This is a genomic window from Flavobacterium tegetincola DSM 22377 (assembly GCF_000425485.1).
Classification (GTDB): domain Bacteria; phylum Bacteroidota; class Bacteroidia; order Flavobacteriales; family Flavobacteriaceae; genus Flavobacterium; species Flavobacterium tegetincola.
The window spans coordinates 1-57,671 of sequence record NZ_AUDN01000022.1 but is presented as its reverse complement, the minus strand read 5'-3'; the positions used below and the strand labels follow the sequence as shown (position 1 = coordinate 57,671).

Below are 57,671 nucleotides of genomic sequence, written 5' to 3'. Positions count from 1 at the left end.
ATCGACAAAGGCGTTATTTTGCGTCCCGTTGGAAATATTGTCTACATTTTACCGCCGTACATCATCACCGATGAACAATTGCTAAAAGTGTATGCCACCATTGAAGAAGCCATCGAAATAGTTTAATTTTGGAGCTTGATCCAGCTATCCGCTACATCTTTTCCCCGCTAAAGAAGCGGGAAAAAGGATACCACTGCTATCTGGGCTAGGAATTCCATTTTACCACATCCTTTTATTTTGCAAGAATCCATTGCCATCACTGCACTTTCATCGCTTTCTCCCTTAGGAAATAACTCCAAAGAAGTTTGGGATAATTACCTGCAACCGCATCATTTTATCCAATCAAAATCTTTTGGAACTGCCTCTGAATTTGCAGCCACCTTATCAATAGAAAACAAACACTTAATTGAACAATTGCGCAAAAGCGATTCTAAATACAAGTCGCTTGACGATACTGTTCTCATGGCAATTTGGACTTCGCGACAAGCGGTTCTGCAAGCCAATTGGAAAGATAAAGCTGATTTCGGAATCAACATGGGTTCTTCCCGTGGTGCGACCACTTTATTTGAAAATCACTTTCAAGAATTTTTAGAAACTGGAAAAGCACAAACACTAGCTTCACCAACTACAACTTTGGGAAATATATCTTCTTGGGTTGCGCATGATTTGCAATCTGAAGGACCAGAATTATCGCATTCCATCACGTGTTCCACCGGTTTACATGCGGTTTTAAATGGTGTCGCGTGGTTGAGAGCTGGAATGGCAGACGCGTTTTTAGTCGGCGGAAGTGAAGCACCTTTAACGCCGTTTACCATTGCACAAATGAAAGCCATGAAAATTTACGCGTTCCATACACCTTCGGATTTTCCTTGTCGTGCCTTGGATTTTACTAAAACTAGAAATTCCATGGTTCTTGGTGAAGGAGCAGCATCGGTAGGATTAGAATTGGGAAAACGAAGCAATGCATTAGCCTACATTACGGGAATTGGATATGCAACCGAGGTTTTGCAACACGGCGTTTCTGTTTCCACTGAAGCTGAATGTTTTAAAAAATCCATGAAAATGGCGCTTAAAAATAGTTCGGTACAAAGCGTGGATGCAATCGTGATGCATGCTCCGGGAACCATGAAAGGCGATTCCTCTGAATATAAAGCCATCCAGCATGTCTTTGGCGAAAGCCTTCCACTTTTAACCACAAATAAATGGAAAACAGGGCATACCTTTGCCACTTCGGGACTTTTGAGCATGGAATTAGGCTTGTTAATGATGCAACACAATCAGTTTATTCCCGTTCCTTTTGGCGAAAAGCAACATCAAAAAAAGGATATTAAAACGGTTTTAATCAATTCTGTAGGTTTTGGTGGTAATGCAGTGAGTATTTTGATGGAGTTAGACATTTAGTTTTTAAAAGGACAATTTCTATTACCAAACTGAAAATTTTTTCAAGCGATTGATATCAGAATCCCACAACCACATTGGGAAAGTTGCACTATTTCATTTCACTCTTTTACAATTTTTGATGCCGTTCCAATCACTATTTTCTTGCTTCAATGTAGTATTTACTGCCTGTTTTTTTCAGTAAAATGTCTTTAACGACAAAAATTAAATTTAACCTTACTGGACAAAATGAAATAAATTATCTTTACAATGCTGTTGGCGTCAAGTTGGTTAAAAAGGTAACCACAACAAATGCTATGCAAAGTACAGTGCTTACTTCTGTTGATTATGTAGGTGGTTTTCAATATCAGAATAATGAATTGCAGTTTTTCCCAACAGCAGAAGGATATGTGAGCGTAACGAACGGAGATAAATTTAATTATGTTTATAATTACACTGATCATTTAGGCAACTTAAGATTAAGTTATACCGAAGAAAATAATGAACTCAAAATTTTAGAACAAAACCACTATTATCCATTTGGATTGAAACACAGTTATAATCTTGACACAAGAGCTTATGACACTAGAAAAGATGTTTCAGCAGATCCTATATTAATTGCTGTGGATAGAAGTAATTATCAGTATAAATACAACGGCAAGGAGTATCAGGATGAACTTGGTTTGAATACTTATGCTTATGGTTGGAGAGAATACGACCCAGCAATTGGCAGGTTTAATCGAATAGATAGGTTTAGTGAAAAGTACCTTGACACTTCACCATATCATTATACAAAAAATAATCCAGTCTTCTATGTTGATGTTAAAGGAGATTCTCTAGCTGTTTTTAGACCGAACGGTTCCTTTTGGAAAGTTGAAGACGATGGTAAAGAAACGTGGAGTGGAAGATATTACCAAGATAGCAAAGTTAAAAGCAAAAAGGGAAAAACAACAGTTTACGAGTATTCAAATGCCATAAATTTTGATTTTGCCGACCCTGAATCAGATTCGAAGGCAATTAAAGATGGAGCAATTACTCATCTTATTATTGTAACCGATAAAAAGATAGGAGATATATTGGGTGAAGCAGGTGCTTTAGATTCAAAAAACAAGGATAGTTGGAATTACCTGAAAAAAGAAGGTATAGGTGGAGGAAAACTCGATTTTTCAGTTGGTGCGATACCCAATAATTTTGGTGGAGCATCAGCAAGTCAATTTGGTAAATATACCCCGTATCTTTTCTTGCCTTATGGAAGTAACACTGCTCACAATCACTTTAATTTTGGTAATTTTCTATTTGGAGCGTCAGGGTCTGCTATGGGATTTAGTGCCGGAACACTTATGGCTGGAGCTCATTACAATAGTTTAAAGAATTCGGACAGCAACGGATATTCACCGCAACTTGACAGTGCCGATGACCAGCGTTCAATTAAAGCAGGAGTGGAATATTCAACCCAACATCAATTTGGTAATAGAACATGGGATACTAAAAGTGGAGTATCCTCAATGCCTAAATAAAATTTTAAATGAAACTTAAACTTTATATTATATTATCATTAGTATTAGGAATTGTATCCTGTAAGAGTAATAAAGAAGATATGAATAATGTCATTGCAATATATAATGATGAAGATTTTTCATGTTTAAAAAATACTTTTATTAGTATTAGAGGTGGTGTAAATAATGACACTATAATATTACTTATTAGTAAAAGTGATAATGGATGCTCGCCTTACATCGTTACTGTGAATAATCAAACAAAAGAAATTGCAATTATTGACGGAAATTTACCGAAACGCGATTGTAATGGATACTTTACCGACGAGGAAATTGGAAACTATGTTAAGTGTTTTTTTAAATACAATTTTCAAGTTTTATCTGTAGATTTAGAAGGTAATGTTTTCATAAATCCGAATCAAGAGAATCCTCCTTCTTTATTGAGAGTGGAAAAGGATAAAGAGCCAAAAGACATTAAGTACTTTAAATTATACAAGGACAATTGGTATGTAAGAAAGTAAGGGAGTTTCGTATGCCTAAATGTATATAACATGTCAACCCCGATAGCTCGAATTTTCAATCCAAATATAAAAGTAAGTAAAACCAAAAAACCACCCCCACTGGTGCTCGTTTGTTCATTTCTCTGGTGCTCGTTTGCAACGAGTACCTACTTATCAATCAAAAAACAAATAGTAGCGTTTGCAACGCGGACTTATGCTATAAAATTCTTAAAATCCGAACCATTTACTTATCCAACTAATTAAGAGATTCAATATCTTTAAACATAAAAGATGTCCGAGAAATACAAAGTGATTGACAGCACAGTGCCAACCTTCATCACAATAACAATTGCGGACTGGGTAGATTTATTGACACGTCCTATTTATTGCAACATCATTGACGAATCTTTGAATTATTGCATTGAAAAAAAGGGATTAAGTGTACATCCTTACGTGTATATGACCAGTCATATCCATTTAATAGTAACTGCGTTCGAGGGTGCATTACAAAATGTCATTCGTGATTTTAAAAAATTTACCTCTAAAAAATTAATAGAAGCCATCCCTGAAAATCCAGAAAGTCGAAGAGAATGGCTTTTGAAGAAATTTAGTTATGAAGCCAAAAAAATCAGGAAGAGCTAAAAATTATAAAGTATGGAAAGACGGTTTTCATCCTGTTTTATTAGATACTTTAGAAAAAATCGAACAACGTGTAAATTACATCCATTATAATCCTGTTGAAGCTGAAATTGTATTTCATCAAAGGAATTACGTCAATAGCAGTTATAGAAACTATGAAAAAGATAACAATTTATTTTGCAACATGAAAGTTGAGCCGTTGTGGTAAATTTAGTTAATAAATCGTCTTGCAAATCCATGGTATTATTTAGAAATGATAAAGAATACGAGATGCAATTGACCATAAAAGCAATACTAAAAAATTAAAACCAACTCGTAATTTCGGCAAATTTTCGGCAAAATAAAATAAAAAAACTCCTAACTTGCTATAATATAGCTTATTAGGAGTTTTTATGGTACCCGGTGCCGGAATCGAACCGGCACATCAAAGATACTAGAGTTTGAGTCTAGCGCGTCTACCAATTCCGCCAACCGGGCTTAGCTTTGATGAAGTAATTCTTCATCCTGATAAAACAAATATCACTATCTGTTCCTTTAAGACGGTGCAAATGTAAAAAATAATTTTACATATTATCAAAAAAATAGTAGAAATTTTCGACGGCAAGTTCATTTTTATTCCTAAATTTGCACCTCGTTAAAACGACACAACACTAACTAACTACATTCGAGGCATTTATTGGCGTTTTGCACAATCCAAGCGATTACTGCGAAATCAAAAAAATACCAAAGAATAAAAACCTAAATTTAAAATGCTGTACCAAGAACCAGACGCAAAGATATTTGCTTGTTCAGAAAGCGTACATTTAGCGGAGCAAATTGCCGAGAAATACGGTGTACCGCTAGGTAAAGTTACCATCTCAAAATACAGTGATGGTGAATTCCAGCCGTCTTTTGAAGAGTCCATTCGTGGATTAAGAGTATTCCTAGTATGTTCTACATTTCCAAGTAGCGACAACTTGATGGAACTTTTATTGATGATTGATGCAGCCAAAAGAGCTTCGGCACGACACATTACTGCTGTAATTCCTTATTTTGGATGGGCACGTCAAGATCGTAAAGACAAACCAAGAGTTCCAATTGGAGCTAAATTAGTAGCCAAATTACTGGAAACAGCTGGTGCTACCCGAATCATGACCATGGATTTACATGCAGATCAGATTCAAGGATTTTTTGAAAAACCGGTAGATCATTTATTTGCTTCTACTATATTCTTGCCTTATTTAAAAGGTTTAGGATTGGATAATTTGACCATTGCTTCTCCTGATATGGGAGGTTCAAAAAGAGCCTATGCGTATTCTAAGTTTTTAGAGTCCGATGTTGTCATCTGTTATAAACAACGAAAAGCGGCAAATGTAATTGGAACCATGGAATTGATTGGTGAAGTAAAAGGCAGACACGTAGTCTTGGTGGACGACATGATTGACACCGGAGGCACTTTGGCGAAAGCCGCAGATTTAATGATGGAAAAAGGAGCTTTGAGCGTTCGCGCCATTTGTACCCACGCCATTTTATCTGGTGATGCCTACGAAAAGATTGAAAACTCACAATTAAAAGAGTTAATCGTTACCGATTCTATTCCATTAAAGAAAGCATCGAACAAAATTAGAGTCGTAAGTTGTGCTCCTTTATTTGCAGAAGTAATGCTTATGGTTCAACACAACAACTCCATTAGCGGGAAGTTTTTGATGTAGTTTGGACTTGAAAGATGGAAGTCGGAAGTTATAGGTTTGAAATTTGACATTACAGTTGCGTTTTGACATTGAATAAGAATTTTTTATTAATTATATATATTTACAATGAAGTCGATTACAATTAGCGGATCAGAAAGAGAAAGCGTGGGCAAAGTTTCAACTAAAGCCTTACGTAATGCTGGATTGGTTCCTTGCGTTTTATACGGAGGAAGTCAGCCAGTGCATTTTTCAGCAGAAGAAAAAGCATTTAAAACTTTGGTTTACACTCCAAACGCACACACTGTTGTGATTGAATTGGGAACTAAGAAATTCAATGCAATTATGCAAGATATCCAGGTTCACCCGGTATCTGACAAAATCCTTCACTTGGATTTTTATGAATTGCATGATGACAAAGAAGTTACTATTGAAGTTCCTGTAAAAGTTACAGGTGTTTCTCCAGGGGTACTTTTAGGTGGAGTTTTACGTTTGAACCAACGTCGTTTAAAAGTAAAAGCATTGCCAAAAAACCTTCCTGATTTTATCGAAGCTAGTATTTCTGGAATGGAAATGGGTAACAAATTATACGTTACTAAATTAGCGTCTGATGATTACAAACTTTTACACCCAGACAACACGGTTGTTGCTCAAGTAAGAATCTCTCGTGCAGCTATGAAAGCAGCTCAAGAAGCAGCAAAAGCAGCAAAAGGAGCTCCAGCAAAAGGAAAGAAAAAATAATAAAAACCTTTTTATTATTCAAAAGCACCAGTTTTACCGCTGGTGCTTTTTTTGTGCTGCATTTTTATTGTTGACAGGATAGAAAATAGAATATAGAGTAAAGAAAATAGAGTAAAGAGCAAAGAGTAAAGAGGATAGAGGATAGAAAATAGAATATAGAAAGCAACGCTTACGAAACGGATTATTAAGAGTTCTCTAATTTCTTAAATCGGTGTTGCAAGGAAAATAGCAACGGCCGTTTACCTTTAAATGTATCTTATTAGCAAACCTATTTGGGTTCTCCAAGCTCCCCTCCTTTGGAGGGGTTGAGGGAGGATTTCTACAAAACCTTTTCCGTTACTACGCCTCCATTTACCAAAGTCACTTTTACGATTAACGTTTGCTGATTGGCGCTGATATTATTGGTTTCAAAGCGATTGGTGTTGCAGTCCTTGCGTTCAAAAAGCAAGCGACCCATAAGATCATACACCGAAACTGTGGCAATAGTTTCATATGGCGAATGCACAAATAAGTTGGCGTTGTTTTTATAAATCCGTACCGCTTTTACTTGCTGGTCAAAACTTGGATTGCTCAGGTTTTCTTGCGGAACATAACGCAATACAAAACGAGTATTAAACGTTCCCGCAACCGTTGCAAACGTATAATTAGTGGCCTTTAAATCATGTACCACATTTAAAACAGTGTCTTCTAAGTAGATGTCCTGATTTTCCATCAGTCCGTCTACGTGGTCAATACTGATGGTTAGGTTTCCGGTTTGCGTACTCCTATATCCTAACGGAACAGTGTCTTGATTGCTAAACGGCAATGCACGTCCTTGGATTGTTAAGTTTTTGGCTTCTAAAATAGAGTAGAACGTAACTTTATTTCCACCAAAACTATCGCCGTCAAAACGATTATCGTAAGCATTGGTCGCGTTGGTCACATAACCCACTAACAGTTGATTGAACCCTTGCGTTTGTCCTTTTAAGTTCAACCAAACACGGTGTTTCTGATTCGTGATGGTGTTTTCTTCCTCAGCCACTGGCGACCTGAAAAATTGCGAATTGCTAAAGCTATTTCCACTTCCATCGAGACGCATGCTGTTATTAAAAATAGCGGTACTATTAGCGGCACCCTTAACAAAAAATCCTTGACCTGCGGCAATATAACCCAATGGTGCTGTATTACTAACACCAGAATTTGATGCTGCTGTATTTGTACTTCCCGTGTCGTTATAAACAGCGTAATCATTTGGAGTAAATTCTAGAGTTGGTCCACCAGCTGGAGTATTGTGCGTCCAAAAATACAGCGTCCCTCCTATTACATTATTCCCTGAAGCAGCACCGCTATTTGCATCTAAAAACTTATCTGCACTAATTGCTGACGGATAGGGATTTCCGAGTAGGTTCCATAAATTTGTACCCGAAGAGGCTCCTGCCACAGGAACGCTTATCATTCCATTATTGGGTTTACCTATAAAATTTGCTGTAAATGATTGCCCAACAGTTGTAAATGCTGTAGGTGCTTGAACAGTATATCCTCTACCGCCTTGCATTGCTAAAGTTGTACTTAATACCCAATTCTGAACAGCTTCGTCCCAACGATAGAAACGATTGGGATTGGTTCCCGTTGAAACATTGCCTAATGTAAAGCCTTGCACCGGCGAACTCCAATACGTATAGTCAAATTTGACCATAGGTTTTGTAATGCGCTCCATTTTAATAGTTCCTGAATTGAGGGCAATATCTTCATGCTGAACAAGACTTCCACCATTTAAAATAGTAACTTCTCCAGCATTTAGTAAAGCACCCTTGATATTTAAAGTAGCATCCGCATCCATGTGTACAACTCCTGTAGATGTAACTTCACAAGTACAAGCTTTTATATCACCGCCATTTGAAGTAGAATTGTATGTACCTGCAATCACAACTCTTTCTTCAAAAGTGGGAGCTACACCATTTCCAGACCATGCAGTCCCATTCCATGTTTTTTTAGCGATGCGCAGAAGTGAAGCCGTGGTAGCTGCATAACAATTGATACCACTCTCTCTAATTTGACAATAATACTGGTAATCATCAAGTCCTGAGATATCAGAAATAGTCAGAGTTGCACTTGCAGCTCCTGAATATAATGAACCATTGCTAATTTCGCTCCAGGTTCCTGAAGTTCCCAGAACATACCATTGGTAAGCCAAAGGCATACCACCAGCAAACCCTTCTACTCCTGCCACAGTCAATGAAGTGTATTTAATAGCACAGTCAATTACATATTGACCATTGTTCGTAATCGTAGGTGGCAATTTTAAAATAGGTTGTGATCCCACTCCAGTTAAACACTCGCCACTGCCCACACTTTGAGTTGTCCATTCTAAATCGTCAAACAGACTATTGGGATTCAAATACGTGTTTTTCCTTTTTAAATAATATCCTTTAAAATTAGGAGCCCTTACGTCATCAATAAGTACAGCGCCATTCATTAATTGAAAGCCATCATTCTCATTAAATCCAGAACTACCAAAACTCCCGTTACCCGTTGCAGGATAGATACAAAAAGAGGAAGAACTTACCCCTATAACCGCCACTTCACCTGCCGCTATCGTGCCACTCAAGTTTGCATATGTAATATACGTTCCTCCGTATGTTGGTGCTCTTTTTATAGAATATCCATCCAAATTCACAGCAACTCCTGTCCTGTTGTAAAGTGTAACTACGCCACCAGCACCACCATTTTCATCATATACTTCAAAAATAATTAAACCCGAAGCATTCCCTACGCTTGAAGCGCTGGCGTCGCAAGACGCAAGTTGCGTATCAATTACGTCAAATGCTTGCGTTTTAGCACAGCCTGTTGCTAACTGGACTGTAAAGCTACCGTCATTGGCATTTGCAGGAATAACCACTTCAACCTTATTAGATGTAACGGATACTATTGGAAGAGCTATATTATTATAACTAACACTTGCCCCAAGTAAATTAGATGTTGACGATGTAAACGAAACTAAAGTATTGACCGGTCCAGAAGTGGGAAACATTGTAACTGATGGAATAACAGTACACGTTCCTGTACCTTCAATAGCAAACAAATACGGATTTTCATCAGCATCATTATTATCAATACGCACAGTCGCAGTTCTTGTTCCGGCAACAGATGGATTAAACTTGATTTTAAAAGTTGTGGGCATTCCATTAATTACTGGAGTTGTTGCTTGCTGGGTTACTATAAAATCTGTAGGATTTAAACCTTCCATTTTAATTAGAGGCACGCCTGATAAAGATAGCGGAGCGATTCCAAGATTTTCAATAGTATACGTCTTTTCAACTGAATCCGTATTTAATGGTGTAGCTGCAAACAACGTATTATTCAAACCATACGGAGCATCAAATCCATTTGCAATCGAAATGGCACCTCCTTTTACATTCATTTCTGCATTTAATGGTTGAATGACGTTAATTGTATAATCTTCAACTTCGCCGTATTCGAATGAACCACAAGCCGATGGATTTGAATCTTGCTTGGAAATTATACGCATTCTAATATTGCCTGAAGCAGCATTAGTTGGAACATTAATATTCAATGGCGAATTTGAACTAAAACCATCTGTTAAATTTACAGCAGTTCCTAAATCATACTCTTCACCTGATTCAAAAGAACCACTTCTATTCCAATCCATCCAAGCTTTAATATAACTTGTGGTAGCATTATATGTTTTCACTCGTACTGATAAATTATAACTTGCTCCTTTATTTAAAGTAGTTGCTACTGTAGTAAAATCTGAGTATGAAGGAGTTGCTATCGATGAATTATCAATAGTATTGAATGAAACATTTGTAATACCATTTTCCCCTGTATTATTACTTGTAGCACCACAATAACTAATTCCTGCAGTAACACACATTCCTATACCTGCACTCCACTGTGTAGCGCTATTTAATTCGCGGACAAATACTTTATAACAGTAGTTAGTACCTTCCGTCAATCCCGTTACGATTACACTGTTTCCTGTTCCTTTATAAACCACTTTATTTGCTACAGAATACATTGGATTTGCAGTATACGATGATCCATCCCCGGTTGGCGTTAATGTAACTGCACCGACATTAGCCACTACCATATACTCATAACAATCTGCCGAAGCTGGAACCACATTCCACGATACGGTTGATGAAGTAGGAAGTACAGTAGCTGCTACATTTGAAACTTCGGGTATTTTAATACTATAGGACTGATTATAAGAACCAGAACTATTAATACCATTAGCCCATCCTGTGCCTGTTTCTGATGCATATGCAACTACTTTAAAAGTGTACTGTGCACTATTGGTCAATCCTGTTACAGTTACACTTGTTCCACTTCCTTTATACACTGCTCTACCCAACGTGCCATAGGTTGCTGCTAAAGTATAATTGCTATTTGCAGTAAAGTTCGAAGCATTTCCTGCGGTACCTGCAGCCATTTGTGGAACAGTAGCGTTCGTCTGTGCAAAAACAATATATCCTGTCGGTAAAGTACCTGAGGAAGCTTGCCATTTTATGGTCAACTGATTATTTGCAATACACGCTTTTAATTCTAAAGCATTATTAGGCGGACTTGAAAAAATTACACTACCATTTAAATTAACAGTTTTATTAGCTGCCGAAGTGCTTGTTGCTGTTACAACTTCATTGTACGTTCCTGAAGCTAAGCCTACCTTTAATCTAACGTAAATTGTAGTAGAAGCTAAGACTCTAGAAGTTGGAGTTAACGTTATTGCATTTCCAAAACCACTCCCTGAAGTTGTAGAAACTTCATAATTTGCAGGAGCAGAAAGTAAAACATCAGCCGTTAAATCTGTTCCCGAAGCAGTGAACGTTTGCTGCGTTGAAGGACCAGCTGCACCCGTATAATTGAATCCAGATAAAGATGTAGGTGTTAGAACAATAGTAGGTTTAGTAATAGTCAATACGCCACTATTAGCTCCTGTTGTCCAAAAATTATTATTTCTTCCACCATATCTAAACTCGGTACTTCCCGTTACCTTGTAGCGTGAAACATAATAATAAATTCCTGCCGGACGTGTTGCTCCTGCAATGTTTGCTACATACACATCATCGTTAGCCACTTGTTCAAAATGATTTGCGGGAATCCATGTCCAACCCGAGTTGAAAGACGCTGGTGTAGTGGCGTTTGTAGTGGAAATCCCAATCCATGCCGTAATTGCAGCATTTGGACCAGGAGTCTCAGTAAATCCACTTTTAAATACCTTGCTGTATACAATAAAATCAGCCCCCTCAGTAATAGTACCATTAGATGGAAATTGAATGTTTGCAAAATCAACTACATTTGAACTAATATTTAATTGACCACTTAAGTTGGTACTGCCGTTCCAGATTCCACCTGCAGTAGGTAGATTCGAATTATATCCCCCGTAAATCCAAGGCTCAGTTCCATACCTGAAACGAATAGCATAATAATGAGTTCCAAGTGCCAAACCTGAAAAGGTAGATTTATATTCATCATTATTTCCCTTTTGAGCATTAAAAGTGGCAGCTTGCCAATTGGTCCAAGTACTGGGATCATCGTTTACTAAATTATAACCTATCTCTGCCGTAATCCCACTTCCTGCCCCTGCCGCTTCTGTTAAACCCAATGCATATACTTCTCCATAAACATCAAAAGAAGTTCCTTCGAGAATATTTCCTGTTGGCGGAAATTGCAAATTAGCAAATGTGATAGTATGATTAGGCGTCCATTGGGCATATAAAATAACACTCGTGGCAAAGGGATAACTAGCACCATTCGCATAAGAAGTTCCGCCTCCACTTGCAACTGTATTCCATCCAGCGAAGGAATATCCTGTTCTAGTGAAAGTATTCGCTGTAAGGTTAGTTGTAGTATTCGCTGTTTGGTTTGCCATTGTCCCCGTTCCTCCATTTGCGTTGAAGGCTACAGCGTTACCTGCTGTTTCATAAGTAATTGTATAACTTTGAATATATAAACTGTTATCAGTAGCCGCTATGGTTATAACAACATTTTGACCTGATGTAATAGCATAAGCAGTTGGAGTTTTAGTTATATTTGTATAGTTCGCAGTATAAGAGCCATTCCAAGCTGCAGTGCTAAAAGTACTGTTAGGAATTGAAAATATTGAGGTAAGTCCTGCAACTACGTCAAGTGTTCCTTTGCCAGAATTACTATTAGATTTCATCTCTAATACTATACTTGTTATTTTATATCCCGCATAACCACTTAAGGTTAAAATAGCATTTTTTCCACTAGTTATTTGTTTTTCAGTAGTATAAGTCTGTGAATAAGTATGACTTGACCCAACTGGTTTTGTACCACCTTGTGTTGCTGCACTTGTAGAGGTAATAGTATAAGTAGCTGTCTGCCCAAAACTAAACACCGAAACCAAAAGCGTTATTAAAAGTAAAAATTTTTTCATATCAATTTGTTTTATTTACTCTATCATTGGTTTTTTGAACCACCAATCAAGGGAGCATTATTCTATCTGTATCTAATTTTTAGTGCAAAAGCGGTTTTTCTAGCAGCATTGTTTTTCCATAGAAAAATCAAGAGCGCTGGATTTTCAGTGGTAAGCAGTAAACGACTTCCGTTTCTGCGGCAAGGAATAAAAAGCAATACGGCTGCATTCCCTAAACTTCCATCAACGTGCTGACTTCCAAAGTTTGCGAACAACAAAAATAGAAGAATTTTAGATATTTTTAACAAAGTAGTGTAGTATTTATGTTAAATAATTGTACCGTCGTGGCACATGGCAATTTCCGTGGCGCTGCTAGACCTTTAGACTGCTTCGCTTCTGACCTGCTGGACACCGACGCACAGCCGTACCCGAATTGGTTTCGCACAGACGACCTTCTCCTATTCAAAGTACACTAGCGCAAACATTGCTTTGGAAGAAATAAAGATGATTATGCCAAAATTATAGTGGTAGACGTGACAATAATAGATGAATGTGCCATAATTATAGTTATTCATGCCACAAACAACTATAATTGTCACACAATTATAGTTGCCGATGCCATAATCATGTATGTATTTGCCAAAATTATGTATGATTTCGCAAAAAACAATTGAATGTAGAGAAGTCCTCCCAAGAACACCTCATTTTCCAAATACAAACAAAGCAACAGGCCAGCAAACAGCAGGTAGCTTTAAATAACAATGCACATCTCTAGCATTGCAAAAGTAAAAGCAACACTTTCAAATACTAGAGTTAAAATGTTAATTTTGTAATAGTACGCTATATAAGCAAAGAACCGAACTGTAGCTAACTATTTAAATAAAAAACAGATAACAAATTTAAATTCAATTTACATAAATATAACACGATGCACTTTTAGATATAATTACGTGTTTTAACATTTATACAAAAAATTATATAATTAGAATATCGTTATTAACAAATTTACAAATAATGATGTAAAATGGAGTAAAAAAATTAACATTAGCAATAATTAACATTTGCCAATTTAAACATAAATAATAATTTATTCTTATCATTAGAGCGGAAAAAATACCATAACTTTGTGTTTAAGTCGAATTAACTAACAATTACACACTATGAAAAAATATTTTACTTTAGCATGTGTACTTTGCTTTTTTGCAGTTAATGCACAAAATGTAGGAATTAATACTACGAGTCCATCGGCTACATTGGACGTTGATGGAAATGTCAAAATTAGAACGGTTGATGCTGCTGCTGTTGCAACCACGTATGATTACTTAGTTGTTGATCCGACCTCGAAAGAGGTTCAAAAGGTGAATGGGAATTTCGCATCTGCAACAAATACGACGATTGCGAAAGCAAAATTAAATGATGGCTTAAGTTTGCTCAATATCAATATTCTTGGTAGCGATTTTAAAAAAATTGATTTTAACTCTAGCACGGAAAGTATAAACCTTACTACTAATTTTGATCTTGCCACGGGGCAATATACCGTTCCATCCACGGGGATTTATGAGATTTACTTTTATTTTAGATTTGGCACAGGAGTTCAAGCAAATCTACTATCAAATCTGCCAAGTATAGGAATACTTAGGACAGTTGCTGGCAATACCAGTACATTAGATGAAAAGCCATTTTCAGGTGTAAATTTATTAGTTGCAAATGTTACTATTAGCGCCTCCGAGATTAACTCTATATATGAACTTAACCAAGGAGATAAAATTTCTTTCGGATTCGATAAAGGAGGACTTTTATCATTAAGTCTTTTAGGAAGCAGTAGAACTGAATTTGTAATAAAAAAGATTTCAAATTAAAAAAAAATCTTTTACAGTAAAAACATCCTGAGCACGTCTCGGGATTTTTTTTGGAATGTTGGGAGAGGGATGTTGGAAGGCGGAGGATGATATTGCCATTGAAATTTGTATTTTTACACCATGAACTGGTTTACACAATTATTTACAACACAAAAAACAATACCTACAGATTCAATGAAGAAATTTTTAATTGTTGGTTTGGGCAACATTGGTGCTGAATATGTCAATACGCGACACAATATTGGATTCAAGATTTTAGATCACTTGGCACGCAAAGAAGGACTTGATTTTCAGACCGTAAAATTAGGTGCGCTTGCCGAATACAAGTTCAAAGGCAGAACAATGCTGCTGTTAAAACCCAATACCTACATGAATCTTTCGGGGAAAGCCATCAAATACTGGATGGACAAAGAAAACATTCCCGTGGAAAATATCTTAGTCATTACAGACGACTTGAATTTGCCTTTTGGCACGATTCGCATTCGCACCAAAGGTAGCGACGGCGGACACAACGGACTTAAAAACACGCAATTGATGCTCAATACTACGGCGTATCCGCGGTTTCGTTTTGGCATCAGCGACGAATTTAAAAAAGGACAACAAGTGGATTACGTCCTAGGCAATTGGGACGAAACCGAAAAAGCCAACCTACCCGAACGCTTAGATCTTGCCACCGAAATCATCCGATCCTTCGGAACCGCTGGTTTGGAACATACCATGACGGGGTTTAATGGGAAGTGATTTTTGGGTTGTAAGTTGTGGGTTGTAGGTTGTAGGTTGTAGGTTGTAGGTTGGTTGGAAGTTTGTGGTTGGGAGATGGAAGTTGGGATTTGGCAGTTGAGAGATGGAAGTACCATTTTGAATTATAACAAACGCACTATTAAAAATATATAGTATGAAAAAAATATTCTTTTTACTTGTTACCGTTGCTGTTGCAATGGGTTGTAAATGCAAAAAAACGACTGTCGAGCTTGCAGAAAAAAATACTGAAACTACTATGAATAATTGTCCAGCTGATGCTACATGTACTTCTGAGGTTCTTGAAAACAAGATGCTTTCCATTGTAATGGACATTCCTACTTCTAAACCGTACTACAACATCGAATCCAATGAAGGAACAACGGTGTACCGCTTTAAAATGTCCGAAAACGTAGACCAGCAATATGTTGACGGCGGTTACCATGAGGAAATAGTATTCGAACTTCCTTCCGATTTTAAAACAGGCGTGCTCACAGGCAAAGAACTAGAAAACACAAAAGCCTTATTTGGTGTCTTTTGCTACTGCAAAGGAAAAGCAGGATATTACAGCATTACCAAAGGCACGATCACCAAAACCAACGAATCGATTACAATTGAAATTCCTGAAATTGTCGAAGGACAAAAGGTTTTTAAATGGATATTTTAGTGCATCGCAGTTTATAATTGCACAACTTTAATCCTTAAACTAAAACCAGCAACACAATCGACACTAGCGCTAGAAGCAATCCCGCATAGTTCAGTTTAGTAAGCGATTCTTTAAATGCCAGGACGCCAACCAAACTCCCTAAAATAATAACACCCATATTCATTCCCGCGAAGACAGTGGAAGGCGTCGCTGCAAAAGCCTTGTGCGCTTTGAGGTAAAACAAAATATTACCAAAGTTGAACAACCCGACTAGAAAGCCGAACAATACGTTTCTTGGGTGATAGGTTTGCATTTTTTTACTCTTTCCATAAAAAACCGCTATTGTTGTTACTAAAAAAGCAATTGCAAACACAAAGAATAATGAAGTTGTATACGGTACTGCGGTGTAAACGGCTATTTTTTTGAACAAAATATCTATAATTCCAAAACCAATAAAAACCAAAAAAGGATACTTTAAATTGGAACTCTTGGAAGCACTCGGCTTTATCAATATAAAGAACAAAGCAGCGAATCCTACTACCAATGCTACTATTTTTTGCGTACTAAAGGTTTCATTAAACAGCATCCATGCTGCTAGAATAGGAATAAAAAGCGACAACCGTTGGGCCGCATCTGTTTTTACAATTCCGATATTTGCAATAGAAGAAATCAGAAATAGAAAGACTACGGGAAGTAAAACACCCAAAGCAGCATACACTAAAAATGGAGCAGAGGTGTCCATGGCAGTCAGATTTGGTTTAAATGCAACCGCAGAAAAGACCAATGCAAACAAATAATTGAACCACACAATTTGCACATTATTAGTATCGTACCGGCGACTGATTTTAAAAATAACACCCACCGAAACGCTGCAAATGATTCCTAGTAATAAATACAACATCGTTTTATAATTTGGGGCAAAAATAGGGATTTAGGTTTTGGAAAAGCGCGTCTCTACTTTAAAATTCAAAACACAATTCCCACTGAAAAAAGCCCTTTTAATTAGAGCAAACGCAATGCTTGTTCATCCTAAAAACTACCCTAAAGTTGAAGTTCTCATTGACGATTCCTATTTCACAGCGCCAAAGTTACAATTGCAATGCACAATGTCAAAAGTTATTTGCAAAACTATTTACTGAACAGACACCCTACTTAAATGCACTACCAATTTTCTCACTCCCTAGCATCCACATTCGTACCTTTCAACTGTAAACCGACCATAAACAACCGCAACCTACTTCCTCTTCCCTTCAAAAAACCGTTGCATCAATTCCTTTGAATCTTCTGCTAAAACGCCAGAAACCACAACCGTCTTGGGATGCAATTGCGTTCCCATCGCTCGATACCCGCGCTTTTCATCGGAAGCACCAAAAACAATTTTAGTAATTTGACTCCAATATAAAGCTCCAGCACACATTTGACACGGTTCCAATGTAACGTACAAGGTGCAATTTTTAAGATACTTTCCACCCAAAGCGTTGGCTGCAGAAGTTATGGCCTGCATTTCGGCATGAGCGGTAACGTCGTTCAGTAATTCCGTTAAATTATGGGTTCGGGCAATGATCGTATCGTTGATTACAATTAAAGCACCGACGGGAATTTCACCACGTTCAAAAGCCATTTCAGCTTCTTGCAAAGCGCGTTTCATAAAGTAAGCGTCGTCGAAGATGTTTTCCATAACGGCAAAAATAGAAAACAATATTGTAAATTTGACTTTTATTCCAACTATGAAACCTACGCTACTTTCCAACATTGATTCTCCTGCTGATTTACGCCAACTTTCTGAAACAGCATTACCGCAACTTGCCCAAGAATTGCGAGACTTTATTATTGATATTGTTTCGGTAAAGGAAGGACATTTGGGTGCCAGTTTGGGTGTGGTGGAATTGACCATCGCCTTGCATTATGTATTCAATACACCCGAAGATGTACTGGTTTGGGATGTAGGTCATCAAGCGTATGGCCATAAAATTCTGACCGGAAGGAAAAATCAGTTTGACACCAACAGGCAACTGGGTGGGATTTCGGGTTTTCCAAAAAGAAGTGAAAGTCCGTTTGATACTTTTGGCGTAGGCCACTCCTCCACGTCCATTTCGGCGGCTTTGGGAATGGCATTGGCTTCGCAATTGAACGGCGATTTAAATAGAAACCACATTGCAGTAATTGGTGACGCTTCCATTGCTTCCGGAATGGCATTTGAAGGATTGAACCACGCCGGAACTACCGATGCTAATTTATTGGTCATATTAAACGACAACGCTATTGGTATTGATCCAAGTGTTGGTGCTTTGAAGAGTTACCTGACTGCAGTCAAATCCGGAAAAAACCCAAAGCAAAACAACATGATGAAGTCGCTTAATTTTGACTATTCAGGTCCTACTGACGGACACGATGTTTTTGCGATAATCAAAGAATTAAAACGTTTAAAACGCAAATCGGGTCCTAAGTTCCTGCACCTTATTACCACAAAAGGAAAAGGACTCAGTCAAGCAGAAGCCGATCAAGTAAAATACCACGCTCCAGGCAAATTTGACAAACATACTGGCGAAGTCCTTCCTAAATTAGAAACGCATCTGCCTCCAAAATTTCAGGATGTATTTGGGTTGACCCTTTTGGATTTGGCTCGCAAAAACGATAAAATTATTGGAATTACGCCTGCAATGCCTTCAGGAAGTTCCTTGAAGTTCATGATGGACGAATTTCCAAAAAGGGCTTTTGACGTTGGAATTGCCGAACAACATGCGGTCACACTTTCGGCAGGAATGGCCACGCAAGGAATGATCGTGTATTGTAACATCTATTCGTCGTTTATGCAACGCGCTTACGACCAAATTATTCACGATGTGGCGCTGCAAAACTTACCCGTAATTTTCTGTTTGGACCGTGCCGGTTTAGTGGGAGAAGATGGGGCAACCCACCACGGAGTATTTGATTTGGCTTATTTGAGGTGCATTCCAAACATCCTGATTTATGCACCGAGAACCGAAGTGGAGTTGCAAAACATACTTTACACCGCTCAATTGAACTTGTCGCAACCCATTGCCATTCGGTATCCAAGAGGTCGAGGCATTACGGTAGATTGGCAAAAAAAGCATTTAGGAACTTATGAAAAAATAAATATTGGAATTGGAATTCAATTAAAAAAAGGAACTTCCTTTGCTATAATTTCTACGGGAACTATAGGGAATAATGTGACCACTGCATTAGAAACAACTTTAAACGCAGCGTCATTTTCGCATTATCATTTTCCTTGGGTTAAGCCGATGGATGAAAATTTGCTTCACAACATTTTCAAACAATATTCCACAATTATTACCGTTGAAGAAGGTACCGTAAAAGGAGGTTTTGGTGGAGGAATTGCAGAATTTGCAGCAGACAACCAGTACAGTAACCCGCTTCATATTTTAGGTGTTCCCGACTTTTTTATAGAACATGGAACAGTAGATGAGTTGCAACGCATTTGTAAAATAGATGCGAATAGTTTGCAAATAATTTTTGAAAGCCTTTAAAATTACCGACTTTTGCACCTTATTTTTCTGACCTAAATTTAGTACTATGCGATTTTTACCAGTAGCCTTCGGGTTATTTTTCTTATTTTCTTTGAACAGTTTTGCACAAACGGGCGATACGATCACCACAAAACGAGTGGAGACAGTCAAAAAATTAGACTCGGTAAAAGTAGTCCCCTCTCCTTGGAAAAAGGAAAATATTGTGGGTTTTGATCTGAGCGAAATTGCCTTTGTCAACTGGAATGCGGGAGGAAACAGCTCCATTTCTGGATTGTTAAAAGGAACATTTACCAGAAATTATGAAGTAAAAAATCAAAAGTGGTTGAATGAATTGGTCGTGCGCTACGGAATCAGCAAACAAGACGGCGTGGAATTGCGTAAAACGGACGATGCACTTCAATTTAACTCTACCTTTGGCTACCGAAAAGACACCACTTCCAACTGGTACCACAGTGCTAAATTTAATTTCCGTACGCAACTTACAGACGGTTATTCCTATCCAAATACAGAAATTTCAATCTCGGAAATGTTTGCACCTGCTTATACTTTTCTAGGAGCTGGAGCTGAATACAATGATAAGCAAAAGACGATGCAATTGTATTTTTCACCCGTTACAATGAAAAATACTTTGGTTTTAAACCAGCGTTTGGCCAATCAAGGTGCTTTTGGAGTAACCAAAGCCATTTATGATCCAATAACTGAAGAATTGATTCGAGAAGGAAAAAAGTCCCGTACTGAACTGGGTATTTTAGTCATGACCGGTTATAAAAAGGAAATTTTTACGAATATAAAGTTGGACAACCGTCTGAGTTTATACAGCGATTACATCAATAACTTCGGAAATGTAGACGTGGACTGGCAGATGCAATGGGAATTTATTGTCAATAAGCACGTTCGAGCCACTATAAACACACACCTTATCTACGATGACGACATTAAGGCAAAAGAAGAAATTGATGGCGAACAAGTAACTGTTGGCCCAAAAATTCAGCTCAAACAAATGTTAGGCGTTGGACTGACGTATAGGTTCTAAGTGTAAAAAAATCATTTGGGCGTGCCCCCAACCCGAGAAATTTCGGGTTGGCGTCAGGCTGTTCGTTCCCGCTTTTATTGCTTTCTACAAAGCAATAAAGAGCTCCTCTTCCATCCTTCACGCGAAAAATTTAGGTAAAAGACCGCTCTAATTTTCAGCAGTCCTCTAAATCCTTATACTTTCTTCCGACCGTTTATCATTTCAAATAATTCCAAAGCGTTTCCATCCGTCAAGAGCGATACGTAATGACAAATGTGCAATAACCTGCCATATAAAGTTTCCTTTTCGACTTGGAATTTCTCGGGTAACATTTTTAAGATAAGTTGGTCGTAATTGGATAAATTACCCTCATATTGATTGTTCACAGCTGTGATGAATTTATCCAACAAAGTTTGTAGTATTTCATAACCCACAATTTCTTTCTCAATCACTTCCCGACTTTGGTAAATTTTTTCCACGCTCAAATTAATGATGTCCTTCATTTGAGCTTTGTATTTACTTTTATCAGTCAATGCAAAATGGAATTCTCCTTTTAAAATAGCTTCTTCATTTTCAATAAATAAAGCTACGGCATCGTCAATCAATGTACCAATAGCAACGGCACGGAGGTAACTAATGCGGTCTTCCTTTGATTTGAGTTGGTTGAATTTTGGGGTGTCAATACGGTCTTTAACCAGGTTTATTAAATACTCCAACGCATAATCTTCAGAAACCAAACCCAGGTTAATTCCATCTTCAAAATCAATGATTGTGTAGCAAATATCATCTGCCGCTTCCACTAAATACGCTAATGGATGGCGCTGGTAGTGAATTTCGCCATTGCCTGATTTTTTGATAAGACCCAAATCGGTAGCCACTTCTTGGAAAAACAACTTGTCTTGCTGGAAAAAACCGTACTTTTTATCGGCAATTTCTTTGGTTGGTTTCTTAGGTAAGGATTCTTTTGGGTATTTCATGTATGCTCCTAAAGTTGCATACGCCAACCGAATTCCACCCTCAATTCCTTCTCGGCTGCTGCTTAAGACGGAAAAACCATTTGCATTTCCCTCAAAATCGACCAAGTCCTGCCACTCTTTTGCCGAAAGGCGGTTTTGGAAACCTTTCCCCTTTCCTATTTTAAAATATTCACCGATTGCTTTCTCACCGGAATGACCAAAGGGAGGATTTCCAATGTCGTGTGCCAATGAAGCTGCAGCTACGATTGCTCCAAAATCATTTGCTTGATAGCCGTGGATTTCCTGCAAATACGGATATTTTTCAATTATTTTCTTTCCTACCAACCGTCCAATCGAACGTCCAACAACGGAAACTTCCAGACTGTGCGTCAACCGTGTGTGTACAAAATCGGTTTTTGAAAGTGGAATAACTTGTGTTTTATCCTGCAAACTTCGGAAAGCTGCCGAGAATATAATACGGTCGTAATCAACTTCAAATACCAATCGGGTTTCGTCTTGTTCTTTGCGCAAACGCTTGTTTCTGTCGCCTTGCCGTTTTAAAGACAAAAGTTGTTCCCAGTGCATCATTTTTTATAGGTTGTGGTTTGTGGATCTTAGAACTTAAATTTATTGCATTCCTAATTACTCCTTCTCGTTTGCCAAGAAAAAGACTCTTGACTTCTGGTTGTATTTATTATAACTTCGATCGCTTGGATTGGTAATAACGGTTTTGATGTTCACTTCATCTCCAAGTTTAAAATTACTTTCGGTGTATTGGTAATCCAATAAATAGGGACCACAAAAATAATTTCCGTCCGCATCTTTCTCAATAATTCCTGTGTAAACTCCTTTTTCTTTGCTCATTTTATTATTTTTTTCAAATGTAAGAAGATTTGCTTTGGCAAGTAAAACTTTTTCCAAAAAGTGATCTTAAAATTTAAAAAAAAGCAAGTCTCTGGTATTATTTTTCCAAGCCTTCGAGTTCTTTAACTTTTTCATATACCATGGCACTTTCAAAACCTTTTCTAAGCATGAAATCGCAAAACTTTTTTCGCTTTGTTAATCGTACGCGTTCCGTCATGTGTTCCCAATGTCTTTCGGCAAGTGCGTCAAAATTGGTGTAATACATTTCGTCTGTAATTTCCTTCAATCCTTGCTTGATATTGTATTCAGATATACCACGCATTTTAAGTTCGCGGACAATTCTGATTTTTCCCCAAAATTTTATGCGGTGTTTTCCTCTGGCAAAACTACATGCAAAACGCGTTTCATTTAAAAAATCATGCTCAATCAGATGCACAATAATTAAATCAATGGCTTCAGGAATCATTCGTAACGAGTGTAATTTGGCAATTACTTCCTGATGGCAGCGGTCTTGATAGACACAATAATGCTCAGCCTTTCGAGTCGCTTCAACTAACGTATGGGAAGTGGTACCGTGCATGGAATTGTGCTGTTTTGATTTGCATTACAAAATAAAGGAAATTAAATTGAAAAGCACTTGTGAAAGTAGACTTTTGAATCAAGCATCTTCCGATAAGAAACATTTCCGCATCTGTCATTCATTTCAACTATAACGCAACTGTCACACAACAAACCAAATAAAGAAAGGCACCTTAAATAGTTCTATTTAGGATGCCTAACTTTAGTAAATGGCATTAAAGAATCGTTAGTTCATAATGTTCAATAAGCCAATTTGATCATCGGCATTTAAAAGAATTTCGTGGTCGCTGATTACGGTACTTGCCTTGATTCTTGGACGAATTTTGCTTTCCTTGTATGAATAAATCACGTGCTTTTTCATTTCACCATTGGCCTCAACAGACATTAAAAACAAGGCGTTTTTAGAGCTGGACGAAAGCCATGATTTGGTGCTTCGCTTGGTATCTTTATCATCTTCAGCATCACTGTTTTTTTCTAAATCTTCATAAATAATGTAGGTTTTACCTTTGCTATAGGTGGCTAATATCGAAGGATTTCCAGCATTCATCTGATATTTCGGCATCTTAGAAACGGATTCTACAACTGATGTATTACTGATATTTATTACCGCAATATCGCAGTAGTAATAGTAATATGATGTTCTACCGCCCATACCATTTGTACCAGAAGAAGTAACCACCACCAACTTGTATTGTTCGGCCACAACCACAGCTCCACCGTCTTCTCTAAAGAATATATCCTTTACTTTATACGGCACGTAATCTGCTGTCTTTTTAGGTTTCTCGGGATAAAGACCTTCTAATTCGTATTTATTTGCCGTTTTTAATGTTACCGTTTTACTGTCAATTATAGAAGAAAACAATTCATCCGAAATAAGTGTTTTTTTCCCTTTACCAAAAAAACCTTTGTTCAAGATTTTTAAAAAACCCGTGCAAATAATGGTATTGTTTTTACCAGGAAGTACGTCAATGGATTCGATGTCTCTATCAGGATAGTCAAAGTCAAATTCAGTTGCTTTTTCATTTTTATTAAACACCATCAGTTTATAATAATACGCACTTTGGTCTTTCCCTCTCTCGTCTTTTTCCTTATAAATTCGAGCTAGAACAAAAACGTTTCCTAAATTATCAACTCCAACTTGTTCTTTAGAAAAGTTTCTTGCTTTAATAGGCAATACTACAGATTTATCTAGCATTACGTTCTTTAGGCCGGTATCAAATACTTTGAAATTTAAAACACTTGGATCCTTTTTTCTACCTTTAAGTTCATTGTAAACCACAATCTTAGTTGAATCTGGCGAAATACCTCTTGAGCCAAATTCCGTAACGCGTTCTTCAGCCTCATCAATAACAGAAGTCTGCTTACTTGTATTCAAATCCAAATCAGTTACCGCAGCCAAGAGCAGGTTTTTTTCTGTCTTGCGGTTATAATCTTTAATGAAGTGTATAATTTTATCGTTCACAAAATAAGCGCCCGAATACTCATACTTTTTACTATCTATATTAAAATTGACTACTTTTTCGTTCTTCAACTCCATCTTATGGTTATACGATCTGCAAACGAGCTGTTTATCATCGTCTTTGTGCATTGTAAAGTACATTCCGTCTTTCCCTCCTAAGATGGAAACGGTTTCTTTTGTCTTAATTCTTTCAGCCCATCGCAACTCAACCTCTTGAGCATTAGCGCAAATAGTTAACAGGAATAATACTATTTTAAAATTCTTCATAAATTGTTAATTTTTTGTAAAAATAGATTATTTTCGCAATTAATCAATTAAAAATCAAAATAGTGAAAAACATTTTTACCCTTTTATTGGCATGTTCGTTATCTAGTGTGGGTTTTGCACAAGAAACTAAGAAAGACACTGTAAAATCCACAGTTATCAAGGTGTATACGCCACAAGGCCAAGCTAAGAATTCTGCATCAAGCTCTAGCTCGTATTCCTGGGTTGTTAAAACCGACTTATTAAAATTTGCAACGGGAGAAATTCCACTTATATACGAGCGAAAAATCAGCAATAAATTCAGCGTTGAAGGTGCAGCAGGAGTTACATATTCTTTTTTTGAGAATGATTACACGTCACTAATTGATGACGAAAGTGATCGTTTTGACTCCAAAGCAGCTATTGGAAGTGTATTTAGAGGAACGTTAAAATATTATCCTTCATCTGATTATGATGCAATCGAAGGATGGTCTTTTGGTTTACAATTCTTTCACAAAACCAATAATAGAACCTACGATGAAGCGGAAAATGGAAGTTATTCTGCTTTTTTAAATGGCAAAAAGGACAGCAAAATAAGGACTGGTATTGCTTTAATTATCAGTCAGCAATTGTTTCAGGATTCAAACATCTGTTTTGAGTCGTTTATAGGAATTGGCTATGCCAACGTAAAATCAGATTATTACACCAATGGATATAATGAAGCCATTAGTGAATATGAAGTTTCACAAGTAAAAACGGATGAAGGAAATTTAAATGTGCAGTTTGGCTTTCGAATTGGTTTTGGAAATTAACATCCTTCCGAATCACTATTGAAAACGAGTACCTGAGCAAACTTCGCTTTGGTATTCGTTTTATAAATGTGATATTTTGGTATCGACTTGTAATTTCATTAATTGAAAAATTCTCAGAGCACTTTATTGAATTTTTATTATTGAATGCAACTTTACAACAACGAAAAAACCCCAATCTTATTCAGATTGGGGTTTTATTATGATATGAAATCAACGATTATGCTTCGAATGGAAGGATAGAAACGTAAGATTTGTTATCTCTTTTCTTTTGGAACTTCACTAATCCATCTACTCTTGCGTGTAGGGTGTGATCTTTACTGATGTAAACGTTTTCACCTGGATTATGTTTTGAACCTCTTTGTCTTACAATGATATTTCCAGCAATTGCAGCTTGACCACCATAAATCTTAACACCTAGACGTTTTGATTCTGATTCTCTACCATTCTTCGAACTACCGACACCTTTTTTGTGAGCCATGACGTATTAGTTTTTAAGGTTATTATTCTTGAGTTTCTTCTTTTTTAGCTTTAGCTGCCTTTTTCTTTGGCGCTTCAACTTCTTCTTCAGTTACTGGAGTAGCTTCTTTTTTAGGAGCCGCTTTCTCTTTTTTACCACCTGGGATTGTAATACCAGAAATTTGGATTTGAGTCAAATATTGACGGTGTCCATTTCTCTTTTTGTACCCTTTTCTTCGTTTCTTTTTGAAAACGATTACTTTATCTCCTTTTAAGTGTTGTAACACTGTAGCTTCAACAGAAGCTCCTTCTACAGCCGGGGCGCCTAAAGTGATTGTGCCAGCGTTGTCTAACAAAAGAACTTTTGCAAATGAAATTGCATCTCCTTCTTTGTCAGTCAAACGGTTCACATAAACCTTTAAGTCTTTGCTTACTTTAAATTGTTGCCCTGCTATCTCTACGATTGCGTACATAACAATGATGTTTAGTTAATTTTTAAGGTTGCAAATATACAACTTATTATTATAATAGCAATTACATTGAAAAAATAATTAAATTAAAATTGGTAACACCTGAAATTGCGGTGTGTTACTTGTCCATTTCTGCTTAAATTATTCATTTAATAATTGTTAAAGATGTTAAATATATAAAAAAAGGTACATTTGCTGTAACAAACCAACACTTATGTATACTTATACATAAATCAATAACAAATTATTAATCGTTATGAAAAAATCATTAATGGCTTTGAGTACAGTTCTCATGCTTGGAAGTGTGGCTTCAGCTCAAAAAGTAAATTTTGAGGAGTACACTTTACAAAACGGTCTGCATGTTATTTTGCATCAAGACAAATCGGCTCCAGTTGTAATCACTTCGGTGATGTATCACGTAGGTGCTAAAGACGAAAATCCAGAGCGTACTGGATTTGCTCACTTTTTTGAACACCTTTTATTTGAAGGTACCGAAAATATCAAACGTGGCGAGTGGTTCAAAATTGTTTCAGGAAATGGTGGTACTAATAATGCCAACACCTCTGATGATAGGACCTATTACTACGAAGTATTCCCTTCTAACAGTTTAGAGTTGGGATTATGGATGGAATCTGAACGACTTCTTCACCCAGTAATTAACCAAATTGGTGTGGATACTCAAAATGAAGTAGTAAAAGAAGAAAAAAGACTTCGTGTAGACAATTCTCCTTATGGAAACTTATTTACATCAGTTAAAGAAAGTTTATTTACGAAGCACCCGTACCGTTGGGCTCCAATTGGATCAATGGAACATCTAGATGCTGCAACTTTAGAAGAGTTTCAAGCATTTAACAAAAAATTCTATGTGCCTAACAACGCCGTTTTAATTGTTGCTGGAGATATTGATTCTGCACAAACATTAAAATGGGTAGAGCAATATTTTGGATCTATTCCAAGAGGTGCTGAAGTTAAAAAACAAAGTTTTGTTGAAGAGCCTATCACAAAGCAAATCAATGCTACTTACGAAGACCCAAACATTCAATTGCCAATGGTAATTCAAGCGTACCGTACTCCTTCTATGAAGACGAGAGATGCTAAAGTATTGGATATGATTTCTTCTATCTTAAGCGATGGAAAAAGTTCTCGTTTGTACAAGAAATTGGTAGATGAGAAAAAAATGGCTTTACAAGTAGGTGCGTTTAACAACAGTCAAGAAGACTACGGAATGTATTTGATTTACGGAATTCCTATGAGTCCTAACACATCAGAAACACTGACTTCAAACATTGACGAGGAGATTAAAAAAATTCAAACGGAATTAATTTCAGAAAGAGATTATCAGAAATTACAAAACAAGTTTGAAAATCAATACGTAAACAGCAATACAAGCATTGAAGGAATCGCTGAAAATTTAGCAAGTTACTACCTATTATATGGTGATGTAAATTTAATTAATTCAGAGATTGAAATTTACCGTTCCATCACTCGTGAAGAAATCAAAGCAGCAGCTAACAAGTATTTAAATCCAAACCAACGTTTGCTTTTAGATTACGTTCCTGCTAAAGATAAAGCGACAAACTAAGACCTATATCATGAAAAAAACCCTATTTATAGTAAGCTTGTTTTTAACAACTATTATGCAAGCACAAGACAGACCACAACCTAAACCAGGACCAGCTCCAGTAATTAATATTGGAAAGCCACAAACTTTTGAACTTAAAAATGGTTTAAAAGTAATGGTAGTTGAGAACAACAAATTGCCTCGAGTATCTTTTAACTTATCTATTGACAATGCTCCTTACGCTGAAGGTGCTAAAAAAGGTGTAGCAGATTTAACAAGCAGCATTCTTGGAAATGGCACAGCTACAATGTCTAAAGACAAGTTTAACGAAGAAATTGACTTTCTAGGTGCAAACATCGGATTCAGTTTAGGTGGCGCTTATGGAAGCGGATTGTCTAAATATTCGGATAAAATTCTTTCTTTAATGGTGGACGGAGCGTTAAACTCTATCTTCACACAAGAAGAATTGGACACAGAAAGAGCAAAACTTTTAGAAGGCTTGAAAAGCAATGAAAAAAGTGTAGAAGCAGTTGCAGGACGCGTTGAAGATGTTTTGTTTTACGGAAAAACACACCCTAGTGGAGAGTATTTGACGGAGGAAACCATCAAAAATGTATCATTAGCAGACGTTAAAAGTGAGTACAATGCATACTTTGCTCCAGCAAATGCGTATTTAGTAATTATTGGAGATGTTAAATATAAAGACATCAAAAAAGCAGTTACTAAAGCATTTAAAGAATGGAATAAAGCTGCTGCACCATCAGTAACTTATACTGATCCTGTAAATGTGCAGTACACACAAATCAATTTTGTGGACATGCCTAATGCAGTACAATCAGAAATTTCTTTGGTGAATGTAGCTGATTTAAAAATGACAGATCCTGATTACTTTGCTGTTCTTTTAGCAAACCAAGTTTTAGGTGGTGATTTTAACAGTTACCTGAACATGAATTTAAGAGAAGCACATGGATGGACTTACGGAGCGCGTTCAAGCATTCGTGGAAACAAATATGTGGGTAAATTTAAAGCAAACACACAAGTAAGAAATTCGGTAACGGACAGTGCTGTTGTTGAATTTTTCAAAGAAATCAAAAAAATTAGAACTGATAAAGTAGAAGCAGACATGTTGAAAAACGTGAAAGCAGGTTACGTAGGTAACTTTGTAATGGCAATGGAAAAACCAGGCACAATTGCTCGTTACGCACTTTTGACTCAAACACAATCTTTACCAGCAGACTACTTTGAAAACTACGTAAAAAATATCAATGCAGTAACTGCAGACGATATCTTAAGAGTTTCTAAAAAATATTTCTTAGAAGATAACATTCGTGTTTTAGTTACAGGAAAAGCATCTGAGGTTTTGGCAGGATTAGAGGCGTTAAAAATGCCAATCTTCTTCTTTGATAAATTTGGTAATCCAGTAGAAAGACCTACAACTTCAAAAGAAGTTCCAGCTGGTGTGACTATTAAAACAGTTTACGACAATTACATCAAAGCTCTTGGTGGAGAAAAAGCGGTTAAAGCGGTAAAAACAGTTATGATGACTGGTTCTACTTCAATTCCACAAGCGCCACAACCACTTACTTATGTTTCAAAAAGCGACAACAAAGACCGTTTAATGGTTGAAGTTTCCATGGGTGAAATGAGCATGATGAAACAAGTTATTGGTGATAAAACAGGTTATGCTGCACAACAAGGTCAGAAAATGGACGTTCCAGCAGAAGAATTTGCTGCAATGAAAGCAGACGCTAAATTGTTTCCAGAATTAATGACTGCAACTGGAAAATTGACTTCTATTGAGTCTATTGAAGGTTCAGAAGCTTATGTTATTGAAAACGGTAAAACAACTTCTTACTACGATGTAAAATCAGGTTTAAAAGTTGCTGATGCTAAAACGAGCGAGCAAGGTGGTCAAAAATCTGTTGCTACAACGTATTATAAAGATTACAAAGCAGTTAAAGGTGTTATGTTTCCTTTCAACATCTTGATGAATGTTGGTGTAGAATTAGACATCAAATTGTCTGAAGTAAAAGTAAACGAAGGTGTTACTGATGCTGATTTCAAATAATCACTTCTTTTTATAATTAATGAAAGACCGTCAGTAATGACGGTCTTTTTTGTGTTTATAAATTAAATCATTCTCTAACTTAAAAACTAAACTAAAACAGGCTGTTCGACTTGGAGTTGCATATGTAAGTCAATGCATAAATCCAGTTACCGTGGCGACCAATTTCTTATTTTACCCAAATCCAACCAGTGGAATGATCACTGTCAATTCTTACGTTTATAAAGAAGGTAAATAGAATTGTACGATATGAATGGAAGAATTCTATTTACCAAAACAAGTACTTTTCTAAAAAAACAAATTGACCTAAAGAATTTACCACAAGGAACTTATGTTTTAGTAGTTCAAAAAAATGAAAAAAGCGAACGTAGAATTGTGCTTAAAAACTAAAAAAAATTACTTCTTCGCGGATAAATAAATACCAAAAAATATAATTACAGCTCCCACATATTGTATCGGAGTAAATAATTCTTGATCCAAGATTCCCCAGAAAAAGGCCACAACAGGAATCATGTACGTCACAGACGAAGCAAAAACGGGAGACGACATATGAATCAACCGAAAGAAAATAATATTAGCAATACCTGTTCCCACAATTCCTAAAATAGCAATGTAAATCATCGCGTGCTGCACATCACTTTCGCCTACGACTGCAATAAAATCCGTAGACAACAATACCGCAAGTGCCGGAATTACCAACACAATAAAGCTTCCGGTTGTGATTGCTAATGGTTTTACATCAGACAAGTACTTCTTTATCAAATTAATATTAAGCGAGTAACAAAAAGCTGCAAAAACAACCAATAAAGCATACCAATAATTCTGATCCGGATTATTTGCAGCACCATTCGCAATTAATAAAACACTTCCTATCAAACCAATAATAACACCGTAAATCTGCCTTTTTTGAATTTGTAATCCAAAACCTAGTATTCCAATAACCAAAGCACCTAAAGGTGTAAGTGAATTTAAAACTGCTGTTATGGAACTAGAAATTTCTGTTTCTGCAACAGAGAATAGATACACCGGCATAAACGTTCCAACGAATGCTGTTAAGGCAATATATTTCCACTTACCATGCGGAATTGAAGCAATACTTTTAAACCCAATTATTAGTAAAAAGAGCGTAGCAAAAATAATTCGCAGAGAACCCAATTGATAAGGTGTCAATCCCACCAAACCGCGCTTTATTAAGATAAAGGAACTGCCCCAAATTAATGCCAAGACAAATAATAAAATCCACTTCAAGTGCTTTGAAAACATATCTAATTTTTTGATTGGCAAAAATCTAACTTTAAAATGACTTTCAATTGCTTTTTTCATTATTTTTGCAACTAATTTTCAGCTCTTTAATTGAGAATTAGAATCATTAAAAATCACAATAGTTATGAAGAAATCACTTTTTATCTTCGCTTTTTCAGCATTGTTTTTAACGAGTTGCAAAGATACAGCAACTGAGACAACTGCAAAAACATCAGAAATTACAACTGAAGCAACAACAGAAGTAACTCCAGCCGCCTTAATTGGAAAAGTGGAAACGGCAAGCTTTACAATTGATGGAATGAGTTGCGAAATTATGTGCGCTTCTAAAATTCAAAAAGAATTAGCCGCTTCTACAGGTGTTCAAAGTGCCGTGGTTGATTTTGAGAAAAAAACTGCAACAGTGGAATACGATGCAGGTGCAACCACTCCTGAAAAATTAGTTGAAATGGTGGAAGCCGTTAATGGTGGCGATTCGTACAAAGTTTCCAACGTAAAATCTTCCGCAGATCAGGCGATGGTGTTCCAAGAGAAAGAGAAGAAAAAAACACGCAAACAACGCAAAGCAGACGAGAAAACAGCAACAGAATCTAAAACTGCAAAACCAGCTTGTTGTTCTGAAAAGAAAGCATGTTCTGAAAAGAAAGCAACCATGTAATTACTTGCGCTACGTATAAAAAAAGGAACTCAATTGAGTTCCTTTTTTTATATAATATCTTTTCTAATAAATGTAGACTTAAGTAGTGTTTCCACTCCCAAGCTATTCTAGACTTATTCAATTATTACGATAAGACTGAAATTGACTACTGACAAGACCAAATGTAATGCAATACGATATTTACTCATTAATAAAAGCAAGGTTATATTAGCTTATTATAAAGCAAAATACAATCGAATTTACTTCTTCCATTTAAAACTTTCCATCATGTTCTGTAAGTCATTTCGCAAATAACTTGCGGCAGGCATAATGGAATCAAAATTGGGTTTGGCATAAAAATAGACAGAACAATCTACAAAGTATCGTGTACTGTCGGTCAAGTAAAATTGCGCATTTGTAGCTGCATTTCCATTCACGGCATAATACATACCGTACACGTTCTCCTTTTTATTAATAAAAGGCTGTTCAATAATATCATCTGCTTTAATTACATGCTTGTACAAAAGCGATTGTGCATCGCGAAGTAGCGAATCCATATTATTATTTCCCACACGCTTAAAAGTAAGATAGATTGTGGCCTTCATTTTTGGATAGTGAATGGACAAATCGCAATTCTTTTCCGTTTTTATTTTTCCGTCGGCGTTCATATCAAAAGTATACGGACAAGATGGATCGTCAAAAGTTTTATAACTAGCTTCTGGATATTCCAATCTTAAATTAGCGGCTGGTTTAGGCAAAATATCCTCCTTACAACTCACAAGTGTAAAAATTCCAATTGCAATAAGCCAAACTAAAAAACTTTTTTGATTCATTATAACGTATTTATTGTGTTTATCCAGACAGCGAAAATACTATTTTAATATGGTAAATTTACACTAAAAGCTGCTAAAAAGCAGATCAACCGTGGCTATAAACCCACAGTATATATTGGCGTATGCCCAAAAAAAAGCGCGACTAATACATTAGCTTAAAGTTACTTTGATTTGCTTTATCCTTTTCTTGTCCACGAGCTCAATTGTAAATAGACATTTCTCAAATTGCACTTGTTGTCCCTTTTTAGGGAAATTGCCAAGTAGTTCCAATAGAAATCCGGCTAAGGTTTCAGCTTCACCTTTTCGCTCTTCAAAAACAGCTTCGTCCACATCAATAATGCGGTAAAAATCTTTTAAATAAATTTTTCCTTCTACTAAAAAGTTTTTCTCGTCGATCTGTGAAAAATTAATGGCTTCGTCATCAAATTCATCACTGATATCGCCCACAATTTCTTCAATAATATCTTCTAAAGAAACCAAACCAGAAGTACCTCCATATTCATCCACCACTACAGCAAGGTGACTTTTCATACGCTGAAAATCTTTTAGCAAGTTATCTAACTTTTTATTTTCAGGCACAAAAAACGGCGGTCTTAAAAGAGTTACCCAATCAAAATCTTCCTTATCAATATGCAAGATCAGATCTTTGACAAATAAAATCCCTTCTATATAATCAATATTATCTCTATAAACAGGAATTCTTGAATAGCCAGTCTGCACCACTTTTTCCAAAATATCCGAATAATGTTCAGTAATTTCAATGGCAAAAATGTCAATCCGTGGACTCATTACTTGCTTGGTTTCTGTATTTCCGAAAGACACGATTCCTTCCAAAATCTTTTGCTCCTCCGAAGAAGTGTCATCTGAAGATGTAAGTTCTAGCGCTTGAGATAGTTGATCCACAGAAAAATTTGATTTTTCTTTTCCTAGCTTTTCTTGCAAGTACAGCGTGAAATAACGCATCGGCAAACTGATTGGAGACAGTACTTTTTCCAAAAAGGAAATAAAGTAAACGGTTCCTCTAGCAAATTTTATATTGTTTCGGCTGGCAAAAATTTTGGGCAAAACTTCTCCAAAAAACAATATTATAAAAGTGATTGTTGCAATCTGAAGAAAAAATTGCAACCAAAGATAAATTATGGAATCATATAATCCTTTACTAATTGCAAAAAACAAAACGACAATAGCGATGTTCAATACATTATTAGCAACTAATAAAGTAGCCAACAATTTCTTGGGACGTTCGAGCAACTTAGAAATGATTTTCGTTTTTTGCGGATTACTCCGTGCCGATGTATCTAAGTCATGTGCAGAAAGCGAGAAAAAAGCAACTTCAGCTCCAGAAACTAAGGCTGCAAAAAGCAAAAGGATTGCTATTACGACAAATCCTATAAGGACCGTAGGGTCTAAAAGTAAAACTAATTGTAAACTGGGAGGTTCGGGGTCCAAGTGAAAAGGTATTGGTTAATAATTAAAACGGAAGATCGTTTTTAGGCAAATCATCCGATTTACTAGGAGAGGAAATCGTTTTCCCTTCGTCGTTGTCTTTTCTTAAGTTTAAGAACGTAAATTCTGTAACTTGAATTTCAGTAGTATATTTATGAGAACCACTATCATCCTGCCATTGACGGGATTTAATTCGTCCTTCAATATATACTTTATCTCCTTTTGAAAGGTATTTTTCACAAATTTCAGCGGCTTTGTTACGAACCACCAAATTGTGCCATTCTGTAGAATTTAGCTTCTCTCCAGTACTCTTATTAATGTACGTTTCATTAGTAGCCAATGGAAATCTACCGATACAATTTCCCCCATCAAAATAGTGCATTTTGATCTCATCCCCCAAGTGACCTACCAAAATCACTTTATTAACTGTTCCATTCATAATTTCTAGGCTTTTATATATTTCAAATATAGTGATTTTTGATTAGTGCAATAAATCCTTTTTAATAAAGTTTGCAATCACAATTGGAAATGGTAATTTTTTAACCTCTGAAAAGGCTAATCCACTCTGCAAAAGTCCATTTATATTTATTTTCCAAAATTGTATGGAGAGATTTTGATGCGATAATTTATGTCGAATGGGTCCTAAATGCAAACTTTGGACACTTTTTATGCTCAATTCAGCGCCAAACTGAGCTTCACAAAGCTGAATTAACTTCTCCAAAGCAATATCGTCTTCCGTTTCAATAAGTGGAAATTCGTATAAATTATGCCATATTCCTTTTGCAGTTCGTTTCTGCACAAGGGTGTTTTTCGCTTCATCTTCAAAAATCAAGTAATTAAAGAATCGATTGGTCACTTTCGTTTTCTTCGTCTTGACAGGCAATTGGCCAATTTTTCCATTTTTTAGAGCAAGACAAATAGAATTGAACGCACAAATTTCGCAATTCGGACTTTTTGGAACACATTGCAAAGCACCAAACTCCATAATTGCTTGATTGAACAACGCCGGATCGCTTACTGGCATCAGCTGTAACGCTAATTCCTGAAATTCTTTCTTAGCCGAACCACTAGAAATATCCGTTTCCACCTGAAAAACTCGCGACAAAACCCGAAATACATTTCCATCCACCACCGGAACCACTTCTTTAAATGAAAAAGAAGCAATTGCCGCAGCGGTATAATCGCCTACTCCTTTTAGCTGAAGTAACTCCTTATATGTAGTAGGAAACGTACCGTTCAATTGGTCCGCCACATATTTAGCCGTAAAATGTAAATTTCGAGCGCGCGAATAATATCCCAAGCCTTGCCAAAGTTTTAAAACTTGTTCTTCGGAGGCATTTGCCAAATCAAAAACCGTTGGAAATGCATTCACAAAAGCCTCATAATAAGGCAAACCTTGCGCTACTCTTGTCTGCTGCAGCATGATTTCAGAGAGCCAAATTAGGTACGGATCTTCTGTTTCTCGCCACGGCAAATCCCTTTTATTTTGTAAATACCACTTTATTAATTGTTTAGAAAAAATCATGTTATAATTTGAGTTGGCAAAAATAGTAGTTTATGTAATTAAATTTTAATGAATTAGGTTGATATATTGTTTTTTTAATTCTTATATTTGCACTCTCAAAAAAATAGTACATCAATATAAATTGAAAAGAAAATGACGAAAGCAGATATCGTAGCGAAAATTTCAGAGAGATTAGGTCTGGAAAAAGGAGATGTTCAAGCAACTGTTGAAACGTTCATGGATGAGGTTAAAACTTCATTGGAAACGGGTGACAATGTATATTTAAGAGGTTTTGGCAGTTTCATCATCAAAACTAGAGCAGAAAAAACAGGACGTAATATTTCTAAGAACACTACAATTAAAATTCCTGCCCACAATATCCCTGCTTTCAAACCTGCAAAAGTGTTTGTAGAAGGAGTAAAGACGAATAACGAAGCAAAATAAATAATTTATTAATTACAAAAAATCAACCAATTATGCCAAGTGGTAAAAAAAGAAAGAGACATAAGGTAGCAACGCACAAACGTAAAAAACGAGCGAGAGCTAACCGTCACAAAAAGAAAAAGTAGTTTTTAACTACTTTTTTCTTTTTTAACGTTCATTGAAATTGAAAAAAAGATTAAAAGAGAATAGAAAACAGATAATAGACTTCTAATAGTCTATTATCTTTACTCTGTTTTTCTCTTCATCTTCTTTTCACCGGGTACACAAACCTGTTAATTATTGTTTAATCCATCCTAGCTATGATTTCGGAATGAGGATTTATGATTTAGGATTTCAAAATCTACAATCTAAAGTCTAAAATCCTAAATGACAGTTCGGATAAAAATTTACAAGTTGAATAAAGAATTAATCATTCGATCAAGTTCTGACGCTGTAGATTTTGCCTTATTAAAAGATGGAAAACTAATTGAATTACACAAGGAAGAAGAAAAAAGCAACTTTCAGGTAGGCGATATTTTTATTGCTAAAATCAGAAAACCTGTTGCTGGATTGAACGCGGCATTTGTAAATGTAGGCTTTGAAAAAGACGCCTTTTTACACTACCACGATTTAGGTCCAAATTTAGCTTCCCAACTGAAGTTCATTAAACTTGTTACGACAGGTAAAGTAAAAGATTTCATGCTGAAAAATTTTCAGTTTGAAAAAGAGATTGATAAAAACGGCGTTATTACTGATGTAATCAGTGCCAATCAATCCATTTTAGTACAAATCGTAAAAGAACCTATATCTACAAAAGGTCCACGAATCAGTTCTGAACTGTCGTTGGCGGGTAGATTTATTGTTCTCGTTCCCTTTTCTGACCGTGTTTCTATTTCGCAAAAAATCGAATCAAAAGAAGAAAAAGAGCGTCTTAAACGATTGTTACAATCCATTAAACCGAAAGGTTTCGGCGTTATTGTGCGAACAGTAGCCGAAGGCAAGAAAGTCACAGAAATAGAAAAGGACTTGACAACATTACTCGACAGATGGTCGGGAATGTGTAAAAAATTACCAACTGCTCATCATCCCTCAAAAGTATTGGGCGAACTCAATCGAGCTTCTTCAATATTAAGAGACGTATTCAACGACACTTTTAGTGGAATACATATAGATGACGAAGAGTTGTTTTATCAAACAAAGGATTATTTGCAGGAAATTGCTCCTTCAAAACAATCTATTGTTAAGCATTATCAATCGAAAGATACTCCGATCTTTGAAAAGTACAATATAGAGCGACAAATCAAAACCTCATTCGGCAAGACCGTTTCCATGAGTAAAGGTGCTTACTTAATTATAGAACACACGGAAGCTTTGCACGTTATAGACGTGAACAGCGGAAACCGTTCTAATAAAGCAACCAACCAGGAAGACACGGCACTTGAAGTAAACATGATTGCAGCGGCAGAAGTGGCGCGTCAATTGCGTTTGCGAGACATGGGTGGAATTATCGTAATCGATTTTATTGACATGTCGGATCCTGAAAACCGTAAAGTTTTATACGATTTTCTACGCGAAGAAATGAGCGATGATAAAGCAAAGCACAAAATTTTGCCTCCAAGTAAATTTGGCTTGGTGCAAATTACAAGACAGCGTGTTCGTCCAGAAGTGAACATCAAAACAAGTGAAGAAAGTCCAGACCGTGATGCGGGCGAGATTGAAGCACCAATTTTGATTATCGATAAGATTGCTTCGGATTTAGAGTTAATGCTTAAAAAACACAAGAAAGTAGTCTTAAACGTTCATCCGTTTGTAGCTGCTTATCTTGCAAAAGGATTCCCGTCAATGCGTTCAAAATGGTTTTTTGAACACAAGAAATGGATCAAGATAATACCAAGAGACGCTTACACGTTTTTAGAATACCATTTCTTTGATAAAAAAGGAAATGAATTGACCATAGATTAATGCTGAACTTGTTTTAGCATCTCAAAACCGCTTTTCGAAAGATTAGCGGTTTTTTTATACCTGATTTTCATTAGATTAGATGTTAAGTCGGCATAAATTTTTGGCGCGAATTTCACTAATTATCACTAACTTTAGAGTACTGCAGTTAGTGGAATCTGCAAATTCTGTCAGAGCTTAACTCTGTGGTTTCCTGCGAAGTTTTCAAAACCTTATAGGTTATAGATTTAACTTTAATAAATTAATACCTACAAGGTCAAAAAAAAGACCTTGCAGGAAAATGTCAAGCAAGCTCTACTGTTCACCAAAAGCAAAAAGTATTTACAAGAAAAAATTAAAAAAATATTTTTTTTTTAATCTGTGAAAATTCGTGTAATCCGTGTAAAATTTTTCATCACCTCACAATCTCAATCTTCCTGCTGATCTCATTTCCATTGCCATCCACAACGGTAATTCGATGCATTCCGGCTTTCGCCAAAATCGATTTTTCATGGAAAACTGTAGTTGTTCCTTGGAAAACTTCATCCACATACCAATATAAAATAGCATCACTTTGCGAATGAGCGACTTTCAAAATTAAAGGTTGAACTTCACTATTGAAATTCTTTGTCAAATACATCTTACTATTGTTTTTTGGATAAATAAAATCCATTGTACCAGACGTATTTCCCATGCAATCTTCTCGGAAAGGTGGCAACATTTGGTAATCAATATGCTTGCTTTTATAATACCATTGCATCACCGGAGGCAACACAAACCAATATTTCACCACCATATTTGCCACGGATTCACAATTGCTATTCACTCGAAATTTTTCCGAAGAATCCAACTGAATTCGTTTATGATATGTACACAATGCCGATGTTTTCCCTTTCAACGGAATCCATTCTTTTCGCGTTGGGCAACCTTCATTTGCCAGTGAACCACTTTGCACACAAACATCCACTTCTTCCAAATCATTCAACGGCGGTTGAAACCAATTCGACCTTGGAAACAAATTAAAAACGTCAAATAAAATGGGTGCAGCACTTTCAACACCCGTTAGTTTCGGCCTTCCTTCACCTGTTGCATTTCCAACCCAAATACCAACTACATAGCGCGAATCTGTTCCTACAGCCCAAGCATCGCGGTTTCCAAAGCTGGTTCCCGTTTTCCAAGCAATCTTTCTTGCGCTATCGTAAAACCGCCAAGCTTCGTCTTCTTGTGGTCGGTTTACTTCTTCCATCGCTTCATATGTCAGATAAATCGAACCTGCTCCTAAAATACTTTTCTGATAACTTTCTTTGCCAAAATCAACTGTTGTATTCTTTAAAAAACTCGGTTCAGCAAATTCATTCTTCCGATACTTCCCTTGGTTTGCATTGAAATAATTTAAAGTCGACGACATTCCTGCATACGTTCTGCATAAATCCCACAAGTTACTTTCCGCACCACCTAAAATTAGGGACAATCCGTAATGGTTTGCAGGTTTATTTATGGTAGTAAATTTAAATTTCTGCAATTCTTCGTAAAAGGTATTCACGCCATAATCCTGCAACATCAGCACGGACGGAATATTCAATGAACGCGATAATGCCCGTCTTGCCGCAACGGCTCCATCAAAACTTAAATCATAATTTTCGGGCGTATATCCTGAAATTTGTGTCGGAACGTCTGCAATTAATGTATTGGGCAAAATTTTTCCGGCATCCAACATTCCCGCAAACAGTAATGGTTTTAAAATACTTCCCGTGCTTCGCGGTGCATAAATAATGTCTACATCTTTTTTATGTGCTTTATCTGTTGGCGCATTTCCAACATATGCAACCACTTTTCTAGTCTTTACGTCCAGAACTAAAATGGCTAAATTATAGACTTCATTCTGCTTGTATTGATTGTAATAATTTGCAGCCAAATCACTTACGCGAGATTGAACTTCATAATCTATACTACTTTGTATTTTTTTTCCACCATAGGTTTTTGCCATTTTCTGTATTAAATGAGGCGCCAATTCTGGAAGCGGAAAAGGTTTTCCAACTAACGGTTCGGCTAAAGCCAAATTATACGTTTCCGAATCAATCGTTCCATTTACATTTAGCTTTCGAAGCAATACATTTCTTTTTGCTAATAATAGTTCTTGGTTCTTTCCCGGAAAAATCAAACTTGGTGCATTAGGCAAAACGGCTAAAGTTGCACTTTCAGACCATGAAAGTTGATTTGGCTTTAAGCCAAAATACCGCCATGAAGCCATTTCTAGCCCTACCACATTTCCTCCAAAAGGAGCGTGAGCTGCATATAATTCGACAATTTTATCTTTGGAATACCGAAATTCAAGTCGAGTGGCTAAAATAAGTTCGATTATTTTTTCAAAATACGTCCTACTTTGTCCTTTTCGCGCCAAGCGAATTACCTGCTGGGTCAACGTACTTCCACCCCGAACAACTTTCCCAGCTTTTAAATTTTGCAGCATCGCATTGAAAACTGAAACAGGATTAAAACCTGGATGTTGATAGAAATGCTGGTCCTCAAAAGTAACAATACATTTTCTAAATTTTTCAGGAAGTGTGTCATTTTCAGGAAACCGCCATTGACCATCATTCGCAATTTTGGCGCCAAGCAAACGACCTTCTTCACTTTCAACTACCGTTGAATAAGGAACTTTAAATAATGGTGAGGGCAAACTGAAATAATAGACCAGTAACAACGTAAAAAAAACACCCGACTTAATCGGATGTTTTTTTAGGTAGTTTAAAATGGGTGTAAATGCTTTCTTTAACTTCAAAATCAAATTCTGTTTTTCAAATTAAGGTAAAACTTCGATCCAATATCCTTTGGTTCTTGTAATGAAAGTAGCATCATACATTGCCTCACATTGAATTCCAGGCATATAATATTTACCCAAATACGAAGCATTTAAGAGTAATGTAAAGGTTTTACTTTCTGAAGCTTTCAATCCAAAATAGTAATTTGCACGGTCGTCTCTTATGTCGATGTAATCCGCTCGATTGTCTGTTGATGAACCGTAATCCGTGTATCTTGTGTTGACAATTTCAAAACCAGATGGAATAATTTGTGTCAAAGCTACATTTTCAACCGACTCATTTCGTTGATTTCGAATGGTAATTGTAGCGATAAATTCAGTTCCTTGTTTGATACTTTCTACTGAAATTGGATTACCTTTTCTGTCATTATAACTAATGTAAGCCGAAACATCGCTTTGAATTGTTTTCTCTTGACCGACTGGCAAAATTCCAGTATTCAGTAAACGAACGTAAATCGTATTTCCTTTTGTGTTTTTAATGGTTACTGCGTTTCCACCAGTTTTTACAGCCAAATTTCTACTCACAATGGATTTAGAAGATGAAATAGTTTCCTTCAACGGCGTTCCTGAAACTTCTACTCCAATACCTGATTCGCCATTACTTTTCGCAAATAAGCTCATCGCATAAAGTGAATAAGCCGTGGTTTGCGTACTCATCCATTGATCGCTTGACATCTGTTTTGCTAAAATATTGGCCAATCTAAATGCTTTTTGCTTTTCACCTAATAAGATTAAAGTTTCCAAAGCCATGGCTCGATTTCTATCTTCAGAACCGTAATAGTAATACGAATAACGATCGGCAGTTTCTGCAATGGTGCTATTTGCCAATAAGGCTTTTCCTGTTGATTTTTGTCCACTTAAAACATAAGCCGCTGCTAATCTTAATTTTGCTTCGTTTGAAATATCAACCGTTTCCCTCAATCGATTCATCGATGCTAAATCTGCTGAACCTGCTAAAGCTAACGTGTATAATCGGTACGCTTGTGCTAAATCATTGCCATATTGCGGAATGAAACGCCATTTTCGAGCTTCACTCTTTTGGAAACTCAACCATTTACTTTTTAGATTTACAGGCAAAACGTAGCCTTTTTTCTCTGCTTCAATTAAGAAATGTCCTGCATAAGAAGTTGCCCAATCGTCACTACTCCTTGCTCCAGGCCAATACATAAATCCGCCATTTGAAGCTTGCAAATTTGAAATTCTTGTAATTCCAGCAGTCACATTTTTTTGCGTATTTGCTTTCTGTGTCGAAGTCATGTCAACAATATCCGCTAAATAGAGCTGTGGGAAAACGCCCGAAGTTGTTTGCTCCAAACAACCGTGTGGATACTGAATTAAATATTGCAATCTTCGGTTAATATCAATCGTCGGCATGGAAGAAATTTCCAGTTTTGCCAAATTACTTCCCCTCGTGCCGAAAGTTGCCCAATCAATTTTCTTGCTACTGTTGGGTTCAATCACATAATCCTGATAGTCATTTGTTATAGGGTTTGGATTGATTAAATCAATTTCAACCGCAAATGAAGCTTTTTCGCTTCCCGAACTTGCAATGACTTCTATTTTCTCGATTCCGGTTGCTTCACCAACTTCAATGTCAAAATAGGCCATTTTTTCATCTGGTGCTGTAAATGAAATATTCTGTGTTGCCGAGCCCACAACTCGTAAACCTTTGGACATTTTTAGCGAAACGTTTACATTTTTTATTTTTCCTTCCGTGGTAAAAATGGTTACTGGCAATCGTACTCGTTCTCCCGGAGAAATTTTTCTAGGTAAAGATGCCAAAACCATCAACGGACTTCGCACTGGTGTTGTTTTTTCTGCCGCACCGTAAGCGCTTTTTGACGTAGATGCCGCAACAACCATGGTTCGAACTGAACCCACATATTTTGGCAATTGCAATGTATGCGTCGTAGCTTTCCCTTTTTCTAATACAAACGGACCATAATATAGCACAACTGGCTTGAATCGGTTTGCTTTTTTGGCTTTACCGCCAATCATACTTTGATCACCACCAATGGCAAATATCTGATTTACTTTCCCACCGTAAGCGCCGATAATATCATCATAAACGTCCCACGTTTTTACACCTAAAGCGGCTCGTGCATAAAAACTATCCCAAGCATTTGGTGTTTTAAATCGGGTTAAGTCCAGCAAACCTTCATCTACAACCGCAATGCTATAAGTCATGGGTTGACCGTTTTTTTCAGAAACGTTTACAGTAAATTTTTGTTCTGGTTTTAAAACGTTTGGCATTTTAATTACCGGTTCCAACTTACTATTTGGATCTAAAACTTCAATTGCTGTAACACCATACATTCTGATGGGCGAATCATTTTTAGTCGTAGCATGCGGTTGCAAAAGCGTCACGTTAAAATATACGTTTGGCGCCATGTCTTTTGTCAAAGGAATTTCTGCCTTGGTTTCTCCTTTTTTGGTATCTACCCAAATTGTTCTCAACACTTTTGTTCCGTTTTCTATTGAAATCAAAGCACGTCCACCTTCGCTTGACGGAAATGAAATCATTGCTTTTTCGCCTACATTGTATTTCTTTTTGTCGGTTGCAAAAACCAACATATTTGCGCTTGACGCATTTCCATCTTTCGTTTTTCCCGACCAATACGGCCAATCAATTAGCACCGTTTGGGCCGTTGCATGTCCATTGGAACCGTTGGAAACTCGGATCAAATAACGTCCCCAATCGTTTTCCGGCACTTCAAATTGGAAGCTGCCTTTTCCTGCTGCATTGGTTGAAATAGTGAAACTTTTATACGAAGTTGTTGCGTCAGAAGAACTAAAATTGGATAAATTATCATCCGAAGCATCCCACCACCATCTCCATTCTACTTTGTAAACGCGAACTTCGAGATTGCTGACTGATTTTGGACTTCCATTTTCATTGACAGTTTGAACTTCAAAACGGTTGCTTTTTCCCGTTTCAAGCATTCCGTATTTATTAGGTTCAGGTGATTTTATACCTACGTACGTTTCATACGGTGAATACGTCGTGGCGAAAACATCTGTACTTACGTCACCACCTTCTTCATACACTTTTGTAATAACAGCGGCTTTTAAGAATCCGGGTGCTTGAGCCGTTAACTTGGGTTCAATTGAAATGGTTGCTTGACCACTTTCATTTAATTTTCCCGAAAACAGATTGATTTCTTCCGTGCTGAACTTCCGAACTTCATCGTCAAAATCATAATTCGTGTAGTTTTTAAACGTCGTAACTTGCTGTGAAAATTTAGCTTGCACTTCCACTTTTAAATTTTTCGCTACAGCGCCATGCAACCAATTTACTTGCAAATTATTGGTATTTGTACCTCGAGAAGACAGAACTTCTTTTTGAAAGCTATTTTTGATTTTTAATCGGTTGGGCTTAATCGTTTCTACTTTTAAACTTTTATAGAATTTAGCACCACCCACACTAATCCTCGCTTCCCAGTTTCCTGTAGGCGATTCTTCATTGGTAGAAAACTTGAATACGTAATGGTTTGCAGTATTGGTTTTTTTAACGGTTTGATACGCGACCTTACCTCTTGGATCCGAAATGCGCAATTGAATTGGATGATTCGCAGGCAATGGATTTGCAGTATCATCTAAAATAAATGACAGATAAATTGGATCGCCTGGACGCCAAACGCCGCGTTCTCCATAAATATATCCTTTCAGTCCTTTTTGTAACACTTCTCCCGAAACATCAAAATTACTGACCGACAAGGAAGTTCCATCGTCTAATTTGACGTACGTTGTATTTTGTCCGCGCGTTACAATTGCAAAATAAGCATACGTATCCAATTGTGCCTCGGCAAATCCATCTGAATTTGTAGTCAGAGAAGTCAACTTTTGCTGTTGAAAATTATACAAATCAATCGTAGCACCTGAAACGGGATCCGTATTTACAATGTTATTTACGGCAAAGAAATAGGATTTATTTTCGCCTCTTTTTGCAATAACACCTAAATCAGAAGCCAAAACATTAGTACCAATTACGGCATTGTAAAAGTAGGATTCTGAACAAGGGTCTTGACTTTGACGCCAGTCGTAATCATAATATCCTTCATAATAATCGTCGTAGTAATTATCGCCAGAATTGCTATAATTTACATCTTTTTCATCAACTTCTTCGACTTCTTCATCCTCCATAATTTTATCACTACTTGAACAATTATAAAGCGAGTAACCTCTTTTAAATGAAATTTCCACACGATACATCGCTCCTGGAGCTGGTGTGATTAAGGTTGATAAATCCAGTGCATACGTGTTCCATTTACTGGTATCAAATAAATTATTTTGCTTTAAATTAATTGTTTTTTTAGCTACAGGTTGCGCTACTTTCTTCAGATTACGCGAACCATTTAATTCGTTTTCTTGCAGAAATTGAAGTATGGTGTTGGTGTAAATCTTATAGACTTTAACATCCACCGCTTTTAAATTTACCGTTTCAAAATTCAATTTTAAATTGTTTGAACTTGGCAAAATAATTCCGTTTTTCAGAAATCTAACATTTGGTTTTAATTGGTCAAAAAGTACTTTTTCACGGTACGTATTTTTCATTTTTGCACCATATTCATTTTCTATTCCTTGGAAAACTTCGACTAATAATTCGCCCGTTGCCGACGATTCAAAAAATACTTTTAATAGATTTCCTTGCACTGCATATTTTAAATTACGAGCGCCATCAATAGAAACGAGTCCGTCAAAATCTTGGTCTTTTGCCAACGGGTCTGAAAAGTTCAACAATAATGTTTCGCCGGAAATGTGGGAAACTGAAGCATCCACGACTGTAAAATTATTTTTTCCTTTAACCGAATAGTCAATAGAACCTTTTTGGTCAATGTCAAACGAGTTTCCATCATACCGAATTTTTAACGTAGTATCCGAATCGTAGCGCTGCAAACTGTCGATGATGAATTTAAATTCAGATGCAGATCCCGACGATGTTTCGAATTTAAGTTTTAGCTTTTTCCCGTTTTGTTCTGCCGTAATTAATTTAGAAGCCGTTTCAAAATCCAATTTATCGGCTGTTTTAAAACTGGCATTTAAGTATTGATGTGTTGGCGAATAGGATTGAACATCCGCTGTAGTAACAATAAAGTCTTGCTTGATTGTCTTTACTGTAAAATTAAAATCTTCTAATTCTTTAGGCGTTTCTATCAGTTTTGACAAATGCAACGTTACCTGATATTCCGTATCGGATTTCAATTTTTTAGCAGGAATAAAAGCGATCGTACTGGAAGAAAGCGCTACTACTTTTCCATCTACGGAAGGCGAAATGCTGAAAAGATTGCTGTCTAAAACTTCATCCTTTTTCCATTCATCGTTTTGAAACGCAAGCACTACTCTTAAATCGGATTGAGCTGAAATTAAGCCACCCGAAAAATTAGTAACAAAAGTTTTAAAAGTACTGAAATTTGAATTGAATTCGGCAGCCGATTTTTTAGAGCACGATTGAATAAATAGTAGGAAAAATAAGCAATAAATAGCGTGTTTGGTCTTCATATCTGGAAATGGAGCTTGAGTTTAAATGTCGTGTGTCGAATTTTTGTGTAATTAAAATCTGTTAGACTACGTAAATATAAATAATTTAAACAAGTGCAAAGTCAAAACACCAAAAAATAACAATTTAAAAACCAAGAACTGCTTTTGCAATGGAGAAATAAATTAAGATTCCACATATATCATTACTTGTGGTAATAAACGGTCCTGTGGCAAGTGCCGGGTCAACTCCAAATTTATCTAATAATAACGGAATAAATGTTCCAATTAAGGACGCGATAATAATTACAGATATTAATGCTCCCGAAACGATCATGCCTTCCACTAATTCAAGATCTAAAAGAAAATGTCCTCCGACAAATAATATGGACGCTAAAATTACTCCGTTCAGAAGACTCAACGTGATTTCCTTAATTAATCGGTTAAAAGTAGAGCCACTTAACGTATTATTTGCCAAACCTTGTACAATTATTGCCGAAGATTGGACGCCTACATTTCCTGCCATTGCCGCAACTAGCGGTGTAAAGAAAAACAATTTTCCGTGTTCTTCCATTGCTCCTTCAAACAATCCTAAAACGCGAACCGTAATAAATCCACCTAAAAGTGCTAGAACCAACCACGGCAATCGAGCACGTGTCAATTCTAAAATACTATCATCTGCTTCAACATCTTGCGAGATACCGGCTGCTAATTGGTAATCTTTGTCGGCTTCATCTTTAATTACGTCAAGAATATCATCAATGGTAATTCTGCCCACCAAACGTCCCAATTCATCTACCACCGGAATGGCCTCCAAATCGTATTTTTGCATCGTTCGTGCCACTTCAACATCCTCATCGTCAACTTTTGCAAAATTCAATTTCCGGATGTAAATGTCTTTAATCGGTGTTTTTGTAGACGTAGTCAACAAATCTTTTAAAGAAAGTCTTCCCTTTAAACGCTCGTCATCATCCACAACATAAATTGAATGTACGCGAGAAATATTTTCTGCTTGAATCCGCATCTCTTTGACGCAAGTCAAAACATTCCAATTTTCATTGACTTTTACCAACTCTTTGTGCATAATTCCACCCGCGGTATCTTCGTCGTAGCGCAACAAGTCCACGATGTCTTTGGCGTGTTCCACATCCTGCAGCTCGCTAATTACTTCCTCTTTAATTTGTTGAGAAAGTTCGGCAATAATATCTGCTGCATCGTTGGTTTCCAGTTCATCAAGTTCCTCCGCAATCTCTTTAGATGAAAGTCGAGATAAGATATTTTCCCTTAAATCTTCATCTAATTCTAATAAAATCTCCGCCGTCTTTTCACTGTCGAGGATTTTAAAAATATGCGTGGCATCGTCAAAATCAAGTTCATCCAGAATTTCTGCAATATCAGCATGGTGCAAATCGGTAAGCAAAAGTTCCAAATCTCGGTCGTTTTTGCTTTCGATTAACGCGGTTACTTGCTCTAAAAATTCTTTACTAACTTTAAACTGCATCGGCCTCTATTTTTAGGGTAATATTGATAAAATCTGCTACACTTAATTGTTCCGGACGAAGGTCAAAAATTTTATCTTGACGCAATTCATCTGAAAGCTCCATGGTTTTCAAACTGTTTCGCAATGTTTTTCTTCTTTGCTGAAAGCCCGTTTTCACAACTCTAAAAAACATCTTTTCACTACATGGCAATGAAAAATCTTCCTTTCGTGTCAGACGCAATACACCTGATTTTACTTTTGGTGGCGGGATAAAGACGTGCTCGTCCACGGTAAACAAATATTCAGCGTCGTAAAAAGCTTGAACTAAAACCGATAGAATTCCGTACGCTTTGGTTCCTTTTTTCTCACAAATTCTTTGAGCCACTTCCTTTTGGAACATACCTGAAAATTCAGGAATCTGTTTTCGCAATTCGAGTGCTTTAAAAACAATTTGCGTTGAAATATTGTACGGAAAATTACCAATGATGGCAAACTGTTTACCCTCAAAAACTTCGTTGATGTCGTACTTCAAAAAGTCTTTTGCAATGATCTTGCCGTGCAGTTTAGGATAATTTTCATTGAGGTAATCCACAGATTCATTATCAATTTCCACTACGTAAGTCGTCACAGGTTTTTCGAGTAAATATTTAGTCAAAACACCCATTCCTGGCCCAATTTCTAAAATATCTTCGTAGCCTTTCAACTGCAAAGTATCGGCTATATTTTTGGCAACTTCTTCGTCTTTAAGAAAGTGTTGTCCGAGGTGTTTTTTTGCTTTTACTTTTTCCATATTTCTTTTATTAGCCACAGATTACAAAGATTAAAATGATTTTTTTTCTGTAAAAATCATTTTAATCAGTGGCGAAAAATTTTTTAATGCTCTGAAATTACTTCTAATTCCGTTCTAAAAGACAACATTTTATCTCCAAATAAAGTCAGACCTTCGTCTCTCAATTTTGGCGCGTCTTCTGCATAATAACGCTCTAATGTTTCCTTTGAATCGGTAGTATATTGCACAGAATAGGTAATTCCGCCCATTTCCTCTTCAACCAAAACTTTAACCATTCTAGCATTGGTAAATTTTCCAGTGGCAAGAACTTCATTAATGTGTTTTTCTAGCATCCAATTCATCCACAAATCATGAATAGTTTCGTGAATATTTGTTGTTACATTATATATAATCATATTTGTGTTTTTTAAAAATTATGAATTATTATCGCCGCGTATCTCACGGAATTTTCTTCTTGCTTCAATAAAGTAAATACTATCTTGATGATTGAAAATCATTTTTTCATACAACGGTTTGGCTAAATCCGGCTGTTTTAATTGTTGCTCATAAATTTCGGCCGAAAAAAACAGCGCTTCATCCACATAAATTCCCTCTGCGTGAACGTCTAAAATTTGTTTGTACAACCGCAAAGCTTCGGTATAATTGCCAAGCTTTTCATTGATTTTACCCATTCGCAATAAAGTTACGGATTCAATTTCGTCGCCTTTATGTTCGGTCAAGATTTTTGTAAATTGGGCCAATGCCAAATCATTTTTGTTTTGGTACATCAAATAGTCGCCACGGGCAAATTTCTTCAAAGCCACTTGAGCCGAATCTGCCACAGTATTGTCATTGATTAACAAAAAATATTCCATTGCATCGTTTGCAATCAATTGGGTCGATGCCGATTTTAAAATCTTAAATTGACTTTGAGCCCATTGAAAATCACCCTGAAAATAACTCGTTTTTGCTACTTTCAAACTCGCTTCATGACCAATTTGATCGTTTTTTAAATCGTCTTCAATTTGAGAATAATAGATTAACGCTTGATTGTATTGCTCTTGCAAAAGCAAAATATCCGCCAGTTGCATTTTTAATTGAGCTTTTTGGTATTCATTCAATTGAAATTTGAGCGCATTTTTCAACACGTCCTTTCCCGCTTCTGGATCATTTAAATTAAAAGCCAAAAATGCCGCTTGCAGTTCTTGCAATGAAATGGTAAAGGGGCTTACGCCAAATTTTTTCAGCGCGATTTCCAAGTCGGTTTTGATTAAAACATACTCTTTGGCAGTAGATTTCTCAATTCGATTGCGCAGTAGAAATGCAGTGGCAAAAATCTGTAAATCGATATTTTCTGTGTTTTCTAAAACAAAATTGATGATGGATACCGCATCGTCATCCTGATTTTCTTCAATGGCCAATTCAGCTAAACTAACGATATTGGAAAACGATTCAGGATTTCTTTTGTAAATGGCTTTTTCTTGAATAAAGGCTTTTCCATACTCTTTTTGCTGGACAAAAAACCAACTTAAAAACTGATTCCAATATACGTCTTGACTTTTTTGAGTTCTTACAATCAATGCTTTTCGCAACCGATCGGCAAACGAGTCGTCACTCACTTCCATCATAAATCGAGAAAGGTAATTCTGAATATAAATGGTATTTTGAGGATTTTTCTCTCCGTCTTCCAAAAACTTCTCAATCATCAAATCGACTTTACCTTGTTGACCGTACAAAACGGCCATCTGCTGGTTAAAATTAAATTTTGGTTCCAAAGTCAAAGCTAGATTATATGCCTTTAAAGCATAATCCAGTACTGACTTTTTTTCAAAACTTGCTGCAATTGCATAGACATTTGAAGCATTATCATTTATTTTGTCAATGGCTTTATCGTAGAATTTTAAGGCATTTTTATCGTCTTTTTGCAACTGATAATTGTACCCTAATTCAATAAGAAGATTGGGTTGCTTGTACTTATCTAGCCGTTGTTGAATCAAATCTTGCGCTTTTTCAAATTGCGACAATTGTTGATAACACTCGACGGTTCTTTGAAAATAAGTGGAATTACCAGGCTGATTAGCAAGCAATTCTTCATACGAAACGAGTGCTTTTTCAAAATCACCTTTTTCAAAATAATTCGCAGCCAATTGCTCATTTTGGGCGAAAGCCAAAAACGTAAATAACGATAGAACGATGGCAAGAATTTTTCTCATAGGCTGTAAAAAGCAAAAAAAGTACTGATTGTTGAAAAGTAGTACTTTTTGTAATTTTTTAGAGTAAAGGTAACGTTAAAGTTTAGAGACAGTTCCTGATGAAGGTCCTATTAAATTTATTTTTACAATTGTCTCGCAAAGGTTCCAGGACGCAAAGAAAAAAGTTCTGCTTTGCGTCCTGGAACCTTTGCGAGATAAAAATTATTGATTTACAAAATAACAATAGAAAATTCTAATGCTAGTCAATGATATCAAATCCTGTATATTTTCTCAATACTTCTGGAATAACAATTCCTTCTGGTGTTTGATAATTTTCTAAAATACCCGCTAAAACCCTTGGCAAGGCTAATGAACTTCCGTTTAACGTGTGTGCCAATTGAGTTTTACCATTTTCGTCGCGGTAACGCAATTTCAATCGATTGGCTTGAAACGTTTCAAAATTAGAAACTGAGCTGATTTCTAACCAACGGTCTTGTGCCGTAGAAAAAACTTCAAAATCATATGTCAATGCTGAAGTGAAACCCATATCGCCACCACAAAGGCGTAAAATGCGGTACGGTAATTTTAATTCTTGCAAAATCTCTTTTACATGTTCTACCATTCCATCTAAAGCTTTGTAAGAATTATCTGGATGTTCGATGCGTACGATTTCTACTTTGTCAAATTGGTGCAAACGGTTCAAACCACGAACGTGAGCTCCATAAGAACCTGCTTCTCGACGGAAACAAGGCGTGTAAGCGGTATTTAAAACTGGTAATTCTTTTTCACTCAAAATTACGTCGCGGTACATATTTGTTACGGGAACTTCTGCTGTTGGAATCAAGTATAAATCATCCACAGTTGAATGGTACATTTGTCCTTCCTTGTCTGGTAATTGTCCTGTTCCGTAACCTGAAGCTTCGTTGACTAAATGCGGAACTTGCACTTCATTGTATCCTGCAGCGGTATTTTTATCTAAGAAATAATTGATTAAGGCACGTTGCAACTTGGCTCCTTTCCCTTTGTAAACCGGAAATCCTGCACCTGTAATTTTATTTCCCAATTCGAAATCGATGATGTCGTATTTTTTAACCAAATCCCAGTGCGGTTGTGCATTTTCATGCAAAACAGGAATTTCGCCTTCTTCAAAAGCAACTTCATTGTCTTCTGGCGTTTTTCCTTCTGGTACTAAATCAGATGGAAGATTGGGCAAGGTGTATAATTTTTGCAATAATTCTTCGGCTAAAGCATCTGCTTTTTCACCTAATTCTTTGCTTTTTTCCTTTAAAGAAACTGTTTTAAGCTTCAAGATATCTGCCTTTGCTTTTTCTCCTGATTTCATTAAAATACCAATGTCTTTGGATAATTTATTAGATTCGGATAAGGTGTTGTCCAACTCCACTTGGGTTGCGCGACGGTTCTCGTCCAAAGCCACTACTTCCTCCACAATCGTGGTAGCGTCCATATTTCTTTTGGCCAAAGCCTGAATTACTTTTGCTTGATTTTCTCTAATAAATGCGATTTGTAACATGTCTTGATTTTTTATACAGACGCAAATATAATTAGATATTTTGATAATTGGGTAATTAGGGATTGAAAGATAGAAGGATTGAAAGATTGAGGGATTTGAATGTTGAAATATAAGGTCATAATCGTTATATTTGACAGCATTTAGCACACCACTGTAAGCTTTTACATTCAATGAAAAATCAGATAAACACATTTCTAATTGTACTTTCAATCCTTTTTGTGGGCTGTAGCAGTAACAGAGAATTCCCCGAGGTTAAAAATCTTTCAAATTACAAAAACACCGAATTTGCACCAACATTAGAGCAAAAATTAAAGGATGATAAAAATGCTGTTTATTCTGCATCACTACTTTTCGCTTGGGATGAATTGCGCAATCAAATTAAAGACCCAATTGAAATAGGGAACGAATACCCCGATTTAATGGTACTTAATCAATCAGAATCTTTTCAAAACGTCCTTAAAGATGATGAGTATACTGTTTCTGCTGAAATTGAATCTGCCGAAATTAAAGTAACTGCTGCGTTTGACAAAAATTTACCATTTAAATTTGACTTGCAAAGCTTTACTAATAAATTAATTTTTGACGGACAAAAAGTAGCATCCTTTGGCGTTAATGGTTCTGACAAATACCAGATGCTAGAAAGTGTAAGAATTATCTACTACAAAAACGACAACAATTTTATCATTAAATTACTTCCGAAAGACAAAAACCACGAAATAGTATTATTTAAATCTGAAAAGAAATTCAGCACATTGATAGCAATGAATAATGAAATTGCAAGGTGTACTAAAATTGGACTTTCAGAAGAAAAAAATTCAAAATTATATTGGAAATATAGGTTTGAATACGAAGATGAATTGGTCATTCCTAAATTTAATTTCAACATTGAAACTGATTATCCTGTTTTTGAAAACAATAAACTAACAACAAAACTTGACAGCTATACGATAGAATCTGTTTTACAACGAACTGCCTTTATACTAGATGAAAGTGGCGCTAAAATTGAAAGCGAAGCAACTGAAGAAACTACAAGTGAAGAAGGTATTGCAGAAGAAGACATTAAAAAACCAAAAAAGATGCTTTTTGACAAACCTTTTTTGATACTTTTGAAAAGAACGGATAATAAAAACCCTTATTTTGCACTTTGGAATGCAAATGCTGAATTGATGACTAAAGAGTAATATTCAAATTCGCTTTCATTTAAAAGCGCCAAATGGAAACAAAACCTCCAAATAATACGTAAATAGACTAAAAGATATAAGGACTCCAACCTACAAAAAAATTTACCTCATTTTATGAAAAATATACTAGCATTACTACTACTTACAATTACCACCGCTTTTTCTCAAACAACTCCCCATACCACTCATGCCATTGCAGAAGCAGAAATGAAATCGGCTTCGAATACTATGAATTTCGTTGCAAATCCCAATACATTGAATTACGATGTAACGTATCAGAAATTAGAATTTACTGTAAATCCAGCCGTTTATTTCATCAACGGAAAAGTGACCACTACGTTCAAAGCATTATCTGCAATGAGTAGTGTGACTTTTGACTTGACCAATAATTTAACGGTAAGCTCCGTAAAACAAAATAATGTAGCCGTAAGTTTTTCGCAAACAGCCGAAGAGTTGCAAATTACGTTGCAAAACACGCTTGCTGTTGGAAATTCTACTTCAGTAGAAATTACGTATTCAGGTGCGCCATCTACAGTCGAAGCTGCATTTACTATTTCGACTCATTCTGGAACACCTATTTTATGGACATTGTCAGAACCTTATGGAGCGCGAGACTGGTGGCCTTGTAAACAAGATTTAAATGATAAAATAGATGCCATTGATATTTACATTACTGCACCTGCAACGTATGTGAGTGTGGCAAATGGACTGGAAATTTCAAAAGTGACAAATACGAATGGCACAAAAACAACACGCTTTTCGCATAATTATCCCATTCCGGCCTACTTAGTGGCTATTGCCGTTACCAATTACCAGGTTTTTACACAAACTGCAGGAACTTCACCAAGCACATTTCCTATAGTAAATTATTTATATCCAGAAAGTTTTACCTCGGCGTCCAACAGTTTAGCGGTCACCTTGCCTATTATGAATTTATTTGAAAATTTATTTGAAGCGTATCCTTTTGCTGCCGAAAAATACGGTCATGCTCAATTTGGTTGGGGCGGCGGCATGGAGCATTCCACCGTTTCATTTATGGGTAGTTTTGGCAGGGAGTTAATTGCACATGAATTGGCGCATCAATGGTTCGGGAATAAAATAACGTGTGGTTCTTGGAATGACATTTGGTTGAACGAAGGTTTTGCAACGTATTTATCCGGTTTGGTAGTTGAAAATTTAGATGGAAATACACAATTTAGAAGTTGGAAAAGTGGCTTAACTACCAGTATTACCAGTCAGAGTAGCGGTTCTGTGTATGTTCCAGAATCGGACGTTACGAATGTCAATCGCATTTTCAGCAGTCGTTTGAGTTATAATAAAGGAGCGATGGTAGTGAACATGTTGCGTTTTAAATTAGGCGACACGAACTTCTTTCAAGGCATGAAAAATTATTTGGCAGATGCCAATCTTGCCTATAAATATGCACAAAGTACTGATTTAAAATCGCACTTGGAGGCGGCTTCAGGACTGTCATTGACCGAGTTTTTTAACGACTGGGTTTACGGCCAAGGTTATCCGAGTTACTCATTTCAAATTCAAAATTTAAGCAGCAATCAAGTTCAAATCATTGCAAGTCAATCCCAGTCGCATCCATCGGTATCATTTTTTGAAATGCCCGTTCCCGTGCGGTTGGTAGGAGCGAATGGTGAACAGCAAGATGTAGTTTTAAATCACATTAACAACAATCAAATTTTCATTGAAAACGTGCCTTTTACTGTGACTTCCGTAGTATTTGATCCTGAAAAACAATTGATTTCAAAAAACAATCAAGTTACCTTAAGCAGTGGTGCATTTGAGCAAAATACCGCAATTCGTTTGTATCCAAATCCTACGTCTTCGGCACTGAATTTGCAGTTGCCCGACGGAATGAAGATTGAGCAGGTGTTATTTTACAATGCATTAGGCCAGCTCATTTCCTCATCCAATCAAACTTCGTGGGACGTCAGTGCTTTTGCTAATGGCGTTTATTACCTTAAAGTGGTTAACGATTCTGGTGCCAAAACTTTTACCTTCATCAAGGTATAAAAGTATTAACAAACATTTACAGCAGGTCAAAAACTATTAGCGTAAAAATAATGCAGAAAACATTACTTTTGTGCGTTATTTAAAAATCTTAAATTAAGAAATGGAATTACTTATTAAGCTTTCTCAATTTTTATTGAGCTTATCTTTACTAATTGTTTTACACGAATTAGGACACTTTATACCGGCGAAATTATTTAAAACTAGAGTAGAGAAATTCTATTTGTTTTTTGATGTCAAATATTCGCTTTTCAAGAAAAAAATAGGTGGAACAGAATACGGAATTGGATGGCTGCCACTTGGTGGTTACGTGAAAATATCCGGTATGATTGACGAAAGTATGGATACCGAAGCGATGGCCCAGCCTCCACAACCTTGGGAATTTCGATCAAAACCAGCTTGGCAACGTTTAGTCATAATGTTAGGTGGTGTAACTGTAAACTTTATTTTAGCCTTTATCATTTACATTGGTATGGCTTGGGGTTATGGCGATTTGTACATTAATAACAGTGATGTAAAAGACGGTGTTTGGGTCACAAATCCTGTGGTAGAAAAAATCGGATTGAAAACTGGTGATAAAATCTTAACTGTAGACGGCGAAGAAGTAAAGCAGTTTCACGATTTAAATGCTAAATTATTTTTGGCAAGTGAAGTTGAAATTGAGCGCGATGGCGTACGCAAGACCATTGATTTTCCAATAAATTTTATTGATAAAATGTTTCAGGGAGAGCGATCTCCTGTAGTAGAATTGCGAATCCCTTTTGTAGTAGTGAATCCTGAAGAAAATTCAGTGAATGCAAATGCAGTTCGAGCTCGAGATATTGTGGTAAGTTTTAACGGACATCCTGTTAAATACGCAGATGAAGTGTTAGCACAAGTTGACAATTTAAAAGGCAAAACGGTTCCAGCAATCGTAAAGCGTGATGGAAAAGAAGTTCCCGTTCAACTAACCGTTACTGATAGTGCGAAAATGCAAATTGTTTATGCGGGAAGAGTTGGCGCTACTAATCTTGAAAAATTAGGCACGTACCCAATCCAGCGTCAGCAATATAGTTTTGGAGAGTCCTTTGGCGTAGGAATTGAAAAGGGAGTTGACCAGCTTTCTAGCTACGGCGGACAGTTAAAAGCTATTTTCAATCCAAATACAGGCGCCTATAAAGGTGTAGGTGGTTTTAAAGCCATATTTGACATTTTTCCTGAAGAATGGTCGTGGCAAACCTTTTGGAGCATCACTGCACTATTGTCAATTATGCTTGGCGTTATGAACTTATTGCCTATTCCAGCGTTGGATGGCGGACATGTTATGTTTTTATTATACGAAATTATTAGTGGTAAAAAACCATCTGACAAATTCCTAGAGAACGCACAAGTTGTTGGTTTTGTTTTACTTATAGCACTAGTACTTTTTGCAAATGGAAATGATATTTATCGGGCAATTATCAGCAAGTAAAAAAAATTAAAAAAAATTTCAAAAACGCTTGGAGAAACCAAATTTAGCCCTATATTTGCACCGCTTTACAAGTGAAACAAACGTCACTTATTAACACTGAAACGGCAAGTAAAATTGCTCAAGTTAAAAAAGCATAAGTTCTAAAGTACAGTATTGAAAATATAGTAACCTGTAAGGTTATTCCTCTTAGCTCAGTTGGTTAGAACATCTGACTGTTAATTGAGTCCCGATAGCTATCGGGATTGGTTCGAGCTGAGAAATTTAAGTACTATAATTGATATTTTGAAAATACAGTAACCTATACGGTTATTCCTCCTTAGCTCAGTTGGTTAGAGCATCTGACTGTTAATCAGAGGGTCCTTGGTTCGAGCCCAAGAGGGGGAGCAAATCAATCCTGATCAGAAATGGTCGGGATTTTTTGTTTTAAAAAATTAGGTTATTTAGCATGCATACCGTTTATATCTTGCACTCAGAAAAATTAAATCGGTATTACATCGGTTACACTTCTAATATCGATGTTAGACTAGATTTCCACTCCAACGACAGCCAAACAAGAAAGTTTACCTATAAAGCCGACGACTGGAAATTATATTTAAGCATTAATTGCTCTTCTAAGCCTCAGGCATTGGCCATTGAAAAACACATTAAGGCAATGAAAAGCAAAACCTACATTGATAACCT

At 36.4% G+C, this 57,671-nt stretch carries 46 protein-coding genes and 2 tRNA genes (1 of these 48 running past the window's edge); 25 read left to right on the top strand and 23 right to left on the bottom strand.

All coding sequences use genetic code 11. From position 1 onward, the window contains the following. The 6 genes from bioA to H602_RS20310 form a co-directional block, all read left to right on the top strand. Positions 1-126 carry the end of an adenosylmethionine--8-amino-7-oxononanoate transaminase gene (gene bioA, locus H602_RS0105580; RefSeq protein ID WP_026977136.1) on the top strand. 1,146 nt of this gene lie to the left of the window's left edge, so the window shows 126 of its 1,272 coding nt (coding positions 1,147-1,272); its start codon lies beyond the left edge, outside the window; its stop codon occupies positions 124-126. Positions 127-237: 111 nt separating this feature from the next. Continuing rightward, the gene (locus tag H602_RS0105575) at positions 238-1,401 is read left to right on the top strand and encodes a beta-ketoacyl synthase N-terminal-like domain-containing protein (protein WP_026977135.1); all 1,164 of its coding nucleotides are present in this window, start codon (positions 238-240) and stop codon (positions 1,399-1,401) included. Between the two features lie 182 nt (positions 1,402-1,583). After that, a complete protein-coding gene (locus H602_RS0105570; protein ID WP_026977134.1) occupies positions 1,584-2,894 on the top strand; it encodes an RHS repeat-associated core domain-containing protein in 1,311 nt (436 codons plus the stop codon). Positions 2,895-2,902: 8 nt separating this feature from the next. Continuing rightward, positions 2,903-3,394, top strand: coding sequence for a hypothetical protein (locus H602_RS0105565; RefSeq protein WP_157504926.1), 492 nt, complete (start codon positions 2,903-2,905; stop codon positions 3,392-3,394). Between the two features lie 270 nt (positions 3,395-3,664). Next, positions 3,665-4,015: a transposase gene (locus H602_RS20315; protein ID WP_245574921.1), complete on the top strand. Its 351-nt coding sequence runs from the start codon at positions 3,665-3,667 to the stop codon at positions 4,013-4,015. After that, complete coding sequence (locus H602_RS20310; RefSeq protein ID WP_245574920.1) at positions 3,987-4,220, top strand: hypothetical protein; 234 nt, start codon at positions 3,987-3,989, stop codon at positions 4,218-4,220. Before H602_RS20315 ends, H602_RS20310 begins: the two co-directional genes overlap by 29 nt. A gap of 185 nt (positions 4,221-4,405) precedes the next feature. On the opposite strand, the gene H602_RS0105555 is transcribed toward H602_RS20310, so the two are convergent. Next, positions 4,406-4,489, bottom strand: a tRNA-Leu gene (locus H602_RS0105555). 272 nt (positions 4,490-4,761) lie between these two features. Here H602_RS0105555 and H602_RS0105550 point away from each other — a divergent pair. Together H602_RS0105550 and H602_RS0105545 are read left to right on the top strand one after the other, a co-directional pair. Beyond that, a complete protein-coding gene (locus tag H602_RS0105550) occupies positions 4,762-5,703 on the top strand; it encodes a ribose-phosphate pyrophosphokinase (RefSeq protein ID WP_026977132.1) in 942 nt (313 codons plus the stop codon). A gap of 105 nt (positions 5,704-5,808) precedes the next feature. Beyond that, a complete protein-coding gene (locus H602_RS0105545) occupies positions 5,809-6,420 on the top strand; it encodes a 50S ribosomal protein L25/general stress protein Ctc (RefSeq protein WP_026977131.1) in 612 nt (203 codons plus the stop codon). Positions 6,421-6,739: 319 nt separating this feature from the next. Here H602_RS0105545 and H602_RS0105540 read toward each other — a convergent pair whose 3' ends face one another. Together H602_RS0105540 and H602_RS0105535 are read right to left on the bottom strand one after the other, a co-directional pair. Further along, entirely contained in the window at positions 6,740-12,820 is a 6,081-nt protein-coding gene (locus tag H602_RS0105540; RefSeq protein WP_026977130.1) for a GEVED domain-containing protein, read from the bottom strand. A 62-nt stretch (positions 12,821-12,882) separates the two neighbouring features. Beyond that, entirely contained in the window at positions 12,883-13,077 is a 195-nt protein-coding gene (locus tag H602_RS0105535) for a hypothetical protein (protein ID WP_026977129.1), read from the bottom strand. Between the two features lie 882 nt (positions 13,078-13,959). Here H602_RS0105535 and H602_RS0105530 point away from each other — a divergent pair. The 3 genes from H602_RS0105530 to H602_RS0105520 all read left to right on the top strand — a co-directional run bounded on the left by H602_RS0105530 (position 13,960) and on the right by H602_RS0105520 (position 16,063). Further along, a complete protein-coding gene (locus H602_RS0105530) occupies positions 13,960-14,658 on the top strand; it encodes a hypothetical protein (protein ID WP_026977128.1) in 699 nt (232 codons plus the stop codon). Positions 14,659-14,778: 120 nt separating this feature from the next. After that, complete coding sequence (gene pth / locus H602_RS0105525; RefSeq protein WP_026977127.1) at positions 14,779-15,399, top strand: aminoacyl-tRNA hydrolase; 621 nt, start codon at positions 14,779-14,781, stop codon at positions 15,397-15,399. Positions 15,400-15,553: 154 nt separating this feature from the next. After that, positions 15,554-16,063, top strand: coding sequence for a hypothetical protein (locus H602_RS0105520; protein ID WP_026977126.1), 510 nt, complete (start codon positions 15,554-15,556; stop codon positions 16,061-16,063). A gap of 34 nt (positions 16,064-16,097) precedes the next feature. On the opposite strand, the gene H602_RS0105515 is transcribed toward H602_RS0105520, so the two are convergent. Next, complete coding sequence (locus tag H602_RS0105515) at positions 16,098-16,943, bottom strand: EamA family transporter (protein ID WP_026977125.1); 846 nt, start codon at positions 16,941-16,943, stop codon at positions 16,098-16,100. Between the two features lie 333 nt (positions 16,944-17,276). Further along, positions 17,277-17,720 carry a nucleoside deaminase gene (locus H602_RS0105510; RefSeq protein ID WP_026977124.1) on the bottom strand — a complete coding sequence of 148 codons (444 nt, stop codon included), beginning with the start codon at positions 17,718-17,720 and terminating at the stop codon, positions 17,277-17,279. A 49-nt stretch (positions 17,721-17,769) separates the two neighbouring features. Between H602_RS0105510 and H602_RS0105505 the strand changes: the two genes are divergently transcribed. Together H602_RS0105505 and H602_RS0105500 are read left to right on the top strand one after the other, a co-directional pair. After that, positions 17,770-19,551 carry a 1-deoxy-D-xylulose-5-phosphate synthase gene (locus H602_RS0105505; RefSeq protein ID WP_026977123.1) on the top strand — a complete coding sequence of 594 codons (1,782 nt, stop codon included), beginning with the start codon at positions 17,770-17,772 and terminating at the stop codon, positions 19,549-19,551. A 46-nt stretch (positions 19,552-19,597) separates the two neighbouring features. Continuing rightward, on the top strand, positions 19,598-20,584 hold the full coding sequence (locus tag H602_RS0105500; protein ID WP_026977122.1) for a DUF3078 domain-containing protein: 987 nt from the start codon (positions 19,598-19,600) through the stop codon (positions 20,582-20,584). A gap of 173 nt (positions 20,585-20,757) precedes the next feature. On the opposite strand, the gene H602_RS0105495 is transcribed toward H602_RS0105500, so the two are convergent. From H602_RS0105495 to H602_RS0105480, 4 genes are all read right to left on the bottom strand, one after another. Next, positions 20,758-22,104 carry a deoxyguanosinetriphosphate triphosphohydrolase gene (locus tag H602_RS0105495; RefSeq protein ID WP_026977121.1) on the bottom strand — a complete coding sequence of 449 codons (1,347 nt, stop codon included), beginning with the start codon at positions 22,102-22,104 and terminating at the stop codon, positions 20,758-20,760. Positions 22,105-22,161: 57 nt separating this feature from the next. Further along, on the bottom strand, positions 22,162-22,383 hold the full coding sequence (locus H602_RS0105490; RefSeq protein ID WP_026977120.1) for a hypothetical protein: 222 nt from the start codon (positions 22,381-22,383) through the stop codon (positions 22,162-22,164). 97 nt (positions 22,384-22,480) lie between these two features. Continuing rightward, the gene (locus tag H602_RS0105485) at positions 22,481-22,963 is read right to left on the bottom strand and encodes a regulatory protein RecX (protein ID WP_026977119.1); all 483 of its coding nucleotides are present in this window, start codon (positions 22,961-22,963) and stop codon (positions 22,481-22,483) included. 225 nt (positions 22,964-23,188) lie between these two features. Further along, positions 23,189-24,688, bottom strand: coding sequence for a hypothetical protein (locus tag H602_RS0105480; protein WP_026977118.1), 1,500 nt, complete (start codon positions 24,686-24,688; stop codon positions 23,189-23,191). 62 nt (positions 24,689-24,750) lie between these two features. Between H602_RS0105480 and H602_RS0105475 the strand changes: the two genes are divergently transcribed. Next, positions 24,751-25,476, top strand: a complete 726-nt coding sequence (locus tag H602_RS0105475) for a hypothetical protein (protein ID WP_157504923.1) — start codon at positions 24,751-24,753, stop codon at positions 25,474-25,476. Between the two features lie 217 nt (positions 25,477-25,693). Here the strand turns inward: H602_RS0105475 and rpmA are convergent, their stop codons facing one another. Next, the gene (gene rpmA, locus H602_RS0105470; RefSeq protein ID WP_022829158.1) at positions 25,694-25,954 is read right to left on the bottom strand and encodes a 50S ribosomal protein L27; all 261 of its coding nucleotides are present in this window, start codon (positions 25,952-25,954) and stop codon (positions 25,694-25,696) included. A 22-nt stretch (positions 25,955-25,976) separates the two neighbouring features. After that, a complete protein-coding gene (gene rplU, locus H602_RS0105465; protein ID WP_026977116.1) occupies positions 25,977-26,405 on the bottom strand; it encodes a 50S ribosomal protein L21 in 429 nt (142 codons plus the stop codon). 253 nt (positions 26,406-26,658) lie between these two features. On the opposite strand from rplU, the gene H602_RS0105460 reads away from it, so the two are divergent. The 3 genes from H602_RS0105460 (at position 26,659) to H602_RS19595 (ending at position 30,418) form a co-directional block, all read left to right on the top strand. Beyond that, complete coding sequence (locus H602_RS0105460) at positions 26,659-27,984, top strand: M16 family metallopeptidase (protein WP_026977115.1); 1,326 nt, start codon at positions 26,659-26,661, stop codon at positions 27,982-27,984. 10 nt (positions 27,985-27,994) lie between these two features. Further along, positions 27,995-30,031, top strand: coding sequence for a M16 family metallopeptidase (locus H602_RS0105455; RefSeq protein ID WP_245574918.1), 2,037 nt, complete (start codon positions 27,995-27,997; stop codon positions 30,029-30,031). Positions 30,032-30,268: 237 nt separating this feature from the next. Continuing rightward, a complete protein-coding gene (locus H602_RS19595) occupies positions 30,269-30,418 on the top strand; it encodes a T9SS type A sorting domain-containing protein (RefSeq protein WP_342663478.1) in 150 nt (49 codons plus the stop codon). Between the two features lie 6 nt (positions 30,419-30,424). Here the strand turns inward: H602_RS19595 and H602_RS0105445 are convergent, their stop codons facing one another. Then, positions 30,425-31,291, bottom strand: a complete 867-nt coding sequence (locus H602_RS0105445) for a DMT family transporter (protein ID WP_026977113.1) — start codon at positions 31,289-31,291, stop codon at positions 30,425-30,427. Between the two features lie 124 nt (positions 31,292-31,415). On the opposite strand from H602_RS0105445, the gene H602_RS0105440 reads away from it, so the two are divergent. After that, positions 31,416-31,946, top strand: coding sequence for a cation transporter (locus tag H602_RS0105440; RefSeq protein ID WP_026977112.1), 531 nt, complete (start codon positions 31,416-31,418; stop codon positions 31,944-31,946). Positions 31,947-32,185: 239 nt separating this feature from the next. Here the strand turns inward: H602_RS0105440 and gldD are convergent, their stop codons facing one another. The 4 genes from gldD to mutY all read right to left on the bottom strand — a co-directional run bounded on the left by gldD (position 32,186) and on the right by mutY (position 35,729). Continuing rightward, entirely contained in the window at positions 32,186-32,758 is a 573-nt protein-coding gene (gldD, locus tag H602_RS0105435; RefSeq protein ID WP_026977111.1) for a gliding motility lipoprotein GldD, read from the bottom strand. A gap of 150 nt (positions 32,759-32,908) precedes the next feature. After that, positions 32,909-34,207: a gliding motility-associated protein GldE gene (locus H602_RS0105430; RefSeq protein ID WP_026977110.1), complete on the bottom strand. Its 1,299-nt coding sequence runs from the start codon at positions 34,205-34,207 to the stop codon at positions 32,909-32,911. A gap of 22 nt (positions 34,208-34,229) precedes the next feature. Further along, positions 34,230-34,643, bottom strand: coding sequence for a single-stranded DNA-binding protein (locus tag H602_RS0105425; protein ID WP_026977109.1), 414 nt, complete (start codon positions 34,641-34,643; stop codon positions 34,230-34,232). Positions 34,644-34,685: 42 nt separating this feature from the next. Beyond that, positions 34,686-35,729, bottom strand: coding sequence for an A/G-specific adenine glycosylase (gene mutY / locus H602_RS0105420; protein WP_026977108.1), 1,044 nt, complete (start codon positions 35,727-35,729; stop codon positions 34,686-34,688). 132 nt (positions 35,730-35,861) lie between these two features. Between mutY and H602_RS0105415 the strand changes: the two genes are divergently transcribed. Both H602_RS0105415 and H602_RS0105410 read left to right on the top strand, forming a co-directional pair. Continuing rightward, entirely contained in the window at positions 35,862-36,152 is a 291-nt protein-coding gene (locus tag H602_RS0105415; RefSeq protein ID WP_026977107.1) for an HU family DNA-binding protein, read from the top strand. Positions 36,153-36,545: 393 nt separating this feature from the next. After that, complete coding sequence (locus tag H602_RS0105410; protein WP_026977106.1) at positions 36,546-38,093, top strand: Rne/Rng family ribonuclease; 1,548 nt, start codon at positions 36,546-36,548, stop codon at positions 38,091-38,093. A 391-nt stretch (positions 38,094-38,484) separates the two neighbouring features. Here the strand turns inward: H602_RS0105410 and pbpC are convergent, their stop codons facing one another. The 7 genes from pbpC to serS form a co-directional block, all read right to left on the bottom strand. Continuing rightward, the gene (gene pbpC, locus H602_RS0105405; RefSeq protein WP_425402317.1) at positions 38,485-40,857 is read right to left on the bottom strand and encodes a penicillin-binding protein 1C; all 2,373 of its coding nucleotides are present in this window, start codon (positions 40,855-40,857) and stop codon (positions 38,485-38,487) included. A 15-nt stretch (positions 40,858-40,872) separates the two neighbouring features. Next, a complete protein-coding gene (locus H602_RS0105400; protein WP_026977104.1) occupies positions 40,873-46,389 on the bottom strand; it encodes an alpha-2-macroglobulin family protein in 5,517 nt (1,838 codons plus the stop codon). 124 nt (positions 46,390-46,513) lie between these two features. Continuing rightward, positions 46,514-47,866: a magnesium transporter gene (gene mgtE / locus H602_RS0105395; protein WP_026977103.1), complete on the bottom strand. Its 1,353-nt coding sequence runs from the start codon at positions 47,864-47,866 to the stop codon at positions 46,514-46,516. Next, positions 47,856-48,635 carry a 16S rRNA (adenine(1518)-N(6)/adenine(1519)-N(6))-dimethyltransferase RsmA gene (rsmA, locus tag H602_RS0105390; RefSeq protein ID WP_026977102.1) on the bottom strand — a complete coding sequence of 260 codons (780 nt, stop codon included), beginning with the start codon at positions 48,633-48,635 and terminating at the stop codon, positions 47,856-47,858. The genes mgtE and rsmA overlap by 11 nt, the downstream gene beginning before the upstream one ends. A gap of 83 nt (positions 48,636-48,718) precedes the next feature. Then, positions 48,719-49,030, bottom strand: a complete 312-nt coding sequence (locus H602_RS0105385) for a DUF4286 family protein (protein ID WP_026977101.1) — start codon at positions 49,028-49,030, stop codon at positions 48,719-48,721. 18 nt (positions 49,031-49,048) lie between these two features. Beyond that, entirely contained in the window at positions 49,049-50,827 is a 1,779-nt protein-coding gene (locus H602_RS0105380) for a tetratricopeptide repeat protein (protein WP_026977100.1), read from the bottom strand. Between the two features lie 238 nt (positions 50,828-51,065). Continuing rightward, positions 51,066-52,337, bottom strand: a complete 1,272-nt coding sequence (gene serS / locus H602_RS0105375) for a serine--tRNA ligase (RefSeq protein ID WP_026977099.1) — start codon at positions 52,335-52,337, stop codon at positions 51,066-51,068. A 170-nt stretch (positions 52,338-52,507) separates the two neighbouring features. Here serS and H602_RS0105370 point away from each other — a divergent pair, with 170 nt between their 5' ends. The 5 genes from H602_RS0105370 to H602_RS0105350 all read left to right on the top strand — a co-directional run. Further along, a complete protein-coding gene (locus H602_RS0105370; protein WP_026977098.1) occupies positions 52,508-53,518 on the top strand; it encodes a hypothetical protein in 1,011 nt (336 codons plus the stop codon). A gap of 114 nt (positions 53,519-53,632) precedes the next feature. Next, positions 53,633-55,543, top strand: a complete 1,911-nt coding sequence (locus tag H602_RS0105365) for a M1 family metallopeptidase (protein WP_026977097.1) — start codon at positions 53,633-53,635, stop codon at positions 55,541-55,543. A 100-nt stretch (positions 55,544-55,643) separates the two neighbouring features. Continuing rightward, positions 55,644-56,990 carry an RIP metalloprotease RseP gene (gene rseP, locus H602_RS0105360; protein WP_026977096.1) on the top strand — a complete coding sequence of 449 codons (1,347 nt, stop codon included), beginning with the start codon at positions 55,644-55,646 and terminating at the stop codon, positions 56,988-56,990. A gap of 310 nt (positions 56,991-57,300) precedes the next feature. Beyond that, a tRNA-Asn gene (locus H602_RS0105355) sits at positions 57,301-57,374 on the top strand. A gap of 61 nt (positions 57,375-57,435) precedes the next feature. After that, the coding region (locus H602_RS0105350; protein ID WP_026977095.1) for a GIY-YIG nuclease family protein at positions 57,436-57,671 on the top strand (236 nt) is incomplete at its 3' end.

Coding starts and splice junctions, on each gene's coding strand:
- rsmA (WP_026977102.1), bottom strand. CDS start 48,635: ATGGAAAAAGTAAAAGCAAAAAAACACCTCGGACAACACTTTCTTAAA.
- H602_RS0105505 (WP_026977123.1), top strand. CDS start 17,770: ATGAAACCTACGCTACTTTCCAACATTGATTCTCCTGCTGATTTACGC.
- pth (WP_026977127.1), top strand. CDS start 14,779: ATGAACTGGTTTACACAATTATTTACAACACAAAAAACAATACCTACA.
- H602_RS0105485 (WP_026977119.1), bottom strand. CDS start 22,963: ATGCACGGTACCACTTCCCATACGTTAGTTGAAGCGACTCGAAAGGCT.
- H602_RS0105415 (WP_026977107.1), top strand. CDS start 35,862: ATGACGAAAGCAGATATCGTAGCGAAAATTTCAGAGAGATTAGGTCTG.
- H602_RS20315 (WP_245574921.1), top strand. CDS start 3,665: ATGTCCGAGAAATACAAAGTGATTGACAGCACAGTGCCAACCTTCATC.
- H602_RS0105445 (WP_026977113.1), bottom strand. CDS start 31,291: ATGTTTTCAAAGCACTTGAAGTGGATTTTATTATTTGTCTTGGCATTA.
- mutY (WP_026977108.1), bottom strand. CDS start 35,729: ATGATTTTTTCTAAACAATTAATAAAGTGGTATTTACAAAATAAAAGG.
- H602_RS0105480 (WP_026977118.1), bottom strand. CDS start 24,688: ATGAAGAATTTTAAAATAGTATTATTCCTGTTAACTATTTGCGCTAAT.
- H602_RS0105365 (WP_026977097.1), top strand. CDS start 53,633: ATGAAAAATATACTAGCATTACTACTACTTACAATTACCACCGCTTTT.
- rplU (WP_026977116.1), bottom strand. CDS start 26,405: ATGTACGCAATCGTAGAGATAGCAGGGCAACAATTTAAAGTAAGCAAA.
- H602_RS0105550 (WP_026977132.1), top strand. CDS start 4,762: ATGCTGTACCAAGAACCAGACGCAAAGATATTTGCTTGTTCAGAAAGC.
- H602_RS0105440 (WP_026977112.1), top strand. CDS start 31,416: ATGAAGAAATCACTTTTTATCTTCGCTTTTTCAGCATTGTTTTTAACG.
- H602_RS0105425 (WP_026977109.1), bottom strand. CDS start 34,643: ATGAATGGAACAGTTAATAAAGTGATTTTGGTAGGTCACTTGGGGGAT.
- H602_RS0105545 (WP_026977131.1), top strand. CDS start 5,809: ATGAAGTCGATTACAATTAGCGGATCAGAAAGAGAAAGCGTGGGCAAA.
- H602_RS0105570 (WP_026977134.1), top strand. CDS start 1,584: ATGTCTTTAACGACAAAAATTAAATTTAACCTTACTGGACAAAATGAA.
- H602_RS20310 (WP_245574920.1), top strand. CDS start 3,987: ATGAAGCCAAAAAAATCAGGAAGAGCTAAAAATTATAAAGTATGGAAA.
- H602_RS0105510 (WP_026977124.1), bottom strand. CDS start 17,720: ATGGAAAACATCTTCGACGACGCTTACTTTATGAAACGCGCTTTGCAA.
- H602_RS0105565 (WP_157504926.1), top strand. CDS start 2,903: ATGAAACTTAAACTTTATATTATATTATCATTAGTATTAGGAATTGTA.
- H602_RS0105530 (WP_026977128.1), top strand. CDS start 13,960: ATGAAAAAATATTTTACTTTAGCATGTGTACTTTGCTTTTTTGCAGTT.
- H602_RS0105385 (WP_026977101.1), bottom strand. CDS start 49,030: ATGATTATATATAATGTAACAACAAATATTCACGAAACTATTCATGAT.
- H602_RS0105460 (WP_026977115.1), top strand. CDS start 26,659: ATGAAAAAATCATTAATGGCTTTGAGTACAGTTCTCATGCTTGGAAGT.
- H602_RS0105515 (WP_026977125.1), bottom strand. CDS start 16,943: ATGTTGTATTTATTACTAGGAATCATTTGCAGCGTTTCGGTGGGTGTT.
- H602_RS0105455 (WP_245574918.1), top strand. CDS start 27,995: ATGAAAAAAACCCTATTTATAGTAAGCTTGTTTTTAACAACTATTATG.
- H602_RS0105540 (WP_026977130.1), bottom strand. CDS start 12,820: ATGAAAAAATTTTTACTTTTAATAACGCTTTTGGTTTCGGTGTTTAGT.
- H602_RS0105490 (WP_026977120.1), bottom strand. CDS start 22,383: ATGAGCAAAGAAAAAGGAGTTTACACAGGAATTATTGAGAAAGATGCG.
- H602_RS0105370 (WP_026977098.1), top strand. CDS start 52,508: ATGAAAAATCAGATAAACACATTTCTAATTGTACTTTCAATCCTTTTT.
- H602_RS0105380 (WP_026977100.1), bottom strand. CDS start 50,827: ATGAGAAAAATTCTTGCCATCGTTCTATCGTTATTTACGTTTTTGGCT.
- serS (WP_026977099.1), bottom strand. CDS start 52,337: ATGTTACAAATCGCATTTATTAGAGAAAATCAAGCAAAAGTAATTCAG.
- H602_RS0105520 (WP_026977126.1), top strand. CDS start 15,554: ATGAAAAAAATATTCTTTTTACTTGTTACCGTTGCTGTTGCAATGGGT.
- rseP (WP_026977096.1), top strand. CDS start 55,644: ATGGAATTACTTATTAAGCTTTCTCAATTTTTATTGAGCTTATCTTTA.
- rpmA (WP_022829158.1), bottom strand. CDS start 25,954: ATGGCTCACAAAAAAGGTGTCGGTAGTTCGAAGAATGGTAGAGAATCA.
- H602_RS0105500 (WP_026977122.1), top strand. CDS start 19,598: ATGCGATTTTTACCAGTAGCCTTCGGGTTATTTTTCTTATTTTCTTTG.
- gldD (WP_026977111.1), bottom strand. CDS start 32,758: ATGAATCAAAAAAGTTTTTTAGTTTGGCTTATTGCAATTGGAATTTTT.
- mgtE (WP_026977103.1), bottom strand. CDS start 47,866: ATGCAGTTTAAAGTTAGTAAAGAATTTTTAGAGCAAGTAACCGCGTTA.
- H602_RS0105495 (WP_026977121.1), bottom strand. CDS start 22,104: ATGCACTGGGAACAACTTTTGTCTTTAAAACGGCAAGGCGACAGAAAC.
- H602_RS0105400 (WP_026977104.1), bottom strand. CDS start 46,389: ATGAAGACCAAACACGCTATTTATTGCTTATTTTTCCTACTATTTATT.